Source organism: Longispora sp. NPDC051575 (assembly GCF_040681875.1).
In the GTDB taxonomy this organism is placed as follows: Bacteria; Actinomycetota; Actinomycetes; order Mycobacteriales; family Micromonosporaceae; genus Longispora.
Genome location: NZ_JBFAZP010000004.1, coordinates 681,359 through 738,601 on the forward strand (window position 1 = coordinate 681,359; position 57,243 = coordinate 738,601).

Annotated in this window: 51 protein-coding genes (2 of these 51 only partly in view); 18 read left to right on the top strand and 33 right to left on the bottom strand. The window is 73.0% G+C overall.

What is annotated here, in order from left to right:
• The 3 genes in view from AB0M43_RS13955 to AB0M43_RS13965 are tightly spaced (each overlapping or abutting the next) and all read right to left on the bottom strand, a layout consistent with a single transcriptional unit that may run on beyond the window.
• Positions 1-506: the 5' portion of an SDR family oxidoreductase gene (locus AB0M43_RS13955; protein ID WP_363724406.1), read on the bottom strand. It extends 265 nt beyond the left edge of the window; only the first 506 of its 771 coding nucleotides appear in the window; it begins with the start codon at positions 504-506; its stop codon lies off the left edge, out of view.
• The gene (locus AB0M43_RS13960; RefSeq protein WP_363724407.1) at positions 503-1,822 is read right to left on the bottom strand and encodes an L-fuconate dehydratase; all 1,320 of its coding nucleotides are present in this window, start codon (positions 1,820-1,822) and stop codon (positions 503-505) included. Before AB0M43_RS13960 ends, AB0M43_RS13955 begins: the two co-directional genes overlap by 4 nt.
• Positions 1,819-2,655 carry a fumarylacetoacetate hydrolase family protein gene (locus AB0M43_RS13965; RefSeq protein ID WP_363724409.1) on the bottom strand — a complete coding sequence of 279 codons (837 nt, stop codon included), beginning with the start codon at positions 2,653-2,655 and terminating at the stop codon, positions 1,819-1,821. The genes AB0M43_RS13960 and AB0M43_RS13965 overlap by 4 nt, the downstream gene beginning before the upstream one ends.
• A gap of 188 nt (positions 2,656-2,843) precedes the next feature.
• Between AB0M43_RS13965 and AB0M43_RS13970 the strand changes: the two genes are divergently transcribed.
• The 3 genes from AB0M43_RS13970 (at position 2,844) to AB0M43_RS13980 (ending at position 4,958) form a co-directional block, all read left to right on the top strand.
• On the top strand, positions 2,844-3,554 hold the full coding sequence (locus tag AB0M43_RS13970) for a FadR/GntR family transcriptional regulator (protein WP_363724411.1): 711 nt from the start codon (positions 2,844-2,846) through the stop codon (positions 3,552-3,554).
• Positions 3,554-3,868: an L-rhamnose mutarotase gene (locus AB0M43_RS13975; RefSeq protein WP_363724413.1), complete on the top strand. Its 315-nt coding sequence runs from the start codon at positions 3,554-3,556 to the stop codon at positions 3,866-3,868. The genes AB0M43_RS13970 and AB0M43_RS13975 overlap by 1 nt, the downstream gene beginning before the upstream one ends.
• Positions 3,869-3,977: 109 nt before the next feature.
• Positions 3,978-4,958, top strand: coding sequence for an aldo/keto reductase (locus tag AB0M43_RS13980; protein ID WP_363724415.1), 981 nt, complete (start codon positions 3,978-3,980; stop codon positions 4,956-4,958).
• Positions 4,959-4,964: 6 nt separating this feature from the next.
• On the opposite strand, the gene AB0M43_RS13985 is transcribed toward AB0M43_RS13980, so the two are convergent.
• The 3 genes from AB0M43_RS13985 to AB0M43_RS13995 all read right to left on the bottom strand — a co-directional run bounded on the left by AB0M43_RS13985 (position 4,965) and on the right by AB0M43_RS13995 (position 6,391).
• Positions 4,965-5,210 (bottom strand): DUF2630 family protein, encoded by a 246-nt coding sequence (locus AB0M43_RS13985; RefSeq protein WP_363724416.1) that lies wholly within the window; start codon positions 5,208-5,210, stop codon positions 4,965-4,967.
• A 21-nt stretch (positions 5,211-5,231) separates the two neighbouring features.
• Positions 5,232-5,915 (bottom strand): phosphatase PAP2 family protein, encoded by a 684-nt coding sequence (locus AB0M43_RS13990; protein WP_363724418.1) that lies wholly within the window; start codon positions 5,913-5,915, stop codon positions 5,232-5,234.
• 113 nt (positions 5,916-6,028) lie between these two features.
• On the bottom strand, positions 6,029-6,391 hold the full coding sequence (locus tag AB0M43_RS13995; protein WP_363724419.1) for a helix-turn-helix domain-containing protein: 363 nt from the start codon (positions 6,389-6,391) through the stop codon (positions 6,029-6,031).
• A 65-nt stretch (positions 6,392-6,456) separates the two neighbouring features.
• Here AB0M43_RS13995 and AB0M43_RS14000 point away from each other — a divergent pair, with 65 nt between their 5' ends.
• Positions 6,457-7,377 (top strand): NADP-dependent oxidoreductase, encoded by a 921-nt coding sequence (locus AB0M43_RS14000; protein WP_363724420.1) that lies wholly within the window; start codon positions 6,457-6,459, stop codon positions 7,375-7,377.
• Between the two features lie 89 nt (positions 7,378-7,466).
• Positions 7,467-8,498, top strand: a complete 1,032-nt coding sequence (mgrA, locus tag AB0M43_RS14005) for an L-glyceraldehyde 3-phosphate reductase (RefSeq protein WP_363724573.1) — start codon at positions 7,467-7,469, stop codon at positions 8,496-8,498.
• A 38-nt stretch (positions 8,499-8,536) separates the two neighbouring features.
• On the opposite strand, the gene AB0M43_RS14010 is transcribed toward mgrA, so the two are convergent.
• The 7 genes from AB0M43_RS14010 to AB0M43_RS14040 all read right to left on the bottom strand — a co-directional run bounded on the left by AB0M43_RS14010 (position 8,537) and on the right by AB0M43_RS14040 (position 17,501).
• Positions 8,537-11,686, bottom strand: coding sequence for a glycoside hydrolase family 3 N-terminal domain-containing protein (locus AB0M43_RS14010; protein WP_363724421.1), 3,150 nt, complete (start codon positions 11,684-11,686; stop codon positions 8,537-8,539).
• A 96-nt stretch (positions 11,687-11,782) separates the two neighbouring features.
• Entirely contained in the window at positions 11,783-12,994 is a 1,212-nt protein-coding gene (locus AB0M43_RS14015; protein ID WP_363724423.1) for an alginate lyase family protein, read from the bottom strand.
• Positions 12,995-13,138: 144 nt separating this feature from the next.
• Complete coding sequence (locus tag AB0M43_RS14020; RefSeq protein ID WP_363724575.1) at positions 13,139-14,923, bottom strand: glycoside hydrolase family 18 protein; 1,785 nt, start codon at positions 14,921-14,923, stop codon at positions 13,139-13,141.
• 119 nt (positions 14,924-15,042) lie between these two features.
• Entirely contained in the window at positions 15,043-16,572 is a 1,530-nt protein-coding gene (locus AB0M43_RS14025; RefSeq protein WP_363724425.1) for a glycosyl hydrolase family 18 protein, read from the bottom strand.
• Positions 16,573-16,778: 206 nt separating this feature from the next.
• Positions 16,779-17,123: a hypothetical protein gene (locus AB0M43_RS14030; protein ID WP_363724427.1), complete on the bottom strand. Its 345-nt coding sequence runs from the start codon at positions 17,121-17,123 to the stop codon at positions 16,779-16,781.
• Positions 17,116-17,325 carry a hypothetical protein gene (locus AB0M43_RS14035; protein WP_363724429.1) on the bottom strand — a complete coding sequence of 70 codons (210 nt, stop codon included), beginning with the start codon at positions 17,323-17,325 and terminating at the stop codon, positions 17,116-17,118. The genes AB0M43_RS14030 and AB0M43_RS14035 overlap by 8 nt, the downstream gene beginning before the upstream one ends.
• Positions 17,322-17,501, bottom strand: coding sequence for a hypothetical protein (locus AB0M43_RS14040; RefSeq protein WP_363724431.1), 180 nt, complete (start codon positions 17,499-17,501; stop codon positions 17,322-17,324). The genes AB0M43_RS14035 and AB0M43_RS14040 overlap by 4 nt, the downstream gene beginning before the upstream one ends.
• A 194-nt stretch (positions 17,502-17,695) precedes the next feature.
• Between AB0M43_RS14040 and AB0M43_RS14045 the strand changes: the two genes are divergently transcribed.
• Together AB0M43_RS14045 and AB0M43_RS14050 are read left to right on the top strand one after the other, a co-directional pair.
• Positions 17,696-18,874 carry a helix-turn-helix transcriptional regulator gene (locus AB0M43_RS14045; RefSeq protein ID WP_363724433.1) on the top strand — a complete coding sequence of 393 codons (1,179 nt, stop codon included), beginning with the start codon at positions 17,696-17,698 and terminating at the stop codon, positions 18,872-18,874.
• A gap of 83 nt (positions 18,875-18,957) precedes the next feature.
• Positions 18,958-19,875 carry an alpha/beta hydrolase gene (locus tag AB0M43_RS14050; RefSeq protein WP_363724435.1) on the top strand — a complete coding sequence of 306 codons (918 nt, stop codon included), beginning with the start codon at positions 18,958-18,960 and terminating at the stop codon, positions 19,873-19,875.
• A gap of 16 nt (positions 19,876-19,891) precedes the next feature.
• Here the strand turns inward: AB0M43_RS14050 and glgB are convergent, their stop codons facing one another.
• The 3 genes from glgB to AB0M43_RS14065 all read right to left on the bottom strand — a co-directional run bounded on the left by glgB (position 19,892) and on the right by AB0M43_RS14065 (position 25,140).
• On the bottom strand, positions 19,892-21,763 hold the full coding sequence (glgB, locus tag AB0M43_RS14055; protein WP_363724577.1) for a 1,4-alpha-glucan branching protein GlgB: 1,872 nt from the start codon (positions 21,761-21,763) through the stop codon (positions 19,892-19,894).
• Positions 21,764-21,840: 77 nt separating this feature from the next.
• Positions 21,841-23,148, bottom strand: coding sequence for a glycosyltransferase family 4 protein (locus tag AB0M43_RS14060; protein ID WP_363724437.1), 1,308 nt, complete (start codon positions 23,146-23,148; stop codon positions 21,841-21,843).
• A gap of 12 nt (positions 23,149-23,160) precedes the next feature.
• Complete coding sequence (locus AB0M43_RS14065; protein ID WP_363724440.1) at positions 23,161-25,140, bottom strand: amylo-alpha-1,6-glucosidase; 1,980 nt, start codon at positions 25,138-25,140, stop codon at positions 23,161-23,163.
• Between the two features lie 85 nt (positions 25,141-25,225).
• Between AB0M43_RS14065 and AB0M43_RS14070 the strand changes: the two genes are divergently transcribed.
• Genes AB0M43_RS14070 through AB0M43_RS14080 form a run of 3 tightly spaced genes read left to right on the top strand, consistent with a single transcriptional unit; the run spans position 25,226 to position 29,511 of the window.
• On the top strand, positions 25,226-27,850 hold the full coding sequence (locus tag AB0M43_RS14070; protein WP_363724579.1) for a glucosidase: 2,625 nt from the start codon (positions 25,226-25,228) through the stop codon (positions 27,848-27,850).
• An 8-nt stretch (positions 27,851-27,858) separates the two neighbouring features.
• Positions 27,859-28,932 (top strand): ATP-dependent DNA ligase, encoded by a 1,074-nt coding sequence (locus AB0M43_RS14075; protein ID WP_363724442.1) that lies wholly within the window; start codon positions 27,859-27,861, stop codon positions 28,930-28,932.
• Between the two features lie 9 nt (positions 28,933-28,941).
• Positions 28,942-29,511: a type II toxin-antitoxin system PemK/MazF family toxin gene (locus tag AB0M43_RS14080; RefSeq protein ID WP_363724444.1), complete on the top strand. Its 570-nt coding sequence runs from the start codon at positions 28,942-28,944 to the stop codon at positions 29,509-29,511.
• A gap of 107 nt (positions 29,512-29,618) precedes the next feature.
• Here the strand turns inward: AB0M43_RS14080 and AB0M43_RS14085 are convergent, their stop codons facing one another.
• Genes AB0M43_RS14085 through AB0M43_RS14100 form a run of 4 tightly spaced genes read right to left on the bottom strand, consistent with a single transcriptional unit; the run spans position 29,619 to position 34,370 of the window.
• Positions 29,619-31,367 (bottom strand): beta-N-acetylhexosaminidase, encoded by a 1,749-nt coding sequence (locus tag AB0M43_RS14085; RefSeq protein WP_363724446.1) that lies wholly within the window; start codon positions 31,365-31,367, stop codon positions 29,619-29,621.
• The gene (locus AB0M43_RS14090) at positions 31,367-32,203 is read right to left on the bottom strand and encodes a carbohydrate ABC transporter permease (RefSeq protein ID WP_363724448.1); all 837 of its coding nucleotides are present in this window, start codon (positions 32,201-32,203) and stop codon (positions 31,367-31,369) included. The genes AB0M43_RS14085 and AB0M43_RS14090 overlap by 1 nt, the downstream gene beginning before the upstream one ends.
• Positions 32,200-33,099, bottom strand: a complete 900-nt coding sequence (locus AB0M43_RS14095; protein ID WP_363724450.1) for a sugar ABC transporter permease — start codon at positions 33,097-33,099, stop codon at positions 32,200-32,202. The genes AB0M43_RS14090 and AB0M43_RS14095 overlap by 4 nt, the downstream gene beginning before the upstream one ends.
• Entirely contained in the window at positions 33,096-34,370 is a 1,275-nt protein-coding gene (locus AB0M43_RS14100) for an extracellular solute-binding protein (RefSeq protein WP_363724452.1), read from the bottom strand. Before AB0M43_RS14100 ends, AB0M43_RS14095 begins: the two co-directional genes overlap by 4 nt.
• Positions 34,371-34,496: 126 nt before the next feature.
• Between AB0M43_RS14100 and AB0M43_RS14105 the strand changes: the two genes are divergently transcribed.
• The 4 genes from AB0M43_RS14105 (at position 34,497) to AB0M43_RS14120 (ending at position 38,231) form a co-directional block, all read left to right on the top strand.
• Complete coding sequence (locus AB0M43_RS14105) at positions 34,497-35,270, top strand: IclR family transcriptional regulator (protein WP_363724453.1); 774 nt, start codon at positions 34,497-34,499, stop codon at positions 35,268-35,270.
• Between the two features lie 865 nt (positions 35,271-36,135).
• Positions 36,136-37,254: an MFS transporter gene (locus AB0M43_RS14110; RefSeq protein ID WP_363724455.1), complete on the top strand. Its 1,119-nt coding sequence runs from the start codon at positions 36,136-36,138 to the stop codon at positions 37,252-37,254.
• Between the two features lie 172 nt (positions 37,255-37,426).
• Positions 37,427-37,987: an NAD(P)H-dependent oxidoreductase gene (locus tag AB0M43_RS14115; protein WP_363724457.1), complete on the top strand. Its 561-nt coding sequence runs from the start codon at positions 37,427-37,429 to the stop codon at positions 37,985-37,987.
• Positions 37,988-38,081: 94 nt separating this feature from the next.
• On the top strand, positions 38,082-38,231 hold the full coding sequence (locus AB0M43_RS14120) for a hypothetical protein (protein WP_363724459.1): 150 nt from the start codon (positions 38,082-38,084) through the stop codon (positions 38,229-38,231).
• An 82-nt stretch (positions 38,232-38,313) separates the two neighbouring features.
• On the opposite strand, the gene AB0M43_RS14125 is transcribed toward AB0M43_RS14120, so the two are convergent.
• The 11 genes from AB0M43_RS14125 to AB0M43_RS14175 form a co-directional block, all read right to left on the bottom strand.
• The gene (locus AB0M43_RS14125) at positions 38,314-39,528 is read right to left on the bottom strand and encodes a biotin carboxylase (protein ID WP_363724461.1); all 1,215 of its coding nucleotides are present in this window, start codon (positions 39,526-39,528) and stop codon (positions 38,314-38,316) included.
• 342 nt (positions 39,529-39,870) lie between these two features.
• The gene (locus AB0M43_RS14130; protein WP_363724463.1) at positions 39,871-40,998 is read right to left on the bottom strand and encodes a lactonase family protein; all 1,128 of its coding nucleotides are present in this window, start codon (positions 40,996-40,998) and stop codon (positions 39,871-39,873) included.
• Positions 40,999-41,173: 175 nt separating this feature from the next.
• Complete coding sequence (locus AB0M43_RS14135) at positions 41,174-41,560, bottom strand: VOC family protein (RefSeq protein ID WP_363724465.1); 387 nt, start codon at positions 41,558-41,560, stop codon at positions 41,174-41,176.
• Between the two features lie 148 nt (positions 41,561-41,708).
• The gene (locus tag AB0M43_RS14140; protein WP_363724467.1) at positions 41,709-42,800 is read right to left on the bottom strand and encodes an endonuclease/exonuclease/phosphatase family protein; all 1,092 of its coding nucleotides are present in this window, start codon (positions 42,798-42,800) and stop codon (positions 41,709-41,711) included.
• Positions 42,801-42,823: 23 nt separating this feature from the next.
• A complete protein-coding gene (locus AB0M43_RS14145) occupies positions 42,824-43,768 on the bottom strand; it encodes a UbiA prenyltransferase family protein (protein ID WP_363724469.1) in 945 nt (314 codons plus the stop codon).
• Entirely contained in the window at positions 43,746-44,786 is a 1,041-nt protein-coding gene (locus AB0M43_RS14150) for an NAD-dependent epimerase/dehydratase family protein (protein ID WP_363724471.1), read from the bottom strand. The genes AB0M43_RS14145 and AB0M43_RS14150 overlap by 23 nt, the downstream gene beginning before the upstream one ends.
• A complete protein-coding gene (locus AB0M43_RS14155; protein WP_363724581.1) occupies positions 44,780-46,096 on the bottom strand; it encodes an aspartate aminotransferase family protein in 1,317 nt (438 codons plus the stop codon). Before AB0M43_RS14155 ends, AB0M43_RS14150 begins: the two co-directional genes overlap by 7 nt.
• Positions 46,097-46,191: 95 nt before the next feature.
• Complete coding sequence (locus tag AB0M43_RS14160; RefSeq protein ID WP_363724473.1) at positions 46,192-47,319, bottom strand: glycosyltransferase family 4 protein; 1,128 nt, start codon at positions 47,317-47,319, stop codon at positions 46,192-46,194.
• A complete protein-coding gene (locus AB0M43_RS14165) occupies positions 47,300-48,217 on the bottom strand; it encodes a hypothetical protein (RefSeq protein ID WP_363724475.1) in 918 nt (305 codons plus the stop codon). Before AB0M43_RS14165 ends, AB0M43_RS14160 begins: the two co-directional genes overlap by 20 nt.
• Entirely contained in the window at positions 48,214-49,197 is a 984-nt protein-coding gene (locus AB0M43_RS14170) for a glycosyltransferase (RefSeq protein ID WP_363724477.1), read from the bottom strand. Before AB0M43_RS14170 ends, AB0M43_RS14165 begins: the two co-directional genes overlap by 4 nt.
• A 34-nt stretch (positions 49,198-49,231) precedes the next feature.
• Positions 49,232-49,642, bottom strand: coding sequence for a hypothetical protein (locus AB0M43_RS14175; protein ID WP_363724479.1), 411 nt, complete (start codon positions 49,640-49,642; stop codon positions 49,232-49,234).
• Between the two features lie 218 nt (positions 49,643-49,860).
• Between AB0M43_RS14175 and AB0M43_RS14180 the strand changes: the two genes are divergently transcribed.
• Positions 49,861-51,138: an extracellular solute-binding protein gene (locus AB0M43_RS14180; RefSeq protein WP_363724481.1), complete on the top strand. Its 1,278-nt coding sequence runs from the start codon at positions 49,861-49,863 to the stop codon at positions 51,136-51,138.
• Here the strand turns inward: AB0M43_RS14180 and AB0M43_RS14185 are convergent.
• A complete protein-coding gene (locus AB0M43_RS14185; RefSeq protein WP_363724482.1) occupies positions 51,091-54,150 on the bottom strand; it encodes a BTAD domain-containing putative transcriptional regulator in 3,060 nt (1,019 codons plus the stop codon). The genes AB0M43_RS14180 and AB0M43_RS14185 overlap by 48 nt on opposite strands.
• Before the next feature lie 120 nt (positions 54,151-54,270).
• Positions 54,271-55,344 carry a LysR family transcriptional regulator gene (locus tag AB0M43_RS14190; RefSeq protein ID WP_363724484.1) on the bottom strand — a complete coding sequence of 358 codons (1,074 nt, stop codon included), beginning with the start codon at positions 55,342-55,344 and terminating at the stop codon, positions 54,271-54,273.
• A gap of 368 nt (positions 55,345-55,712) precedes the next feature.
• Between AB0M43_RS14190 and AB0M43_RS14195 the strand changes: the two genes are divergently transcribed.
• The 3 genes from AB0M43_RS14195 to AB0M43_RS14205 form a co-directional block, all read left to right on the top strand.
• A complete protein-coding gene (locus tag AB0M43_RS14195; protein WP_363724486.1) occupies positions 55,713-56,309 on the top strand; it encodes a hypothetical protein in 597 nt (198 codons plus the stop codon).
• A gap of 67 nt (positions 56,310-56,376) precedes the next feature.
• Positions 56,377-57,072, top strand: coding sequence for a response regulator transcription factor (locus tag AB0M43_RS14200; protein ID WP_363724488.1), 696 nt, complete (start codon positions 56,377-56,379; stop codon positions 57,070-57,072).
• On the top strand, positions 57,069-57,243 hold the 5' portion of the coding sequence (locus tag AB0M43_RS14205; protein ID WP_363724490.1) for a HAMP domain-containing sensor histidine kinase. The gene runs 1,307 nt beyond the window's last position; only the first 175 of its 1,482 coding nucleotides appear in the window; the start codon lies at positions 57,069-57,071; the stop codon falls past the right edge of the window. The genes AB0M43_RS14200 and AB0M43_RS14205 overlap by 4 nt, the downstream gene beginning before the upstream one ends.

Sequence of the window (57,243 nt, forward strand, 5' to 3'; positions counted from 1 at the left end):
ACCCGGACGCCCTCGCGGACGTGGTCGGCGGCCATGGCCAGGGTGAGCGAGAGGACGGCGCCCTTGGTGGCCGAGTACAGGGCGCGGTTCGGGAGGCCGGCGGTGGCCGCGATCGAGCAGGTGTTGACGATCGCGGCGTGCGCCGACGCCCTCAGGTGCGGCAGGGCGGCCCGGGAGACCCGGACCATGCCGGTCACGTTGACGTCGTACACCCGGGCCCATTCGGCGTCGTCGTTGTCCTCGACGGTGCCGGCCGCGCCGATGCCGGCGTTGTTGACCACGATGTCGAGTCCGCCGAACGCGGCGACGGCGGCGGCCACGGCGGCCCGGACGGACGCGTCGTCGGCGACGTCGGCGCGCAGGCCGAGCAGGGGGGCCGGGACGTCGGTGCCCAGGTCGAGGGTGGCGACCTTCGCGCCCCGCTCGGCGAGCAGCAGGGCCGTGGCGAGGCCGATGCCGGAGGCGCCGCCGGTGACCAGGGCGGACAGGCCGGCGAAGTCGTTCATCGCGCCTCCCCTTCGCCGCGCGCGGGGCCGTCGAGCTGCCACGCCGCGCCGTCCGGGTAGGAGTAGGTGGCCAGGGATTCCGGCAGCATCCGGGCGGACATCCCCGGCGCGGTCGGCGCGAGGTAGTGCCCGTCGACGATCCGGACCGGGTCCGCGAAGTGCTCGTGCAGGTGGTCGACGTACTCGATCACCCGGTTCTCGGTGCTGCCGGACACGGCCACGTAGTCGAACATGGACAGGTGCTGGACCAGTTCGCACAGGCCCACTCCCCCGGCGTGCGGGCACACCGGCACCCCGAACTTCGCGGCCAGCAGCAGGATCGCCACGTTCTCGGTGACCCCGCCGACCCGGCACGCGTCGAGCTGCACCACGTCGACGGCGCCGGCCTGCAGCAGCTGCTTGAACATGACCCGGTTGTGGGTGTGCTCGCCGGTGGCGACCTTGACGGGCGCGACGGCCCGGCGGATGGCGGCGTGCCCGAGGATGTCGTCCGGGGACGTGGGCTCCTCGATCCACCACGGGTCGTAGGGCGCGAGGCGTTCCACCCACTCGATGGCCTGGTCGACGTCCCAGCGCTGGTTGGCGTCGACGGCGATCCGGATGTCCGGGCCGACGGCGTCGCGGGCGAGGGCGAGGCGGCGCAGGTCCTCGTCGAGGTCGGCCCCGACCTTGAGCTTGATCTGGGTGTACCCGTCGGCGACGGCCTCGCGGGCCAGCCGGACCAGCTTGTCGTCGGTGTAGCCGAGCCAGCCGGGCGTGGTGGTGTAGGCGGGGTAGCCCGTCGCCCGCAGCAGGGCCTCCCGGGAGGCCCGCCCGGCGACCCGGCTCTTGAGCAGGTCGAGGGCCTCGGACGGGGTGAGCGCGTCGGTCAGGTAGCGCCAGTCGACCAGGTCGACGATCTTCTCCGGGGAGTAGTCGGCGAGCAGTTTCCAGACCGGCTTGCCGGCGACCGTGCCGGCCAGGTCGAACGCGGCGTTGACCAGGGCGGCGACGGCCATGTGCGAGGCGCCCTTCTCGGGGCCCAGCCAGCGCAGCTGCGAGTCGCCGGTCAGCCGGCGGGAGAACTCGCCCAGGTCGTCGAGGTCGAGTTCGCGGCCGACGACGAGGGGGGCGTGCGCGTGGATCGCGGCGGCGCACACGTCGTTGCCCCGGCCGATGGTGAAGCAGAAGCCGTGGCCCTCGCCGGCGTCGGTGCGCAGGACGACGTACGCGGCGGAGTAGTCGGGGTCGGGGTTCATCGCGTCGGAGCCGTGCAGCTCGCGGGAGGTGGGGAACCGGATGTCGCGGACGTCGAGGCCGGTGACGGTGACTCTCATGCCTGGCCCACCGTCTGGCGCTGCCGGCCGAGGCGGTCGATCTCGACCTCGACGGTCATGCCGGCGCGCAGGTAGGCGGCCTCGCCGATGCCGAGGGCGACCCCCGCGGGCGTCCCCGTGTTGATGACGTCCCCGGGTTCGAGCACCATGAACTGGCTGAGGTACTCGACCACCTCGTACACCCCGAAGATCATGTTCTTCGTGTTGCCGTTCTGGCGGAGTTCGCCGTCGACCCACAACCGCATGCCGAGGTCCTGCGGGTCGCCCACCTCGTCGGCGGTGACCAGCCACGGGCCGAGCGGGTTGAACGTCTCGCAGGACTTGCCCTTGTCCCAGGTGCCGCCGCGCTCCAGCTGGAACTCGCGCTCGGAGACGTCGTTGCTGACCGCGTACCCGGCGATGACGCCGGCCGCCGCGCCCGGCTCCAGGTAGCGGGCGGTCGCGCCGATCACGACGGCCAACTCGACCTCGTAGTCCGTCTTGCGGCTGCGGCGCGGGACGAGCACCTCGTCGTCCGGCCCGACCACCGTGTTGGCGGCCTTCATGAACACGACCGGCTCGGTGGGGATCTCCGCGCCGCTCTCTTCGGCGTGGTCGCGGTAGTTCAGGCCGACGCAGACGACCTTGCCGGGGCGGGCGACCGGCGGCCCGTACCGCACGGGGCCGGTGATCTCCGGCAGCGAGCGCTCGGCGCGCACCCGGTCGGGGCCGCCGCCGGCCAGGAACGCGCCGTCGATGTCGCCGGTGAGGCCGGAGAGGTCCAGCAGGCGGCCGTCTTCGGCGAGCAGCGCGGGGCGTTCGGCGCCGCTGGGTCCCACGCGGAGTAACTTCACGGGGAGGGCCTCCTTCGAGTAATCCGATCACTTGGCAAGTCATCTGATGTCTTGATGGCACCATCCAAGCACCTACCAGGCCTCTGAGCGCAAGACCCCGTAATAAATTCGTTACATTGGGGTAACTGGTCAGATGACTTGGCGGCAGGCAGGATGATGGGCAGACCATCCAGCGAAGGAGCACCCGAGTGACCGAGGACCAGGCCCGCACGACCGTCACCGACCGGGCGCTCGCGCGGATCAAGGAGATGATCGCCAGCGGTGAGCTGGAGCCCGGCCAGCGCCTGCCCGTCGAGAAGGACCTCGCCGAGGCGCTCGGGCTGTCCCGCAGCTCCATGCGCGAGGCCATCCGCGCCCTGACCGTCCTGGGCATCCTGGAGGCCCGGCACGGCGCCGGGGTCTACGTGACCAAGCTCGGCCCGTCCGACCTCCTGGAGGCCTTCGGGGTGGTCGCCGAGATCTCCCAGGGCGCCACGCTGCTCGACCTGGTCCGGGTCCGCAAGATCCTGGAACCGGCCGCCGTGGCCACCGCCGCCGCCCGGATCACCGAGGTCGACCTCGCCCGGCTCCGCGAGGAGATGGCCGCGATGGCCCGGGTCGACACCGCCGAGGAGTTCATCGGCCACGACCTGACCTTCCACCGGATCATCAACGAGGCCGCCGGCAACCCGGTGCTCACCGCCATCCTCGGCGGCCTGAGCAGCCGCACCCTGCGGACCCGGGTCTGGCGCGGCCGGCGCGAGGAGGGCGCGATCCCGCGCACCCTGGAGGAGCACGAGCACATCTACCGCGCCCTGGCCAGCCGCGACCCCGAGGACGCCCGCACCGCCGCCGCCGTGCACATCACCTCCGTCGAGGAGTGGGTCCGCCGGCAGGTCGCCGCGGAGGGCGAGCACTGATGCGGGTCGCGCTGCACACCCGGCTGCGGCCCGGTGCCGAGGAGGAGTACCTCCGGGCCCATCAGGGGGTACCGGAGGAGCTGCTCGCCGCCATCCGCGCCGCCGGGGCCACCGAGTGGACGATCTGGCGGTCCGGGCTCGACCTGTTCCACCTCGTGGAGTGCGCCGACTACGACCTGCTGCTCCGCTCGCTCGCCGGGTTGCCGGTGAACATCGCGTGGCAGGCCCGGATGGCGGAACTGCTCGACGTCGTGCACGACTACTCGGCCGACGGGGGCGCGGCGGGACTGCCGGTCGCCTGGAGGCTGCCGTGACCGGGCGCACCGCCGGGACCACCAGGACCGCCGGCACCGCCGGGTCCACCGGGACCCGCGCGACCGCCGGCACGGCCCGCTTCGGATCGTCCGCGCTCCGGGGGCCGTCGTGAACCCGGGTGAGCGGGTCCGGCTCGGGCACAGCGACCTGCGGGTCACCCGGCTCGGGCTGGGGCTCGCCCCGATCGGCGGCCTGTTCACAGCCGTCCCCGACGAGCAGGCCCTCGCCACGGTCGACCGGGCCTGGGACCATGGCCTGCGCCTCTACGACACCGCCCCGCTCTACGGCTACGGCCGCTCCGAACAGCTCGCCGGCCGGGCCCTGTCCCCCCGCCCCCGCGACGAGTACGTGCTGGCCACCAAGGTGGGCCGGCTCCTCGTCCCCGGCGGCGGCGACACCCAGGAGTTCTGGGCCGGCCCGCCCACCGGCCTCGCGCCCCGGATCGACTTCTCCTACACCGGCGTCCGCGACTCGCTCACCGCCAGCCTCGACCGGCTCGGACTCGACCGGATCGACGTCCTGCACGTGCACGACCCCGACGAGCACTACGACGACGCGGTGGCCGGCGCGTTCAGGGCCCTGGCGGAGCTGCGGGCCGACGGGGTGATCGGCGCCGTGTCCGTGGGGATGAACCAGGCCGCGATGCTCGCCCGGTTCGTGCGCGAGGTGGCCGTGGACTGCGTGATGCTCGCCGGCCGGTACACGCTGCTCGACCAGTCCGGCCTCGACGAACTGCTGCCCCTGTGCGCCGAACGCGGCGTCGGGGTGCTCGCGGCCGGCGTCTACAACTCGGGACTGCTGGCCGACCCCCGCCCCGGCGCCCGCTACGACTACGGGCCGGCCGCCGCCGACCTGCTCGACCGGGCGCTGGCGATCGCGGAGGTGTGCGCCCGGCACGACGTGCCCCTGCGGGCGGCGGCGCTGCGGTTCGCGCTCGGCCACCCGGCGGTGACGAGCGTCGTGGTGGGCGCGCGCACCCCGGCGGAGGTCGACGACAACGCGGCCATGTTCGCGACGGACATCCCCGGGGACCTGTGGCGGGACCTGAGGACCGCCGGGCTGCTGCCGGACGGCGTTCCGACGCCGTGACCCGGGCTACTGGAGGTAGCCCTCGACCTCGGGGATCGGGGCTGGCTTAGCGGCGTCCGGGTTCGCGCCCGCCTCGCGGAGTGCCCTGCGGCGGCGGAGCAGGTCCCAGGTCTGGTCCAGGGTCTCCTCCAGGTGCCGGAGCCGGGCGGCCTCGTTCTCCGGCGGGGACTCGCCGTGCGAGTGCCGGCCGCGGAGTTCGTGCTCCTCGGCGACCAGGGCGTCGATGTGCTCCAGAATCTTCCTGTCGTCCATGCCCCTCAGCCAACCACGCCGCTAGCTCCGGGACCGGACCGTCCGCCAAAGTCCCCGGACCGGGTGCTGGTCGGAGGTGGCCGGGCGGCGGTCGGCGGCGGTGAGGACCAGGACGAGCCACGACCCGGCGAGCAGGTACCCGGCGAGGACGTCGGTGAGCCAGTGCGCGCCCAGGTACAGGCGGCTGAGGCCGACGGTGAACGCCAGGACCGCCGCGCCGGTGGCCAGCACGGTGCGGGCCCGGCAGGGGCGGACCTGCCGGTACACCAGGAAGAGGAGCACCCCGAGGGTGACCGTCGTGTTGGACGTGTGCCCGGACGGGAACGAGAAGTCCGGGCCGGTGACGTCCACCGCGCTGAACGGCGGCCGGGCCCGCCCGTCGAGGACCTTCACCGCGAAGGTGAGCAGGGCGTTGCCGCCGACGGCGAGCGCGACGAGCGCCGCCGGCCACCAGGACCGGGCCCGCCGACTCAGGACCAGGGCGCCGGTGATCCCGAGCGGGATCAGGACGTAGATGCTGCCCAGGGTGGTGGCGACCGTCATCAGCGCGGTCAGCGGGCCGGTGCGGTGCCCGGCGAGGAAGTCCAGGACCGGGACGTCGAGGCGGGCCGGGCCGAGGTCGGCGCGGACGCACACCCACACCGCGAGGAACAGCACGGCCAGCCCGGCGGAGACCGCGACCCGGGCCCCGCTGCGCCTGTCCATCCCCCCATCCTCCCGATTCGCCCTGGTGGAGGGGTGGAGGTTGCGGAATCCGCGCGTGTCCCGACGGGCGGCGGCGGGACCGGGCCGGGCGGGCGCGACGGGTCAGGTGCCGGTCAGCGGGAGTCGAAGCGGGTCCGGGCGGCCTCGACGGCGGCCGTGTTGTGTTCGGCCCAGACCTGGAGGGCCTCGAGGGGTACCCGCACCCCCCGGCCCAGCTCCGTGAGCGCGTACTCGACGCTCGGCGGGGTCGTCGGGTGCACCGTCCGGTCGACGAGCCCGTCGCGTTCCATGGCGCGCAGGGTCGCGGTCAGCACCTTCTGGCTGATCCCGGCGAGCCGGCGGCGCAGGTCCGCGAACCGGACCGCCCCGTCGCCGAGGGCGCTGATCGTCAGGAGGGTCCACTTGTCGCCGACCATGCCGAGGACCAGCCGCGCCGGGCAGTCCTCCCGGTAGCTGTCGTCCCAGGTGGTTTCCATCCGGTACCCATAGCACAATCTTGTGCCTCCTTACCAGGAGTGACCGGTGACCCGAGGATGGGGGGATGCGCGCGATCCAGTCCGACAGCTACGGCCCACCCGACGTCCTGCACCTCGTCGACCTGCCCGTTCCGGTCCCCGGCCTCAGTGAGGTGCTGGTCCGGGTGGCGGCCGCCGGGCTCAACCCGACGGACCTCGGTTCCCGGGCCGGGGAGTCGGCGGAGTTCTACGGGCCGGGCCCGCACGTCTGGGGCTGGGACATCTCGGGCACCGTGGTGGCGGTCGGCCCGGGGGTGGCGTCGTGGCGGGTCGGCGACGAGGTGTACGGCATGCCCCGGTTCCCGGCCCCGGCGCACGGCTACGCGGAGTACGTGGCCGCCCCGGCGCACCAGCTCGCCGCGAAACCGGCCGGGCTGGACCACGCGCACGCCGCCGGCCTGCCGCTCGCCGGGCTCACGGCGCTCCAGCTCCTCGACCTGACCGGGGTGTCCGCCGGCCACCGGGTGCTGGTCAACGCGGCGGCCGGCGGGGTCGGGCACCTGGCGGTGCAGCTGGCGAAGGCCCGGGGCGCGTACGTGCTGGGCACCGCGCGGGCCGTCAACCACGGGTTCCTCCGGTCGCTGGGCGTGGACGTGCCGGTGGACTACACGGTGCCGGGCGCGCTGGACGGCCTCGACGCCGACGTGGTGCTCGACGCGGCCGGGGCCGAGGGCGCGCTGGCGGCGGTCCGGGACGGCGGGGTGTTCGGCTGGCTGCACGTGGCGGTGTCGGAGGAGCTGGCCGCCGCCGCGCGGGCCCGGGACGTCCGGATCGCCGCGCACCTGGTGCACCCGGACGGCCACGGCCTGGCCCGGCTCGGGGCCCTGGTGGACGCGGGGGCGCTCCGGGTGGAGCTCGCGGAGGTGTTCCCGCTGGCGGAGGCGGCCCGGGCGCACGCGACGCTGGCCACCGGCCGGGTACGCGGGAAGCTCGTGCTGGCGCTGTGACGTCCGGTACCTGGGAAAAGGGGTCCGGGGTGGGTCGGTCAGCCGGGACAATGGGCTGCGATGACCGCCGACGAGAGGGCCCCTCGATGATTCCCGCGCCGTTCCGCGCCGCCGAGAACCGCTACGACACGATGGAGTACCGGCGCACCGGGCGCAGCGGCCTCAAGCTGCCCGCCGTCTCCCTCGGCCTGTGGCACAACTTCGGCGACGACAAGCCCCTGGACACCCAGCGGGCCATCCTGCGCCGCGCGTTCGACCTCGGGGTCACGCACTTCGACCTGGCGAACAACTACGGGCCGCCGTACGGGGCCGCCGAGGCCAACTTCGGGCACCTGTTCGCGCAGGACTTCCGGCCCTACCGCGACGAGCTGGTGCTGTCCACGAAGGCGGGCTACGACATGTGGCCCGGCCCGTACGGCGAGTGGGGCTCGCGCAAGTACCTCCTGGCGAGCCTCGACCAGTCCCTGGCCCGGATGGGCGTCGACTACGTGGACATCTTCTACTCGCACCGGTTCGACCCGGACACCCCGCTCGAGGAGACCATGGGCGCGCTGGCCACCGCCGTGCGGCAGGGCAAGGCGCTCTACGTCGGGATCTCCTCCTACAGCGCCGAGCGGACCCGGGAGGCGGCCGCGATCCTCGCCGACCTGGGGGTGCCGCTGCTGATCCACCAGCCGTCGTACTCGATGCTCAACCGCTGGATCGAGGACGACGGGCTGCTCGACACCCTCGCGGACGTCGGCGCCGGGTGCATCGGGTTCGCGCCGCTGCAGCAGGGGCTGCTCACCGACCGGTACCTGAACGGGATCCCCGGGGACTCCCGCGCCGCCCAGGGCAAGTCCCTCGACCCGCACGCGCTGACCGACGCGATGGTCGGCAAGCTGCGGGCGCTCAACGGGATCGCGGAGCGGCGCGGGCAGTCCCTCGCGCAGCTGGCTCTGACCTGGCTGCTGCGGGACGACCGGGTGACGTCGGCGCTGATCGGGGCGTCGTCGGTGGCCCAGTTGGAGAACAACCTGGCGGCGGTGCGGGGGCCGAAGCTGACGGCGGAGGAGCTGGCCGAGATCGACCGGCACGCCACCGACCGGGCGAACCTGTGGCAGGAGTCCAGCGACGCGTGACGTGTGGGGCACGTCCTGTCGGGCGTGCCCCACAACCACTACCGGGCCTTGTTGTAGGCCTCCGTCAACCAGGTGACCGCTTGGTCGACCCGCCCCGCCAGCACCGCGTGCTCCGCGTCCGAGGTGAGCTTCGCCGTCGACGGCATCGCCGCCGGCCCGCCCTCGGCGATGGCCTTCTGCGCCACGTCCCGGGCCACCGACACCACCACGTCGTCCTGCGCGAACGAGTCCCGCGAGGACCGGTTCAGCGCCACCGCCGCGTCCTTCAGCGCCGCCAGCACGTCCTTCGGCGTGCGCACCGACCCGTCGGACCGCCACAGCCGCTCCTTCAGCGCCCGGTCCAGGGCCCGCACGGCGGTGGCGATGTCCCGGTCGCCGCCGATCCCGGCGAGCTGGTCGCGCACCTTCCGCAGCCGGTCGCGCGCGGGGTCGGTCCGCAGCCCCCAGCCGTACGCGTACAGCGGGTCGTACACCGCGTCGCCCACATTGGACGGCAGTTGGCTCTCGCTGCGGGCCCAGGTCACCGGCAGCCGACCGGTGAACGGCCGGTCCCCGAACAGCACGTCGGCGACGCCCGCGCCCTCGCTGCCGGGCAGCCAGGAGGCCACGACGCCCCGGGCGGCGGGCACGATGCCGGTGATGTCCAGCGGCCGGCCCGACACGGTGAGGACCACGCACTTCATGGCCGCGCACACCGTGTCCACGGCCGCCCGGTCGGCGACCGAGAGCTGGAGCGAGTGGCCGTTGCCGACGTCGCCGAGGCCCTCGGCGTACGGGGTCTCGCCGACGACCACCACGCCGACCGTGTGCCCGGCGGTCGGGGCGGAGGCGTCGCGGCTGTGGGTGACGGTGGCCGTGGGAGCGACCTGGCGGATGCCGGCGAGGATGGTGGTGCCCCGGTTGGCGTTGCCGGACTCCCCCTGCCAGGTCAGGGTCCAGCCGCCGGTCTGGTTGCCCAGGTCGTCGGCGTTGGAGCCGGCCACGTACACCTTCGCGGACTTCGACAGGGGCAGCACGCCGTCGTTCTTGAGCAGCACCTGGGACGCGGCGGCGGCCCGGCGCGCGACGTCGCGGTGCGCCGCGTCGCCGATCTCGCCGAGGTGGGTGCGGTCGGCGTAGGGCCGCTCGAACAGGCCGAGGGCGAACTTCTGGGTCAGGATCCGGGCCACCGCGTCGTCGATCCGCGCGCCGGACACCTCACCGGTACCCGCCAAGGCCGTGAGGCTCTCGGTGAAGTCCCTGATCGCGTAGGGCACCATCACCATGTCGATGCCCGCGTTGACACCGGTCTTCACGTCGCTGCGGTAGTCGCCGGGGATCTGGTCGATGCCCTGCCAGTCGGAGATCACGAAACCCTTGAACCTCAGTTCCCCCTTGAGGACGCCGGTGATCTGGTCGGCCCGCGCGTGCATCTTCACCGGGGCGGCGTCGGTGCCGAGCACCTGCAGACTGGAATACGAGGGCATCACGGTCCCGACCCCCTTGTCCACGGCCGTCCGGAACGGCGCGAGGTGCACGGCGTCGAGCTGCGCGGCCGTACCCCTCGTGACGCCCTGGTCCGTGGTGTAGGTGCCCGTGGTCGACGAGCCGTAGGCGGTCCCGCCGTCGCCGAGGAAGTGCTTGGCGGTGCCGAGTACGGCGGTGGGGTCGGCGAGCCGGCCGTCGTTCTGCAACCCGTCGATGATGGTGGCCATCTGCTGGACCAGCGCCGGGTCCTCCCCGAACGCCTCGTAGGACCGGCCCCAGCGTTCGTCGCGGGTCACGCACACACACGGCGCGAACGCCCACGGCACCCCGGTCGCGCGGGTCTCCGTCGCGGTGACCCGGCCGCTCTCCTTCACCAGCGCCGGATCGCGGGTCGCGCCCAGCCCGAGGTTGTGCGGGAACACGGTCGCGCCGAGCAGGTTGTTGTTGCCGTGCACGGCGTCGATGCCGTAGATGAGCGGGATCTGCAACGGGGTGGCCCGGGCGTGGGTCTGGAAGTTGTCCACCATGTCGGCCCAGGCGACCGGCGTGTTGGGGCTGGGCACCGAGCCGCCGCCGGACAGCAGCGAACCGAGCCGGTAGGTGACGATGTCGGCGCCGTTGCCGACGGCCGCGCGCTCGGCCTGGGTCATCTGACCGACCTTGTCCTTCAGGGTCATCCGCGACATCAGGTCCGCGACCCGTTGCCCGGCGGGCAGGTTCCGGTCCAGGTACGGCAGGCCGTGCGCGTTGATCACCACCGTGGCGGTACCGGAGCCCAGGGTCGCGCCGGTCGCCGTCAGCGTCACCGGGATGGTCTTCCCGATCGAGGCCGGGGTGCCGGCCGTGGTGACGACGGGAACCGTGCGGGTGGTCCCCGACGGGGTGCCCGCCGGGAAGGAGAGCGTGCCGTCGCCGGCCGTGTAGTCGACGCCCGGCACGGCCGTACCGCCGCCGAGGACGTAGCGCACGGTCACGTCCCCGCCGATCGGGCCGCCCCCGGGCTGGGTCACGGTCACCCCGACCTGGACGGTCCCCCCGGCGTCGGTCACGTACGCGTCCGTGGCCACGCCCACGCCCGACACCGCCGAGCCGTACAGGGCGACGTCGTCGAACAGCAGTTCACCGGTGCTGCCGCCCGGCAGGTTGACCGCGTAGCCCCACATCTGGGTCAGGGTCAGGCTGCCGTCGGTCGGCGCGCCGGACGGCTGGTAGTCGGTGCGCTTCACGAACCCGCCGAACGGCACCCTGACCTGCTGCCAGCCGGCGGCCGTGTCGGTGAACCAGGCCTGGAACAGCTCCGAGTGCTCGCCGTCGGTCCCGCCGTCCTTCAGTTCGAACTCGACCCGCTGCCCCGAGCCGGTGCCCTTGACCCAGAAGCTGAAGCCGCCGTAGGTGGTCCAGTCCCCCGACGCCGGCAGGTTGTGGCTGAACCCGCCCCACGCGCCGACGGTGTAGACGGCGCTCAGCGCGTGGTTGTCGGCCCCCGCTCCGGGCCGGTCGGCGGCGGGGGCCTGGGTCAGCTTCGGCCGGCTGGCCGCGTCGGCCCCGAACGGGAAGATGCCGGGGCTGGTCTCGGTGATCGGCGGCGTGCCCTCGAAGTCGGCGACCACGGCCGGGGCCGGCACCGCCTGGGCGGGCACCGAGGAGACCAGTGTCGCGACCAGGGCGGCGCCGGCCAGCGCGGCCGCCAGCCGTCGCCGGGCGGGAATACGTGGATACATGGGACACACCTCTCCGGGCACCAGAGTGAGAGAGCGCTCTCTGGCGCAGAGTAGGGGTCCCCGCACCCACCGGTCAAGCATTGACGCCGTTCGCTGTCAGGCGGGGTTGTCCGCGTGCGTGAAGGTCTCCCACGCCAGGAAGTGGCTCACGCCGGCCGGCCGCTTCGACTCCGTGTACCGCCGCGTCGTCGGCATGTCCATCCCGGACCGGGTGTGCAACGCGTTGAACCCCACCTCCGTCACCGGCCCCAGCCCCTTCTTCACCGAGCCCCCGCACAACGAGGCGGGTACGGCCGTGCCCAGTTCGTAGCGGGCGTGGAAGTAGAGGGCCTGGGAGAGCCGGGGCTGGGCCTCCGGGTACAGGTCGACGCCCTGGTGGCGGGCCGTCTCCGCGACGTGCGCGATGGCCGCCAGGCCCCAGCCCGTGTGGCCGAAGTCCCGGCAGGTCTCCTGGGCGAGGCCGTCGGTGAAGGTGGACTGGCCCTGCCAGTACCCGATGAGTTCCGCTCTGGTGTCGATCGACGGACAGTCGGCCGGGTAGCGGGGCAGCGCGCCGTCGGAGGCCAGGTAGATGTACGCCGGCAGCCGGGCCCGCCACGTCGCCACCGCGCGGTCGAAGACGGCCCGGTCGTCGAGGAACACCGCGATCCCGATGGCGGCGTCGGTCATGATCAGTTCCCAGTTGCCGTTCTTGCAGCCCACGTTGCTCGTCACCTCGGGCAGGTAGACGGTGCGCAGCGTCGTGGCGAACCGGCTGACCTGCGGCCACGAGGTGTAGGTGTGCTTGATCAGCTCGGCGGCCCGGGAGAAGTTCGCCCCCGCCCAGCCGGACTGCAACGGGGCGTTGCTGTTCGTGTGGTCCCGGATCACCGCCGACCAGGCGTCCATGATCGCGATCGACTTCCGCGCGTGCCGCGCGTCCTTCGTGACATACCAGAGCAGCGCCTGGGTGTACGCGGCCATCGCGTCCTCGCGCTCGTCCGAGCAGCCGTTGTTCGGATTGGACGACGAACCGCACTCCACGACGGCGCGCGGCCTCGGGGTCCAGGACAGGGACGCGTAGGAGCTGGTGCGCATCGCGTCGTAGGCGGACTTCCAGGGTTGGGTGCCGGCGAAGGCCTTGGAGCGGGCGAGGTCGAGTTGGGGACGGGAGAGGAGGACGCCGGGGTGTTGGAAGGCGGCGGCCGAGGACTGTCCGGTGACCGGGGCGGCGGCCCGGGGCGAGTCCTGATGGGCGGCGGCCGGGGTCGGCAGGAGGAGGGTGGCTGTCGCTAGGACGGCCGTGACCAGGTGCGTTATGCGTGCCATGCCTGAGAATGCGAGCGGGTGTTCCACGGGGTCAACACCGGTTCCCGCCCGACGGAAAGGGCTGGCACACCCCCGGGACGACCGGGGGCATGCCGCTGGCGGGCGCGCCGCCGACCTGCGGCGCGCCCGGGAACGCCGCCTCGACTACGGCAACGCGTTGAGGTACGCCCGGTGGCTCCGGGAGAACTCGTACCCGTTGAACCTGTCCCAGTTCACCGACCACGTCATCAGCCCGCGCAGCCCGGGATACACCCCGCGCGGCCGGTACGACCCGCAGTTCGTGCCCTTGGCCAGGCAGTCGAACGCCTTCTGGGTCTCCGCCACGGTCGTGTACCCGTTGCCCGCCTGCGAGGCCGCCGGCAGCCCGAACGCGACCTGCTCGGGCCGCAGCGCCGGGAACGCGTTCCCCTTCACCGGGAAGCCCGCCAGCAGCATGTCCGTCATGGCCACGTGGAAGTCGTGCCCACCCATCGTGTGGTACTGGTTGTCCAGCCCCATGATCGGCCCCGAGTTGTAGTCCTGCACGTGCAGCAGGGTCAGGTCGTCGCGGAGCGCGTGGATCACCGGCAGGTACGAGCCGGCCCGCGCGTCGCCCCCGTTGGTGCCCGGCCCGTAGAACTGGTAGCCGAGCTGCACGAAGAACGTCTCCGGCGCCATGGTGAGCACGAACTTCGCCCCGTACCGCGCCTTGAGGGTCCTCAACGCGGAGATCAGGTTCACGATCACCGGGGTCGTCGGGTTGCGGAAGTCCGTGTCGTTGGCGTTCAGCGACAGCGAGTGGCCCTCGAAGTCGATGTCCAGCCCGTCGAGCCCGTAGGTGTCGATGATCGCCGCCACCGAGGTGACGAACTTGTCGCGCGCCGCCGTGGTGGTGAGCTGGACCTGGCCGTTCTGGCCGCCGATGGAGATCAGCACCTTCTTGCCGGCGGCCTGTTTGGCCCGGATGCCGGCGAGGAAGTCGGCCTGGCTCTCCACGTTCGCGCACTCGGTCGCCGGGCACTGCCGGAACCGGATGTCGCCGGAGGTCACCGAGGTCGGCTCGCCGAACGCCAGGTTGACGAAGTCCCACTCCGCCGGCACGTCGCGCATCGGGATGTAGCCGGAACCATTGGCGAAGGACGCGTGCAGATACCCGACGAGTACGCGCCTGGGCAGGTCACCGCTGGGCGGCGTACCCGTCGGCCTGGTCTTTCCCGAACTTTCCGCCGTGTACGCCGAGCAGTTGCCCGCCCCGTCACACGCCCGCACCTTGAACCGGTACGTCGTGTCTGCGGTCAGCCCGGTGGCCGTGAAACTGGTGGCCGCGCCGGCCGAGGTCGGGACCCCGCCGTCCCGGGACACGTCGTAGCGCACGGCGCCCGAGTCGTCGGTGGACGCCGCCCAGCTCACGGCCAGGGTGCTCGACGTCGCGCCGCCGACGGCCGGGGTGCCGGGGACGGTGGGCGGCGTGGTGTCCGGGGCCACCGGCGGCCCGTCGAGCACCAGGTCGTCGGCGAGGTACGCGCCGGTGCCGTACCAGCCGTTCAGGTAGATGGTGACCGTGGACGTGGTCGCGCCCGTGGTGAACGACGTGGACAGCTGCGCCCAGGTCGCGCCCGGCTGGCCCCAGGTGCTCACGTCGGTGGTGCCGGTGCCGGTCGCGCCGAGGAACACGTAGGCGCCCCTGACCCACGCCGACAGCGTGTACGTCGAGGACGGCTTGACCCGGACGGACTGCTGGCAGCGCGCGAAGTCGCCGCCCTGCGGGGTGGCCTCCAGGGCGGAGGTGCCGCCGTGCACGGGGGTGGTGACGGTGCGGGCCGAGGCGGGGCAGGACCAGCCGGTCAGGCCGGTCTCGAAGCCGGGGTTGGTGGCGAGGTTGGCGGCGGACGCGGCTCCCGGGGCGGGGGCGCCCGACGGGCCGGCGGAGGCGGTGGCGGCCGGCGACAGTGCCGCGCCGAGGACGAGGGCGGCGAGGACCGCCAGGGGTTTCCTGCGCATGGTGCTTCCTCTCGGGAGGGGGCGCGGGGCGACCGCGAGGCCGCCCCGCACCGGTCAGAAGCGGTTCGCTACGGCAGCGTGTTCAGGTGCGGCTTGACCGAGTTGGCGAACGCGTACCCGTTGGACGCGTCCCAGTTGATCGACCACGTCATGACGCCCCGCAGCCCCGGCCACGTCGCCGGCGGCTTGAACGTGCCGCAGTTGGTGCCCTTGGCCAGGCAGTCCACAGCGTTGTTGATGGTCCCGGGCGAGAGGTAGCCGCCGCCGGCCGCCGAGGTGGTCGCCGGCAGGCCGAGGGCGATCTGGTCGGGCCGCAGCGCGCTCTGCAACTGGATGCAGGCCAGCGCGGTCACGAAGTTCACGGTGCCCTGGCTGTACGCGGCCATCTGGTCGCAGCCGAGCATCGCGCCCGAGTTGTAGAACTGGGTGTGCACGACCGTGAGGATGTCCTTGATGTTGAGCGCCAGCTTGAAGTACTCGGAACCGGTGCTCTGCATGTCGATCGTCTGCGGGGCCATCGTGATGATCAGGTTGGCCCCGACCGACGCCCGGATCGAGCGCAACGCCTGCCCCATGTAGGTGGCGCTGACCCCGTTCTCCAGGTCGATGTCCACCCCGTCGAACCCGTACCGGGTCAGGATCGACGTCACGCTGTTCGCGAAGTTCGTCGCCGCCGCCGCGCTGTTGACGGACACGGTGCCCTTCTCGCCGCCGACGGACAGGACGATGTGCTGGCCCCGGGCGTGCAGGGTGGCGACGTCCGCCCGGAACTGGGCGTCGGTGTAGCCGCCGAGCGCGCTCGACAGTCCCGAGTCGAGGGTGAAGGTCACGCCGCCCGGCTTGGACGGGTCGGTGTCGGCGAAGGAGATCGCCACCAGGTCGTAGCTGACCGGCACGTCGGCGAGCTTGAGGGGGCGCGCGCCGTTGGTGAAGTTCTGCCAGTACCCGGTGAGGGCGTGTTTCGGCAGCGGACCCGGGTTGGGGTTGCCGGTCGGGGTCGGCGTCGGGCTGGGGCTCGGCGTCGGGCTGGCCGTGGGACTCGGGCTCGGCGTGGGGGACTTCGTCGGGCTGGCGGTCGGCTTCGGGCTCGCGGTCGGCGACGGCCCGGCCGGTCCGGCGAGGTTCACGTCGTCGGCGTAGTAGGTGCCCTGCCCGTACCAGCCGTGCAGGTAGACCGTGACCGTCGTGGCGCTGCCGGAGGTGAAGGTCAGCGACAGGGGCTTGTACGCCCCGCCGGTGCCCGGGGTCCAGGTGGACGCGCCGCCGGTGATCCCCAGGTAGACATAGGAGCCGTTGACCTGGGCGGACAGCGTGTAGCTGGTGTTGGGCGCGACGGACACCGTCTGGCGACACTCGGCGGTGGTGCCCCCGGCGACCCCGGCGAGGGCGTAGGTGCCGGAGTTCGCGTGCCCGGTGACGACGCTGGCCGCCGGGTCGCAGGTCCACGGGGCGAGGGTGCCGGTCTCGAAGCCGGGGTTGGTGACATTGTTCGCGACGGGGGCCGCGAGGGGGGCGGTCGTCGACGCGAGGGCCGGGATCGCGAGGCCGACCGCGAGGGCCGCCGCCGTGACCGCGGTGGCGAGTGTCGCTCTTCGCACGGGATGCTCCTTGGGCTGAGGGGTAGAAGAACATGATCCCTCCCCTCAGCAAGGTTTGTTAACAATTTGGCGCACCGACATTCCAGATCCATGATCGACGGGTACAGGCGGGAGGCGCCCGGGCCCGCGCGCACCCGGTGCTCGGGGACTCCGTGGCTGCGCCCGGGCCGTCGGCGCTGAGGGTCCCCGCCTCGGCCCCGCGCACGTCAGTCCAGGTATCCGCCGATGCGGACCGAACTCTCCCGGGGGCCTCCGAAGGACGGGTCCACCCACACGACCTCCGACCGGCCACCGTGGCCGTGCACCCGCATCAGGTCGTCCAGCGAGTCGAACACGCAGAACTGGGCCACTCCGGTGGTCGTCCCCAGCCATCGCAGAACCACCCGGTCGTCGGACCAGGCCACGCCGTAGCCGACGATCCCGAGACCGCTGACTCCGGTCGGGTCGTCCCAGCGACGCAGGGCGAACCTGCGCGGTGGCCGGGGCATGTCCGGGTCGCCGTCGCGGGGAGACTCGGGGATCCGGGCCGCCGACGAGTAGTAGTCACCCACTGTCCACCACCGTCAGGGCGTTGCGTGCAGTGTCGGCCGGCCAGCAGGGAAACGGGTTCTCGGAAGCCGAGGCCACCGCGCACCCTTCACACGCGTTCGTGCCTTCGGCGGGCCGGTGCACTTCCAGGACCAACTCCGCCAGCAGGCGGATCAACGCCTTGATCGGGGACACCGCCTCAGCCCCGACCGACAGGGCGCTCACGCGAGCAAAGCCCGGGCGACCAGCATCGGGTACGCGATCCGTCGGCTCTCGCACGGCCACCTCACATCGGCGGTCCCCGGTGTCCGGCAGCCCAGACACCAGCCGCCCGGGGACTCCGTGTGCAGCCGCATGACCGCCTCGGCCTGCTCTACCGACAGCACCACCGCGTCGTCCATCTCCAGCACCTTCCGTAGCTCGAACGGGCGGCTCCCCGCCCATGGGTGGGAACCACCACCCGAACGAACGAGGAGCGCCCCGCACTCAGCGTGGCGGGTACAGTGGGCGTCCGGGAGTTGTCCGAAGTTGCCAGTCATGTCAGGCAACGCGGGAATGCCCGGTCACGCCAGCGGACCATGGCAACGTACGGCGGGTGACGGACGTGGCGACATTCGGCGACACACTCAGGCGGCTGATGGCCGAGCGCGGGATGACCCTCGGCGCGCTCGCGGAACGGGCGCTCTTCGACAAGGGGTACCTGTCCAAGGTCCTCAATGGGAAGAAGCCGCCGAGCGAGGCCGTGGCGAAGGCGTGCGACGCGGCCCTGGCCGCCCGGGGCGAGCTGGTCTCCGCCGCGCGGCTGGACCTGGTGGCGGCCCGCGACGCGCAGCCTTGGCAGACCGCCGAGCTGATCCACCGGATCCAGTCGTCGGACACGTCGGCATCCGCCCTCGAAGGGCTCGACGCGACGGTGTTCGAGCTGTGCTGCCAGTACCCGTATCGCGATGCTTCTGATCTTCGGCGCGAGGCCCAGGACTGGTTGCGGCGGGTCGCTGACCTGCTGCGCCGGCCGGTCGGACTGCGACAGCACCGGGAGCTGCTGGTGGCCGCCGGGAGGTTGGCTCTGCTCATCGGGTGCGTCGAATACGACATGGGACTGCGGGCCGGCGCGGAGGCCACCCGGATCGCCGCCCGGCAGCTCGCGCACGAGGCCGGCAGCGCGGAGATCCTGGCGTGGACGCACGAGTTGAGCGCCTGGTTCGCGCTCACCCAGGGGCGCTACGAGAGCGTGGTCGACGAGGCGGCCGCCGGGGTCGCGGTCGCCGGTTCGCATCCCGTCACGGTGCAGCTGTTGGCGCAGCGGGCGAAGGCCAAGGCCCGGATCGGTGACATCGAGTCGGTCCGGCGGGCGCTGGGCGAGGGCGCGGACCTGCTGGCCGCGATGCCCCGGCCGGACCGTCCCGACCATCACTTCGTGGTCGACCCCGACAAGTGGGACTTCTACGCGATGGACGCGTACCGGCTCGCGGGAGCCGACGATCTGGCTGCGGAGCACGCTCGGCAGGTGCTCGCAAGGTCGCGGCGGCCGAATGGTGGCGAGGCGTCACCGATGCGGGCCGCCGAGGCGCGGTTGACGCTCGGGGTGGTGGCGGCGCGGGCGGGGGACCTGGAGGAGGCGCTGGTCCGGGGCACCGAGGCACTCGGCGGCGACCGTAGGTCACTTCCGTCCCTGGTCATGGTGGCGAGCGAGCTGGAGTCGACCCTCCACGAGCTGTACCCGGAAGAGCCGGGCACGCGCGGGTTCACCGACCATCTGAGGTCCGTCGGCTAGGTCCGCGATCTGCGGACACCGGCCCTCGTGGCGTGTCAGGGCCGTGTCAGGGGCGTGTCCGGCCGGCCGCCGACAGTTGCCGCATGACAACGAACAGCACCCCCGCGACCCAGACCACCACCCCGCCGGTCGGAGGCTTCCAGGAGCTCGACGGCCGCCGGCTCTTCGTGCACACCTCCGGCACCGGCGGACCGGCCGTCGTGTTCCTGCCGGGTGCCAGCGCGATCGGCCTCGACTACTTCGGCCTCCAGCAGCTGGTCGCCGAGTTCAGCACCGCCGTGGTGTACGACCGCGCCGGCACCGGGTTCAGCGACGACGCGGAACTGCCGCGCACCGGAGAGGCCGTCGCCACGGAGCTGCGCGAACTGCTGGCGGCCCAGGGCATCCCCGGCCCGTACGTGCTGGTGGCGCACTCCCTCGGCGGGGCCTACGCGCACCGGTTCGCCCAGCTGTACCCGGAGGACGTCGCCGGGCTGGTCTGGTTGGACGCCTTCCACCGCGAGTGGGACGCGTTGCTGCCGGCGGAGGCGAGCCTGGCGGCCGGTGAGGAGATGGCGCCGTCGGAGGAGCAGCTCCGGCAGGCGTTGCCGTTCATCCGCGACATGGTCGGCGCGATGTTCGTGGACTTCCCGGCGGAGGTGCGCGAGGCCGCGGTCGACTACCACGTGAGTGACCGGTGGATCCAGGTCGGCATCGTCGAGCGCGCCTCGACGACCGCGCTCGCCGCCGAGCTCAACGCCGGCCCGGGCATGCCCGACGTGCCGGTGGTCGCGCTGACGCCGCTGGGGGTCGACCCGGTGCAGGCGTCGCTGATGTCGGCGGAGACGCTCCAGAAGGTGCACGACGGAAAGTCGCGGTTGGACGCGAACCTGGTCGGGCAGGTCACGCACGGCGAGCAGCGGGTGCTGTCGGACACGAACCACAGCCAGCTGATCACCGAGCGGGCCGACGCGGTGGTGGCGGCGATCCGGGACGTGGTGGACCGGGCAGCGGGCGCCTAGTCCGTCAGGGGTCGGCTCAGGTCCCGCCGGCCTCCCGGTGCGGCACCAGCCACACCGCCGCGTGTGGCCCGAGCTGCACGAACGCCGAGGCCGGCTGCCCGTCCCACGGCGTCGGCGCCGCGAGCAGACTCCCCCAGCACCCCACGTCGGAGCCCCCGTACAGCCGGGAGTCGGTGTTGAGCACCTCCCGCCACCGCCCGGGGAACGGCAGCCCCACCCGGTGGTCGGCCTGCGGGGTGCCGGCGAAGTTGACGACGCACGCGACCACCGACCCGTCCGGCCCCCAGCGCAGGAACGCCAGCACGTTGCTGTCCCGGTCCTGGCAGGAGATCCACTGGAACCCGTCGCGGTCGGCGTCGCGCGCCCACAGGGCCGGGCGGTCCCGGTAGAGCAGGTTCAGGTCGCGGACCAGTGCCCGGACCCCGGCCGCCCCGGGCTCGTCGGCGCCGGACCAGTCGAGCCCGAGGTGTTCGCTCCACTCGCCCTCGGCGCCCAACTCGAAACCCATGAAGAGCAGTTTCTTTCCGGGGTACGCCCACATGTAGGCCAGCAGTCCGCGCACCCCGGCGAGGCGCTGCCACCGGTCCCCGGGCAGCTTGGCGAGCAGGGCGCCCTTGCCGTGTACGACCTCGTCGTGGCTGATGGCGAGGAGGAACTGTTCCTCGAAGGCGTACATGGACGGCCAGGTCACGTCGTCGTGGTGGTAGCGCCGGTGCACGGGGTCGCGGGCCAGGTAGGACAGGGTGTCGTGCATCCAGCCCATGTTCCATTTCAGGCCGAAGCCGAGGCCGCCCCACTCGACGGGCCGGGACACGCCGGGCCAGGCGGTGGACTCCTCGGCGATCATGACGACGCCGGGTGAGCCCTGGTAGACGGCGGTGTTCAGTTGGCGGAGGAAGCCGATGGCCTCGGTGTTCTCCCGGCCGCCGTGGTGGTTGGGTTCCCACTGGCCGGGGCCTCGGGAGTAGTCGAGGTAGAGCATCGAGGCGACGCCGTCGACCCGGAGGCCGTCGATGTGGAACTCCTCGCACCAGTACTGGGCGCTGGCGACGAGGAAGTTGCGGACCTCGGGGCGGCCGTAGTCGAAGATCAGGCTGCCCCAGTCGGGGTGGGTGCCCCGGCGCGGGTCGGGGTGCTCGTAGAGGGGTTCGCCGTCGAACCGGGCGAGCGCCCAGTCGTCGGCGGGGAAGTGCGCGGGTACCCAGTCGAGGAGGACGCCGATGCCGGCCTGGTGCAGCCGGTCGATGAGGTACCGCAGGTCGTCGGGGTCGCCGAACCGGGCGGTGGGGGCGAAGTACCCGGTGACGTGGTAGCCCCAGGAGCCGCCGTACGGGTGCTCCATGACGGGCATGAACTCCACGTGCGTGAAGCCCAGGTGCCGCACGTGGCCGACGAGCTGCTCGGCGAGGTCGCGGTAGGACAGGCCGGGGCGCCAGGAGCCGAGGTGCACCTCGTACACGGAAAGGGGTCGTGCGTGGTGGTCGGCGGTGCGGCCCGCGAGCCAGGCGGCGTCGCCCCAGGTGTGGTGGGACTCGTGCACGACGGAGGCGGTGTGCGGGGGGCATTCGGTGGCGGCGGCCATCGGGTCGGCCCGGTCCCGCCAGGACCCGTCGGCCCCGTGGATCCGGTACTTGTACCGCTGCCCGGGGCTGATCCCGGCGACGTGCCCGGCCCACACGCCGCTGGTGCCGAGGGGTTCGAGGCGGACGCCGTCGTGCGGGGCCCAGCCGTTGTGGTCGCCGACGACCCGGACCTCGCGGGCGCGCGGGGCCCACACGGCGAACCGGCAGCCGTGCGCGTCGGGGTGCGCGCCGAGGACCGTCCACAGGCGTTCGTGGCGGCCCTCGCCGAACAGGTAGAGATCGAGGTCCCCGGGCCCGGCCGCCACCGAGGGCCGGTCAGAGGCCGCCTCCGGATGACCGGCCCGGTCGGCTGTCCCGGGCCGGCCCGGCCGGTGCGCCGTCGTCACGGGGTGGTGGTGAGGGCGAGCAGGTTCCCCTCGGGTACCACGATGGGTGGCCGTTCCCCGATCGGCGGCACCCGCGGGCTGAGCACGGAGGCCTCGTCGATCGCGGCCGCGTACGCCTGCGCGGTGGTGGCCGCGATGGTGGGCCACAGGTAGTTCTTGCGGATCATGGCCCGGGCCTTGGCGACCATTCGCTTGGCGGCCTTCGGGTCCTCGATCAGCCGGGTGACGGCGTCGGCGAGCGCGGCGGGGTCCCCGGGGCCGAACGCGAGCCCGGTCCGGCCGTGCTGGACGATCGCGAGCAGGCCCCCGGTGGCGGCGGCGGCGAGCGGCGCCCCGGCGGCGGACGCTTCGAGGGCCACCATCCCGAACGGCTCGTACAGGCTGGGGACGACCACGGCGTCGGCGACGGCCAGCAGCGCGGCCAGTTCGACCTCCTCCATGAAGCCGCAGAACTCGACGTCCTGGCCGAGCCGGGCGCACAGGTCGGCGAGTTCGGGGCGGTGCGGGCCGTCGCCGGCGATGACGAGCCGCAGGCCGGGGTGCCGGTCCCGGAGTACCGGCAGGGCGCTGATCAGGTCCTGGACGCCCTTCTCGTAGACGAGGCGGCCGGCGTAGACGACGAGCGGGCCGTCGTGGGCGGTGTAGCTTTCCCGGGCGCGTTCGACGGCCTTGCGGGGGGCGCGCCACCGGCGGTCGTCGACGCCGTTGGGGATCACCTCCACGGCGGCGTCGTGCAGTTCGAGGAGGCGGGTGACCTCCCATTTCATGTACTCGGAGCACACCAGCACCCGGCTGGCCTCCCGCGCCAGCCACCACTCGACGGCGTGGATGCAGCGGTTCATCTCCTCGGGCAGCCAGCCCTGGTGCCGGCCGGCCTCGGTCGCGTGGATGGTGGCGACCAGCGGCAGGCCGAGGTGTTCGGTGAGCGTGACGGCGGTGTGCGTGACGAGCCAGTCGTGGGCGTGGATCACGTCGAACTCGGCGGTGGCGGCGGCGCGCAGGGCGGCGCGGGTCAGGGCGTGGTTGAACGCCATGGTCCAGGCGAGCAGCGACGAGGTGGCCAGCGGGAACGGCGGCGGGTCCTCGGGGGCGCGGACGACCCGGACCCCGCCGCGCATCTCGTCGACGGGCAGGCCGGGGGCGTGCCGGGTGACGACGGTGACCTCGTGGCCGGCGACGGCGAGCTGGGTGGCGAGGGCGTGCACGTGCCGGCCGAGGCCGCCGACCATGACGGGTGGATATTCCCAGGCCAGGATCAGAACCCGAAGCGGTCCGGTGGGCACGGTCGGCGTTTCGGGCGTCATGACGCGGTTCCCCTACGACTGTCGAGTGTCAGCTGAGCGCCACGGACGGGTGCGCAGCACTTCGGCGACCGACCAGGCCTGGAAGGGGCAGCCGGTGGCGCGGTGGGGCGGATCTCCGTCCGTGGTTTCGCTGATCGAGCCTAGTCCAAATTCTGACAAATGCCTTTCAACACCCCCAAAAAGATCATTGACGGGTACGCCGGCCCGCGCACACGCGCCCGCGTACGGCCCCAGCAGCCAGGGCCACACGGTGCCCTGGTGGTAGGCGGCGTCCCGCTCGGCCGGCCCGCCCCGGTGCGTCGGGCGGTAGTCGAGCGCGCCCGGCGTGAGGCTGCGCAGGCCGAGCGGGGTGAGCAGGCGGGCGCCGAGCGCCGCGAGCGGGCCGGGTTCGGGGAGCAGCGGCCCGTCGGGCAGCGACCAGGCGAGCAGCTGGTTGGGCCGGACGGCCGGGTCGTCGCCGGCCGGTCCGTCCACGACGTCGTACAGCAGGCCGTCCGGGCGCGGGTACCGGCGGGCGAACGACGCGACCGCCCGGGCGTGCGCGGCGCCGGCCGGCCCGGGTGCCTCCCCGACCCGGGCGGCGAGGTCCGCGACCGCCGCGAGGGCGTTGATCCACAGTGCGTTGACCTCGACGGGCTTGCCGGTCCGGGGTGTCACGGGCACTCCGTCGACCCGGGCGTCCATCCAGGTCAGGGCCACGCCGGGCGCGCCCTGGCGGAGCAGGCCGTCGGCGGGGTCGACCCCGATCCCGTACCTCGTTCCGGCGAGGTGGGAGGCGATAATCTCGGTCAGGTGGGGCAACAGCTCCGCCGCGAGGTCTATATCACCGGTGGCGTGCACGTGCCGGGCCACGGCGTGCGGGAACCACAGGCTCGCGTCCGCGCTGTTGTACTCCACCGCCCCCGTGTCGGCCGTGTTCGCCAGCATCCCCTCGGACAGCGTCGCCGCGTACCCGGTGAGGAGTTCACGGCCCTCGGCGGTCCAGCCGGTGGCGAGGAACAGGCCCTCGTAGCAGGTCAGGGTGTCGCGGGTCCACGGGCCGAACCAGGGGTAGCCGGCGACGACGTCGGGGCCGGTCGGGGTCGTGACGATGAAGGAGGCGGCGGCCACCCGCAGGGTCGCGGCCACGGGGTCGCCGGCCGCGCCGGCCGCGATGGCCCGGAGCCGGCGGCGGGCGGTGTCGAGGACGACCTCGACGGGCGGCGGGCGCGTGTCGAGGCCCCCGGCGGTCCCGGCCGGGCGGCCAGCCGGGACCACGCCCGCGCCGCCCGCCTCCCCGGCCCACGCCGACACATCCAGCACCGCCCCCGGCCCGGCCAGGTCCGCCGTGAACGTGCCCGCGTGCCACAGGTCCTCCTCGGCCGCCAGCCCCCGGGCGGCCTCCTCCCGGTGACGCACCCCGCGCCACCAGTCCCCGGTGGCCGCCCAGCTCGGCCCGGCCAGCCGGTACGCGCCGTCGACCAGCACCCCGTCGGCGACCGGCTCCACGGCGGGCGGCGGGCCCCCGGCGGTGCGTTCGCCGTGCGCGTCCCGCCAGGTGCACAGCGCGTCGAGCACGAGCCGCACCGGCCCGCCGGCGAGCAGCCGGTGCCGGACCGCGAGCGAGGACCGGCCGGTCTCCATGGCCAGGGTCCGCTCGAGCAGGACGTCCCCGATCCGCCACCGCCAGCACGGCAGCCCGTCCACCAGCGCGAAGCTCTCCAGGTACGCGTGCCCGGCCGGCTCGACCGCCCCCGACGCCCACTCGTGGACGCCGAGCCGGACCCGCGCGCCGGACGGCCAGGTGAGCACGGGGTCCAGGGCGGCGAGCCCGAGGTGCCGGGCCCCGGGGCGGGCGCCGGGGACGACGAGCAGGCCGTGGTACCGGCGGGTGCGCAGCCCGGACACGGTGCCCGTGGCGTAGCCGCCGAGCCCGTCGGGGACCAGCCACTCCCGGGTGCCGCCCTCGGCGAGGTCGCCGCAGACCTGGGTTCCGAATCCGATCGACAGCACGTGACCCCCGCAACCCCGAAAAACGAACAATCCACATTCTTACCGCAATACCAGGCAAAATCATGGCGTGACCTCCACCGACGACGTGCACCTTGCCGAACGCCGCCGGCTGACCGAGGCCGACGAGTCCGGGGTCCCGTGGCGTGCCTGGGGCCCGTACCTGGCCGAACGCGCCTGGGGCACGGTCCGCGAGGACTACAGCGAACACGGCAACGCCTGGGAGTACCTGCCGCACGACCACGCCCGGTCCCGCGCGTACCGGTGGAACGAGGACGGCATGGCCGGGGTCTGCGACGACCGGCAGCGGTTCTGCTTCGCCCTCGCGCTGTGGAACGGGGTGGACCCGATCCTCAAGGAGCGGATGTTCGGGGTCGGCGGCGACGGCGGCAACCACGGCGAGGACGTCAAGGACTACTGGTGGTACCAGGACTCGACGCCCACCCACTCGTGGATGCGCTGGCGGTACCACTATCCACAGCGGCCGTTCCCGTACGACGACCTGGTCGCGGTGAACGGGTCCCGGGGCCGCGAGGACACCGAGTACGAGCTGGTGGACACCGGGATCTTCGACGAGGACCGGTACTGGGCCGTCACTGTCGACTACGCCAAGGACTCCCCCACGGACCTCTGCGTGCTGGTCACCGTGGCCAACCGGGGGCCGGAGGAGGCCACCCTGCACGTGCTGCCGACCTTGTGGTTCCGCAACACGTGGTCCTGGGGCACCCCGTTCCGGGACCGGGTGCCGACCATCTCCGGGGAGGGCGGCCGGCTCGTGGGCCGCCACCAGCTGCTCGGCGAGATCACGCTCGCCGGGGACGGCGACCCGGGCCGGCTGTTCTGCGACAACGAGTCCAACGCGCCCCGGCTGTGGGGCCAGGAGCCCCGGACGGCGTACCCGAAGGACGGGATCAACGACCACGTCGTGCACGGCGCGGACACGGTCAACCCGGAGCAGGAGGGCACCAAGGCGGCGCTGCACTACACGCTGACCGTGCCGGCCGGCGGCGAGACCCGGATCCGGCTCCGGCTCAAGCTGACCGGCGCGCTGACCGGCACCCCCGGCGACCGCGCCTGCGACCTGGGCGCGGGCTTCGACGGGGTACTGCGCGACCGCCTGGCCGAGGCCGACGCCTTCTACGACGCGCTGATCCCCCCGCACGCCAGCCGCCCGGAGCGCGCCGTGGCCCGGGCCGCGTTCGCCGGCCTGATGTGGGGCAAGCAGTTCTACCACTTCGACGTCGCGCGCTGGCTGACCGGCGACCCGACCTCGGCCCCGCCGCCGGAGGGCCGGCACCGCAACGTCAACTGGTGGCACATGCACTCCGCGGACGTCATCTCGATGCCCGACCCGTGGGAGTACCCGTGGTACGCGGCCTGGGACCTGGCGTTCCACTGCGTCACCCTCGCCCGGATCGACCCGGCGTTCGCCAAGGAACAGGTGCTGCTGCTGCTCCGCGAGTGGCACATGCACCCCAACGGGCAGATCCCCGCCTACGAGTGGGCGTTCGACGACGTGAACCCGCCGGTACACGCGTGGGCGGCCCTTCAGGTGTTCCACCTCGACGGGGCGCGCGACCACGACTTCCTGGCCCGGGTGATGCACAAGCTGCTGATCAACTTCACCTGGTGGGTGAACCGGAAGGACACCACCGGCAACAACGTCTTCGAGGGCGGCTTCCTCGGCCTGGACAACGTGGGCCCGTTCGACCGGTCGGCGGCGCTGCCCACGGCCGGGGTGCTCGAACAGTCCGACGGCACGGCCTGGATGGCCATGTACGCGCTGAACCTGTTCGACATGGCGCTCCTGCTGGCGGTGCGCGACGCGACGTACACCGACATCGCGACCAAGTTCTTCGAGCACTTCGCCTACATCGCGGCGGCGGCCTACCACCAGGACCTGTGGGACGACAAGGACGGCTTCTTCTACGACGTACTGCACCTGCCCGACGACAGCCGGCTGCCCCTGAAGGTGCGCTCGGTGGTGGGCCTGCTGCCGCTGTGCGCGACGACCACCCTGGACTCGGTGACCGTGTCCCGGCTGCCCGACCTGGCCGCCCGGTTGCAGTGGTTCGTGACGAACCGGCCCGAGTACGCCGACCTGATCGGGGTGCACCGCGCGTACGAGGCCGGGCACCAGCAGCGCCTGCTGTCCGTGGTCGGGCCGACGAACCTGACCCGGATCCTCAGCGTGATGCTCGACGAGGACGAGTTCCTCAGCCCGCACGGCCTGCGCACCCTCTCCCGCCGGCACCTGGCCGACCCGTTCTCGGTGACCCTGGGCGGCACGGACTACACCGTCGGGTACGAGCCGGCCGAGTCGAGCAGCGGCCTGTTCGGCGGCAACTCCAACTGGCGCGGCCCGCTGTGGATGCCGATGAACTACCTCCTGATCGGGGCGCTGCGCGGGTTCGGCGAGTTCTTCGGTGAAGAGCTGGAGGTGGAATACCCGACCGGCAGCGGCTGGACCGTCACCCTCGACGCGGTGGCCGACGACCTGTCCGACCGGCTGATCAGCCTGTTCGTTCCGGACGCGCACGGCCGCCGCCCGATGTACGGTGCGTGCGAGCTGTTCCAGAGCCATCCCGACTGGCGGGACCTGGTCGTCTTCCCCGAGTACTTCCACGGGGACAACGGGGCCGGCCTCGGCGCGTGGCACCAGACCGGCTGGACGGCCCTGATCGCCGACCTGATCCTGACCCGACGACGGTAGGAGCACCGATGGACCTGCCCGTGATGCCGCCGCTCCTGCCCATGCTCGCCAAACCAATTCAGCGGATTCCCAGTGGTCACTATTACGAGCCCAAGTGGGACGGCTTCCGCGCGATCGTGTTCCGCGACGGCGACGAGGTCGAGATCGGCAGCCGGAACACGAAGTCCATGGTCCGGTACTTCCCCGAGGTGGTCGAGGCGGTGCTGGCCCAGGTCCCGGCGCGCTGCGTGCTCGACGGGGAGATCATCGTCGCGTCCACCCACCACTCCGGGCTGGACTTCGAGGCGTTGCAGCAGCGGATCCACCCGGCCGCGTCCCGGGTGAAGCTGCTGGCCGGCACGACCCCGGCACTGTTCGTGGCCTTCGACCTGCTCGCCCTGGGCTCCGCCAGCCTCATGGACCAGCCGTTCAGCGACCGCCGCGCCGCCCTGGAGGACGCCCTGGCCGGCCTCGACGGCCCGGTGCACCTGACCCCCACCACCACCGACGAGACGGTGGCCGCGCGCTGGTTCGAGCAGTTCGAGGGGGCCGGGCTCGACGGCCTGATCGCGAAGAAACCCGATCTGGGGTACCAGCCGGACAAGCGCCTGATGTCCAAGGTGAAGCACGAACGCACCGCCGACTGCGTGGTCGCCGGCTACCGGGTGCACACCTCCGGCCCGGGCGTCGTCGGCTCCCTCCTCCTCGGCCTGTACGACGCCGACGGCACCCTCGCCTCCGTCGGCGTGATCGGCGCGTTCCCGATGGCCCGCCGTCGCGAACTCTTCGAGGAGCTCGCCCCGCTGGTCACCGACGCCGCCGACCACCCGTGGACCCGCGCCGCCCAGGAGTCGGGCACCCGCACCCCGCTGGAGGCCGAACGCAGCCGGTGGAGCGCCACCAAGGACCTGTCCTTCGTCCCGCTGCGCCCCGAACGGGTCGTCGAGGTCGCCTACGACCACATGGAGGGGCTCCGGTTCCGGCACACCACCCAGTTCCGCCGCTGGCGCCCGGACCGCGACCCGCGCTCGTGCACGTACGCCCAGCTGGAGGAACCCGTGCGCTTCGACCTCCGGGAGGTGCTGGCCGCCGGTTCCCGATAGGGTGCCGCCATGCGCACCCTGTGGAAAGCCGTCACCGCACCGTTCCGCCGGAAGCCCGCGCCGACCGCGCAGCCGGGGTCCGGGGCCAGGCCGGGTCCGACCGGCAAGCCGGGCCCGAAGCCGGGTCCGAACGCCGGGGGCCGGCCCACGCCCGGGTCCGTGCCGGGCGCCGGCCAGCGCGCCAAGGCCCGGCCGGGTCCGGTGCCCGCCGGTGGCCGCCAGCTCGGCTACGCCCCCCAGCTCGACGGCCAGGCCGACCCGGGCGAGATCGTGTGGACCTGGGTCGAGTACGAGGACGACCCGTCGCAGGGCAAGGACCGCCCGGTACTCGTCGTCGGCCGGGACCGCGACCAGCTCCTCGGCCTGATGCTGTCCAGCCAGAGCGAACGCGACGGCCAGCGCGGCTGGTTGGCCCTCGGCCCGGGCAACTGGGACCGCGAGCAGCGCCCGAGCTGGATCCGCCTCGACCGGGTCCTCGACGTGCCGGAGGCCGGGATCCGACGCGAGGGCGCGGTCCTGGACAAGTCCCGCTTCGACCAGGTCGCCCGCGAACTCCGCGCCAACTACGGCTGGGCGTAACCGCACCTCCCGGCGCCGGTCACCTCAGGGTGGCCGGCGCCGCCGCTGTCTCGACGCGGGCCGAGTGCGTGGCCAGGGCGACCTGCGACGCCGAGGTCACCGGGCACTTACGATCTCGGCCCGTTGACCATAATGTCCAGTTCGGCCTCGCGGTCGGCGCGCTCCCTCGGCCAGCCGGGCGCGTCCGGCCGGCGCTGCCACGGAAGCGGCCCGTCCTCGGGGCGGTACTCGACCCCGAGTGCCGCCAGCCGGGGCAGGTGCGCGGCCAGCCGGGTCCGGAAGTCCGCCAGGTCGCGGCCCGCCCCGCTCCACACCACCTCGGCGAGCGCGCACAGCCGGGGGAACACCATGTAGTCCACGGCCCGGGTGCCCGGCATGTGTTCCGTCCACACGTTGCACTGGGCGCCGAGGATCCGGTCCGGGTGGTCGGGGGCCAGGGCGGCCGGGTCGAAGGCGTACACGTCGTCGAGGGTGAGGACCGTGCCGACCGGGATCGGCTCGTCCGGGTCGGCGGACTGGCGGTAGTCGAGGTAGGTGGACAGGTCCGGGCAGGCGACGACGTCGTGGCCGGCCCCGGCGGCGGACCGGGTGACGCCGGGTCCCCGCCAGGCGGCGACGGTCACGTCGGCGGGCGCGCCGCCCTCCAGGATCTCGTCCCAGGCGTAGGCGCGCCGGCCGTGGGTGGCGAGATGGTCCACGAGGCCGCGCACGAAGGCCCGGCGGGCGTCGGCCGGCTGGTCGGGCGGGCACTCGTCGCCGCCGATCCCGATCAGGGTGCCGGGGAACAGCGCGCACACCTCGTCGAGCACGTCCCGGCAGAACGCGAGCGTCTCCTCCGTCAGCGCGATGCCGTGCGGGGACAACCCCCACCCCGTCTTGACGGGTACGGCCTCCGCCGCGTTGTCGTCGGGCTGGACGGCTCCGGCCGGGATCCCGTTCCGCTGGGCGGTCGGGTCGGAGCCGCCGTCCTCCGGGGCCGCCGAGCCGGGGGCCGTGGTCCCGCGGGCCAGCCACGGGTACGCCGCCACCGCCGCCTGGGTGTGCCCCGGCAGGTCGATCTCGGGGACGACGGTCACGAACCGCGCCGCCGCGTACCCGACGATCTCTCTGAGGTCTTCGGCGGTGTAGTGCCCGCCGTGCGGTCGGCCGTCGTGCCGGCCGTGCTGCCGGGAGCCGACCATGCTCTCGGTGCGCCAGCCGCCGACCTCGGTGAGCAGCGGGTACTTCGCGACCGGGAACCGCCAGCCCTGGTCGTCGGTGAGGTGCAGGTGCAGCACGTTGAGCTTGTGCGCGGCGAGCAGGTCCACGAACCGGAGCACGTCGGCCTTGGGCATGAAGTGCCGGGCGACGTCGAGCATGCAGCCGCGCCACGGGAAGCGGGGCGCGTCGCGGACGGTCACGGCGGGCACGTGCCACGGTCCGCCGGCCACGGGGGCGCGGCGGAAGGCGGCCGGCGGCAGGAGCTGGCGCAGGGTCTGCGCGCCGTGGAAGACCCCGGCCGGGTCGCCGCCGAGCAGGGTGACCCCGTCGGGGGTGACGACCAGCAGGTACCCGGAGGCGGGCAGCGCCGGGTCGAGGGCCAGCGCGATCTTCGGGCGCGCGGGAACGGCCCGACCGCCTGATGACTCGTGGCCCGGCGGCACGGGTTGACCACCCTGCGACCCCGGACGCGTGCCCCGGCCCGGTGGCTCCGGGGGCGTCCCGGCGGGCGGCAGCCAGCAGCCCAGGGCCGGCCCCAGTTCCCCGCGCAGCCAGTGCGCGACCCCGTCGAGCCCCTCCCCCACGGACAGCGCGACGGACGGGGTGAGCGCGAACTCGCCCTGGCCCCAGGTGACCGAACCCGGCAGCGGCAGCATCAGTCCTTCACCGCCCCGCCGAGGCCCGAGACCAGCCGGCGCTGGACGAGGACGAAGAAGATCAGTACCGGAATGGTCAGCAGGGTGGACGCCGCCATGATGCCGCCCCAGTCGTTCTCGTCGGGTTTGACGAACATCTGCAACGCGGCCGGCAGGGTCTGGTTGTCCTTGGCGCTGATGATGAACGTCCGGGCGAAGATGAAGTCGTTCCACGCCGTGATGAAGGAGAACACGCTGGTCGCGGCCAGGCCGGGCGCGGCGAGCGGGAACGTGATCCGCCACAGCACCGTGAACCGGCTGGCCCCGTCGACCAGGGCGGCCTCCTCCACGGCCTCGGGCACGGCGGCGACGAACCCGCGCATCATCCAGATCGCGAACGGCAGCGAGAACGCCAGGTGCGTGATCACCAGCGCGCCGAGGGTGTTCAGGCCGACGCCGGGCACGGTGCCGCCGAGGTCGCGGATCAGGAAGAACAGCGGGATGGTCAGGGCCTCCACGGGCACCATCTGCGCGATCAGGAACATCACGAGCACCGTGGTGCGGCCCCGGAACCGGAACCTCGTGAGCGCGACGGCCGCCAGGAACGCGACCACCCCGGACAGTACGACGACGGAGACGGCGACGATCAGGCTGTTGACGAAGTACCGGCCGAAGTTCTCCTGGCTGAGCACCCGGGTGAAGCTGTCCAGGCTGGGGTGCCAGGTCCAGGGCCGGACCGCCGTGGACGTGATCTCGCCGGCCGGCTTGAACGCGGACAGCAGCATCCAGTAGATCGGGAACACGGTGACCAGGGCGACGAGGATCGCGGCCGTGTTGGCCAGGGGGCGACTTCTCATAGTTCCTCCCCCTGACGGCGGATCGCGCGGACGTAGAACAGGGTGACCACGAGCAGGATCAGGGTCATGACGACGCCGATCGCCGAACCGAGGCCGTACTCGGAGGAGCCGAACGCCTTCTGGTACGCGTACACGTTGAGCACCAGGTTCTGGCCCGCGATCCCGCCGCCGGTCATCACGTAGATCTGGGTGAAGATCTTGAAGTCCCAGATCACGGACTGGATGACCACGATGGTGATGATGGGCCGCAGGATCGGCACGACCACCTTCCAGAACTGCTGCCACACCGTGGCCCCGTCGATCCGGGACGCCTCCAGCACCGAGTCGGGCACGGCCTTGATCCCGGCGTACAGGCTGACCATCACGAACGGGAACGAGTGCCAGACGACCGTGGCCCCGACCAGCGCGAACGCCGAGTACCGGTCGTAGAGCCAGTTGTGCCCGCCGATCCCGAGGGTCTGGTTGACCAGCCCCAGGTCGGTGTCGAACAGGAACAGCCACACCGTGGAGCCGGTCATCGCCGGGGCCGCCCAGGCCGCCATCGCCGCCAGGGACAGGCACAGCCGGGGGATCCGGCCGACCCGGGTGAGCAGCACCGCGAGCGCCGCGCCGACCGCCAGGGTCGCGAGCACGCACGCCGCCGCGAACCAGACCGTGGTGCTGAGCACGTTCCAGAACTGCGGGTCCGACAGCAGCGTCGTGTAGTTGTCCGCGCCGACGAACTCGGCGGGCTGCCCGCCGGAGACCTGCGGCTGGCGGTAGTCGAAGACCGAGATCAGGCCCAGCTGGTACAGCGGGTAGCCGAACAGCGGGACCAGCACCACGGCGGTGGGCAGCAGGTACAGCAGCGGCAGGAACCGCCCCCGCCTGCTACCCACCCGGACCGCGGTCGTCATCGGCCGAAGGCGCCGTTGATCGCGGTGTTGGCCTCCTCGGTGGCCTTGTCGACGCTGGCCTGCCCGGTGACGATCTTCTGCAGCATCGTCGGGATGACCTTCTGGCTGTCGACCTTCACCCACGCCGGGTCCAGCGGCACGAACCGGGTGCCGGCCGAGGCGGTGGCGAGGAACGGCTTGAGGAAGGCGTCCTTGCCGGCCACGTCGGCGAGCGCGGCGGAGCTGGTCGGCAGGTTACCCATGGCCTCGTACATCTTCGTCTGGTACTTCTGGCCGCCGAGCAGCTTCGTGAACTCCACGGCCAGGCTGCGCTTCTTCGTGCCTTTCAGCACGCCGAGGTTGTTCCCGCCGGCGAACGCGGGGGCCACCGAGCCGGGCTTGGCCCCGGGCAGCGGCACGACCGCGTACTTGCCCTTGGCCGCGCCGGCCTCCACCGCGCCCTTGTTGAAGTTGCCCAGGATGGCCATGCCGGCCTTGCCCGTGGCGAACAGTTCGGCCGTCTTGCCGCCGGTCAGCCCGGCGCAGGCCTGGGCGGGGCAGGTGGCGAACAGGTCGGTGTAGGCCTTGACGCCGGCCCGCGACTCGGGCGAGCTGATCGCCCCGGTGTACTTGCCGTCCTTCTTCGCGGCCACGTCACCGCCGGCGTCCCAGACGAACGGCAGCGCCCCGAAGGTGTACTCGCCGCCGACCGCGATGCCGTAGAGCTCCGGCTTGGCGGCGCGGATCCTCGTGGCCGCCGCCGCGAGCTCGGCGTAGGAGGTCGGGGGCGCGATGTTCAGTTCGGTGAACACGTCGGTGCGGTAGTAGAGGGCGCGCAGGCCGACGTACCACGGCAGGCCGTACAGCTTGCCGTCGATGGTGGCGCTGCCCAGCAGGTCCTTGGAGATGTCCCCGCCGGTGACATCCTTGGTGAGGTCGGCGAACCCGCCGGCCGCGACGTAGTCGGCCACGTCGGTGTTGCCGTACTCGGCCACGTCCGGGGCGCTCGCCGGGTCGCTGAAGGCACCCTTGAACTTCTCGTGCCGGGTGTTGTTGGTCGGGATGTAGGTGATCTCGACGGTGACGCCCTTGTGCGCGGCCGTGAACTCGTCGACCGCCTCCTTGACGACCTTCTCCTTCGGCGGCTGGTTGGGCTCCTGGAAGAGCCACACCCGCAGGGCCCCGGTCTTCTCGTCCACCCCCGCGTCCTTCTGCGGCGCGGCCGAGGGCGGGGCGCAGGCGGCCAGCAGGGCGCCGGCGGCGACCAGCGCGGCCCATCTCACGATCTTCACGGGGTACCTCCAGGGGGGCGTCGTTCCGCTGGGCGGAAACCTAGACACCCCGCGCCGGCACGGACAAGGTTCTGCCTCAATCGTTCTGCTATGCAAAACGTGGTGCCGAGGAAGTAGGGTCCTGGCATGACCGAGCGCAACCAGTCCTCCTCGCTCCGCCGCGCGCTCGCCGTGCTCAGCCACGTCCGGGAGCACGCCGGGGTCGGCCGGGGCGTGTCGCTGACCGAGCTGGCCGAGGCCCTCGACCTGTCCAAGAGCACCGTGTTACGCCTGGCCACGCCCCTGCTGGAGGCCAGCCTGCTCGCCCGGGACCGCGACACCGGGGCGTTCCGGCTCGGGCACGGCGCGCTCGTCCTCGGCCAGGCCTATCTCTCCACACTGGACCTTCGGGCCATCGCGTCCGAGGAGGCGCACCGGCTGATGCGCGAGGTCCGCGAGACTGTGCACCTGTGCGTGTACGACGCCCCGAACGTCGTCTACATCGACAAGGTGGAGAACCAGACGAACCTGCGGATGGCGTCGCGGGTCGGCAGCCGGATGCCCGCCTACTGCACGGCCGTGGGCAAGGCGATCCTGGCCTGGCTGCCCGACGAGGCCATGGTTCCCGTGGTCGCCGCCGGCATGCCGCCCCTCACCCCGCACACCATCACCGACCCCGACGCGCTGCGCGCCGAACTCGGCAAGATCCGCACCCGGGGGTACGCCGTGGACGACCGGGAGAACGAACAGGAGGTCCGGTGCGTGGCGGCCCCCATCTTCGATCACTCCAATATGGTGATCGCCGCGATGTCGGTGTCCGGGCTGACCTCGCGGATCACGCCGACCCGGGCCCGGGAGCTGGGGGCGACGGTCACGGCCGCGTGCCTGCGGATCTCGCGGGGGTTGGGTTCGACCCGGTAGAAACCTTTGACGGGTACCGGTTCCGGGCGAGTGTCCAATTTCGGGGATCCCCATCGGGGCGGGTGGCGCGGGCGGGGCGACAGCCCGGAGGGCCCGGCTGGGCGCGCGGGTCGAGATCGGTTCACGCGCGGATCGGGATGTCCGCGGGCCCGGGGCAGGGAAGCGGAGACGGTCGCCGCGCGGGTCCCGGACGTCGGACTGGTCCGGGCGGGGCGGCCCTAGGACGGGGCCGGATTCGGGGCGGGGGAAGGGATCGGCCACCAGGCCAGGGGTAGAACCACCGGATGCCGGGGCGGCGGTAACCGTCGGCGACGGCGGCGGCGCGCGTCGTCCGCGGCTGCCCACCGCGCCTCGATGTCCGCGATGAGCGCGTCCACCGGTTCCGGGACCCTGTCGGCGGTCATGGTGCGGAGGTTACAGCCACAGAACAGGGCATGAGGGATGAATCACGCGAACTCCGAAATGATCGGCTGGGTATCGTCACGGGCATGCGGAGACACGGGCGGGAGCCCCAGCCGGGCGTACCCGACAAAGGGGTTCTGCCCGTGACGACCGGAAGGTTCCGCGCGGGCCGGGGCCACGCGGCTGCGGCCAGGTGCGCGTCACCGCCCCGGCCCCGCCGGGGTCCGGATATCGCGATCGCGGGTGGGGCGCGGATCCTGGTGGGACGGGGAGAAGGACCTGACGCCCTGCCGGGTGGGACCGCGCCTCGGACCCCGACCCTGGCGGGGTGGAGTGAGGGACCTGACGCCCTGCCGGGTGGGGCCACGCCTCGGACCCCGATCCGGGCCGGGTGGAGTGCCGATGCCCTGTCGGGTGGGGCCGTGCCCGGGGCGCGGTACCGCGGGGACGGGCGGGGTCCGGCATGAGTCCGCGGTGGGCGGTGCTGGCCGTGTTCGCGGTGCACGGGACCGTGTCCGGCAGTCTCGCCGCCCGGATGCCGTGGATCGCCGAACACGTCGGCGCGGGCCCTGGACAGCTGGGCGTGGCCCTGACCATGCCGGCCGTCGGCGCGCTCACCGCGATGCCGTTCGCCGGCCGGATCGTGGCCCGGCTCGGCGGCCGGCGCGCCACCCAGGTACTGATCGCCGCGTGGGCCGCCGTCCTGGTCCTGCCCGCCCTCGCCCCCACCCTGCCCGCCCTGTGCGCGGCGCTGCTCCTCGCCGGGATGTGCGCCGGCACCGCCGACATGGCCATGAACGCCGAGGGCGTCGCCGTCGAGAAACTCCTCGACCGGCCCGTCCTGTCCGGCCTGCACGGCGGCTGGAGCGTCGGCGGCCTGCTCGCGGGCGGACTCGGCGCGCTGCTCGCCCGCGCCGGGGTCGACGCCCGGGCACACTTCGCCGTCCTCGGCGCGGTCCTCGTCGTCCTCGGCCTCGTCGCCGGCCGGTCCCTGCCCCCGGGCCCGGCCACCCGCGAACGGACCGCGTTCGCCCTGCCCCGGGGCGCCGTCCTCGCGATCGGGCTCGTCGGGTTCTGCGCCGTGTTCGCCGAGACCGCCACCGCCGACTGGTCCGCCCTCTACCTCGTGCGGGTCCTCGGCTCCGACCAGGCCACCGGCGCCCTCGCCTACGCCGGGTTCGCCGCCGCCATGACCTGCGCGCGCTTCACCGGGGACGCCGTCGTGCACCGGTTCGGTCCCGTCCGCACCACCGCGGTCGCGGGCGCGGTCGGCACCCTCGGCGGCGTCCTGGTCGTCGTCGCCTGGGCGCCCTGGCTGGCCGTGGCCGGGTTCTCCCTGATCGGACTGGGGATCGCGACCGTGGTGCCGTTGGCGTTCTCGGCGGCCGGGCGCACGGGCGGGTCCGGCGCCTCGGGCACGCACGCGATCGCGGGCGTGGCGACCATCGCGTACGGGGCCGGGCTCGCCGCGCCCGGGGTGATCGGGGGCCTCGCGGACGTGACCTCGCTGACGGTGTCGTTCGCGGTGATCACCGGACTGGTGGCGGTGGTGGCCCTGTCCGCCCGCGTCCTGCGCACCTGACCGGGCCACGGATTCCGGCCCCGACCAGGCTCCGCGCGTCCCCGGGCCGTGACCTGCGGCGGAGCCCCCGGGGCTCCCCGGTCGGGCGTCCGATGCCCGTCGCCGACTTGACTTCCAGTCCGGTTGAACTTCTACGGTGGCTCCCGACCGACCCCCCATTCGAGGAGCCCGCATGTCGCAGTCCACGATCCGTCTCGCCGTCGTCATCGGCAGTACCCGCGAAGGAAGGATCTCCCCCACCGTCGCCCGCTGGTTCGCCGAGCAGGCGGCCCTGACCTCCCGGTTCGAGATCGACCTCATCGACGTCGCCGACGTCGCGGTGTCCGCCGACATGAGCGGCGGCCCGACCGCGGTGGCCGACCGGATCGACGCGGCCGAGGCGTTCGTCATCGTGACCCCTGAGTACAACCACAGCTTCCCCGGCCCGCTGAAGAGCCTGATCGACGCCCACAAGCCCGAATGGCGGGCCAAGCCGGTCGGCTTCGTCTGCTACGGCGGCGTCTCCGGCGGCCTGCGCGCCGTCGAGCAGCTCCGCCTCGTGTTCACCGAACTGCACGCCGTCTCCGTCCGCGACACCGTCAGCTTCCACGGCGTGTGGAGCCTGTTCGACGCGGAGGGCCAGCTCGCCGAGCCCACGGCCGCCGAGGGCGCGGCGAAGCTGATGCTCGACCAGCTGGCCTGGTGGGGCGAGGCCCTCCGCGACGCCAAGGCCCTCCGCCCGTACGGCGCCTGAGCCCCGTCAGGCCGGGCCGGTCACGTTCGGGGCCGGTGCCGGTGCCGGCCTGATCGTGACCGGCGTCGGGCCGGGTCGTGGCTAGTATCGAAGGATGACGACCAACTCTGAGCGGGACTTCAGCACTCTCCCGGAGCGGGTCCGCCCCGAGGAGATGGTCGGGACGAAGGACACCCGGGCCACCCGGGACCTCCCCGACGACGTCAACCCGACCCAGGACCAGGCCCTCCAGTCCGGCGGCTGACCCGTACGACGCCCGCCGGGAGGTGTCGGAGCCGCGATGCGGGCCCCGGCACCTCCCGCACGCGAGCCGTCGGCGGCCCCGGCTAGTCCGCCGGCTCGCTGGACACCGTGTACCGGGCCGCCACATCCATCACCTGCACCGCGACGGTCCGCGAGTCCGTGCCCACGAACCGGAACCGTCCCCCCGCGTACATGTACGAGATCTTGTTCCACACGACCGTGCCGACCGGGGGCACCACCTCGGCGTACAGCCCCGGAGCGCCGGCCATGCTCGGCGCGGCCGTGACCCGGTACGGCACGTCGGCCAGCGCCGGCACCAGCAGCTGCCCCGTGATCGGCTCGGCCGGCCCGAACTCCGGCACCTCGGGCAGCTCGGCGCACTGGAGCCGGAACTCCAGCTCCATCAGGTCGATCCCGTGCACCTCCCGCCACACGAACGGGATCTCCCCGCCGCCGGGCCGCCGGGCCACCTCCAGGAACACGCACTCGTTGTCGGGGGTGAGGAAGAGTTCTAGGTGGAACACCCACGGCTCTGCGCACATCCCCGGGATGATCCGGCCCAGGAACTCCGCCACGGCGGCCAGGCGCACCGGGTCGTCGAGTTCCACGGAGCCGACCGCCTCGCCGAGGGTGAACGCGAGCGGGCCGACGGTCGCCGAGCCCGGCACGTTCATGTACTCCGAAGCCAGCCACGGCCCCAGTTTCTCCCCGGTGTAGTAGCCGTCCACATGCAGCACGGTGTGCGGCAGGTAGCGCTGCACGACCAGCGGGGAGTCGGGGCTCGCGTGGATCTCCTGGTCGGGTCCGTCGAGGCGGGTCACGCCGGTGCTGCCCGCGCCGCGCAGCCGTTTCGCGATCACCGGCCAGCCGACCCGGGCCGCGAACGCGTCGAGTTCCGTTCGGGAGGTGACCAGGGCGTACTCGGGCACCGGCACGCCGACCGCCTCGGCCGCCCGCAGCATGTCGTGCTTGTCGAGGAACCGGTGCACGTCGGCCGTGCGGGGGCCGGGCGCGTCGAACTCCTCGCGCAGCAGCACCGCGACCGCGTGGTTCTGTTCGTGCAGGGCCACGACCAGCGCGGGCGGGCCGTACTTGTCGAGCGCCGGGTCGAGGGCGGCGCGGACCGTGGCGTGGTCGTGCAGGTCGGCGACGAGGAGGACCTCGGCGGCGGTGGGCGGCACGGCGGACAGGTAGGCGTCGATGGTCACGTAGGTGACGTGGTGGGTGTCGTGGTCGAGGTAGGCGGCGTAGTCGGCGAAGGGGCCGGTGAAACGGTTGATCACGATGACGTGCGACACGATGCCTCCACAGTGGAACCAGAACCCCGGCCATCCTGGCGGCCCCCTCCACAGACTGTCAAAACCCCCGATCAGAGGGGTACTCGCCGAAGGCCGCGCGCGACCCGGTGCGGAGTCCGCACGGAGTGGCTGCCGACCTGGGCGCCGGGACGGGTGCGGGTGGACCCCGGGACGGCGAGGGCGGGCGCGACCGGGTGCGGGTGGCGCCGGGACGGCGAGGGCTCGGGGTCATCGGGGTGCATGGTGCGCCGCGTGGCGGTGGGCCCCGTGCTCGGCATGTCGGGCGCGCGGGCGCTGGCCGGGTCGGGGCCCACCGTAACCCTCTGATCGGGGTTGGGGTTGTCAGGCGAGGAACTGGGTGACGGCCGGGGCGGCCAGGCGGCCGGCGAGCGGGCCCGGCAGGCCGGACGCGCGGTCCACGGGGAACCAGGTCACGTCGCCGGAGCGCTGGTTGGCCACGTGCAGCCACCGGCCGGACGGGTCGAGCGCCAGGTGCCGGGGCCAGTTCCCGCCGCAGGACGGGGTGGCGAGCAGCCGGAGCCGGTGGCCCTGCGGGGTGGCGCCGAACACGGCGACGCTGTTGTCGCCCCGGTTGGTGACGTAGACGAACCGGCCGTCGGGGGACACGGCGATCTCGCCCGGATAGTTGCGGGTGCCGGCCGGCTCGAGCAGCGGGTCCAGCACCTGCTCGACGGACAGTTCCCCGGACCGCCACCGGCACACGGCGACGGTGGAGTCCAACTCGTTGGCGACGTAGACGTACCCGCCGCGCGGGTGGAACACCAGGTGCCGGGGGCCCGCGCCGGTCCGCAGCCGGAACTGGCTCCGCTGCCGGAGCCGGCCGGCCTCCAGGGTGTACACGTAGATCGAGTCCAGCCCCAGGTCCACGGACAGCAGCCAGCGCCCCGACGGGTCGGGCACGATCTGGTGCGCCCGGGCCGCCGGCTGGCCCGGGCCCGGGACGTGGGTCGCCACGTCGGTGCGCGGGCCGACCCGGCCGTCCGCTCCCACCGGGTGCGTGACGACCGCGCCGCCGCCGTACAGGGACACGAACAGGTGCCGGCCGGACGGGTGCAGGGCGATGTGCGCCGGGCCCGCGCCGGTCGGCTGCTCGTTCAGCGGGGTCGGGCGGCCGGCGCGGTCGAGGCGGAAGGAGTGCAGGGTGCCTGCGGACTCGCTGATCGCGTACAGGGTGCGGCGGTCCGGGGCGGGTTCGAGCCAGGACGGGTCGGGGACGGCGTCGAGCCAGCCGGTGACGGTGGGGGTGCCGGTGGCCGGGTCGAGGGTGCCGGCGCCCAGGCCGTGGCCGCCGTCGGAGGTGTAGCTGCCCAGGTAGAAGGGGGGTCGGGGCGCGTCGGGGGCCGGGGCGGCGTGGGCGGAGGCGGGCATCAGCGCGCCCCCGGCCACAAGCGCGGAGCCCGCCGCGGCGGTGCCGAGGAGGGCGCGGCGGGACAGTTCGGTGGAGGGCATCGGACCGGTCCTCTCAGAGGTGTCACGATCAGCATGGAATGCCCCCGGTGTCTAACATGCCCCAGAATTGCCCGGCCCTCGCTTTCCGCCTGACGGAAAACCGGCCTCGACGGGTACGCGCCACGGTACGCGGTCCCGGCCACCCGCCGGCTCCGGTCCCGCCCGGCCCGGTCGGCTACCCCCCGCTCCCGTACGGCCGGGTGATGATCTCCATGTTGTGCCCGCTCGGGTCGAGGAAGTACGCGCCCCGGCCGCCGTCGTTCCGGTTGATCCGCCCGGCCTGGCGGCGCTCGGGATCGGCGTAGTACGTGACCCCGGCCTGCTCGATCCGCCCCATGATGGCGTCGAACTCCGCCTCGGACACCAGGAACGCGTAGTGCTGCTCGACGACCTCGGCGGGATCGTTGTCCCAGAAGTCGAGGGTGACCCCGTTGCCCGTCTGCACCGGGATGAACGGCCCCCACTGCCGGCCCACCTCCAGGCCGAGGAGGTCGGCGAGGAACGCGGCGGAGCGGCGCTTGTCGCGCACCTTGACGATGATGTGGTTCAACTCGATCGACATACCAGGATTGTCCCCGCCGGACGGGCCGCGTGCCCACCCGTCGACGGGACCGGGACGGCCACGCACCCCTCGACGAGACCCGGGGCGGCCGCACACTCGTCGACGTGACCCGGGGCGGGCGCCGCGCGCACGGCGCCCGCCCCGGGCGCTACGGCACCGACACCGTCAACTCCTGCGTCCGGTGGTCGCTCATCTCCCGCGGATCCCCGAACTCGTACCGGTGCACCTTCACCCCGCCCCGGGTGAACGCCCAGTCCAGCCGCCAGAACGGCATCCAGGTGTCGTCGCGCCAGCTCACCGGGTACACGGAACGGTTGGCCCGCAGCGCGTCGGTCGCCACCGAGGTGAGCCACCGCATGTCCCCCATCGCCGGGGTGGTGTTGAAGTCCCCGGCGACCAGCGACGGGTGCGGGTTGGCCTTCACGTCGGCGCTGAGCCCCTCGAACTGGGCCCGCCGTTTGAGGTCGTTGTCGTTGACGTCGAGGTAGAAGCCCGGGGAGACGAGGGTGCGCTGGCTGAGCTGCATCGGGATGTGCACGTTGTAGACGGACAGCGCCGAGCCGTTGTACAGCAGGTCGGTGCGCAGGACCTTGGCGGCCTCGAACACCTTCCACCAGTCCTCGTCGGGCAGCTCGCCCGGGTCGGGGCCCACCGGGCGGACGCCGAGCACCTTGAGTTTGGTCATGGTGAGCAGTTCGCCGCGGATCACGAGGTGGTAGCCGGGGAACTCCTGGCGGAGCCGGTGCAGGTCGGCGGCCGAGCGCGCGCCCCGCCACAGGCCGTCGACGCCGGCCCGGAAGTCCCAGTTGAGGTACTCCTGGAGCAGGTACACGTCGGCTTTCCGGCTCTTGAGGAAGGCGTAGAACTCGTCGGCCCCGTCGGCCTGGTTCCAGTACTCGGTGTTCCAGGAGAACACCTTGAGCGCGCCGGGCGGGGCGGGGCCGTCGCCGCCGCCGAGCACCGCGTGCGGGTTGAGTCCGCTGTGCGGGAGGCCGAGGAGCAGCGAGAACACGGCCAGCAGGACCGCCTTGCGGCGGCGCGCGGTGAACCGGGCCAGCCCCAGGAGCAGGACGGGCACGAGGACGAAGCCGAGCGGCGGGGCGATGTCGAACAGCAGCCACACCCAGAAGGTGCCGCTGAACGCCCACTGGGCGAGGACGTAGAGGAACCAGAAGGTGGCCAGCGCCGGGACCACCCGGCCCAGCCTCCGTTTCCGGGGCGGGGCCGTCGCGCGACGCATGCGGGGCCTGGACAGGACAGCGGTCACGACAGCAGCTCCGGATAGCGGGCCGCCACGAGGAACCCGGCGAGCAGCAGGCCCCACAGCAGCGAGTTGACGACGAGCACCCGGTCGCGGAGCAGCGCCCGCACGGGGTCGCCCTCCGACTGCCGGACGAGCACGCCCTGGAGGTAGCGGAACAGCCCGAACAGCGCGAACGGTACGGAGCACAGCATCGCGAGCTGGCCGTGCGCCCCGACGGGGGCCTCGTCGCGCATGTAGAGCAGGAACGCCATGCCGGTGAGTCCGGCGTTGAGGAGGAGCAGGTTGTCGATGAGGGGCAGCGAGTAGCCGCTGAGCGAGGGCCGGTGGTTGCGGCTGGCGACGACGAGTTCGTAGCGGCGTTTGCCCAGGCTGAGCAGCAGGCACAGGGTGAAGACGGAGACCAGCAGCCAGCCGGAGTAGCCGACGTCGAGGGCCACGTAGCCCAGGGCCATCCGGAGCAGGAAGCCGGCGGACACCACGAACACGTCGAGCAGCGGCAGGTGTTTGAGTTTGGCGCTGTAGGCGACGTTGAGGACGAGGTAGACGACGACGGGCCAGGCCTGGGCGGGATGGAGTGCGAGCAGTGCGGCCAGTCCGGCGCCGACCACCCCGGCGAAACCCCAGGCGACGGGTACGGAGATCCGGCCCGACGCCACCGGCCGGTCCCGTTTGCGCGGGTGGCCCCGGTCGCGGTGCCGGTCGGCGATGTCGTTGACGATGTAGACGAGCGCGGAGGCGGCGACGAACACGGCGACGGCCCAGGCCAGCCGGGTCAGGCCGGCGAGGTGCCAGGCGGGCGCGTCGATCAGGGCCAGGGGCACGACGAGCAGGTTCTTGGGCCACTGGGCGGGGCGGATCAGGGCGAGCAGGTCGGTGGCGAGCCGGACCCGGGGCGGGTCGCCCGGCAGGTCCAGGACGGTGCTAGAAGAGGAACTTGACGACACCGAGGGCCCCCTGCTTCCACGGATCTCGACTGGTGCGGCCACTGCCGCGCGGCCGGACCTCGGTCCGTTGTTCCCGCCACCACTCGTAGGTGCGCAGGATCGCGTCGGCGTTGGAGTACTTCGGGGAGAAGCCCAGCCGGTCGCGGGCCTTGTCGATGCTCACGTACGAGTCGGCCATCAGCTTGTGCAGCAGCCGGCCGTACACGGGCGAGAGTTTCGACTTCTCCAGCAGCGACAGGGCCGCCAGCGCCGGGCGGGCCGGCAGGGACACGACGCGTTTGCCGTGCCCGGCGGCGTCCAGGACGGCCTGGAAGTCCTCCCGCAGGGTGCCGAACTCGGCGGCCCCCACGTTGTAGGTGTCGTTGGCGATCTCGTCGGGTGCCCGGAGCACGGTGACGACCGCGTCGACCAGGTCGGCGAGGTCGAACATCTGGATCCGGACGTCCCCCTTGCCGAGGACGGGGAAGTTGTGCCCCTCCTCGGCCCATTCGAACAGCATCGAGAACAGGCCCATCCGCCCGGGCCCGAGGAAGGTCTTGGGGCGCAGGACGGGCAGCAGCATCCCCTTGTCGCGATAGGACAGTGCGAGTTTCTCGGCCTCGGCCTTGGCCCGGCTGTAGTGGTCGACGGGCAGGTACGGGTAGTCCTCCGGGGTGGGGACGACCGTGGGCAGGCCGTAGACCGCCGTGGAGGAGATGTAGACGAACCGGTCGACCCTGGCGGCGTGCGCGGCTTCGAGCACGGCCGTGGAGCCGTCCACGACGATCGAGCGGATCTGTTCGGCCGGGTAGCTGGGCAGGGCGGCGGCGCAGTGCACGACGGCGTCGACCCCGCCCTCGACGAACAGCTTCCGGAGCAGCGCGGTGTCCCGGATGTCGCCGACCACGTGCCGGAGCCCGGGGTCGTCGGCGGGGCGCAGGTCGAGCCCGATCACGTCGTACCCGTCGGAAACCAGTCTGTGAACGAGGTGCGAGCCGAGCATGCCGGCCGCGCCGGTGACGAGGATCCGGGCTACCACAGCGAGCCCACCTTCTGGGTGACGAACCGGCGGACCAGCCTGGCCAGGCCCTGCGACAGGGTCTCGTCGAGCGCGGCCACGAACCGTTCGGCCTCCTCGGGCGTCGCGACCAGCGGCGGGGCCACGACCAGCGGGTTCTTCCCGTTCAGGGTGTAGTAGGTGAAGATGTCGTGGTCGGTGTACAGCGCGTTGATCACCGAGGTGGTGATGAACTTCGTCCGGAACTGCGGGTCCTTGGCGATCCCGCCCGGGGCGAGCTTCGCCACCAGGTCCAGCAGTCTGGGACCGCCGTCGAGGAACACGCCCCACAGGGCGCCGGCCCCGGCGACGGAGGAGACGCTGTCGGGGTGGGCCTTGGCGATCCGTTCGAGGCCGGGCTGGAGCACGCGTTCGAGGTCGCGGGCCCGGGCCGGGTAGTCGTCCTCGACGGCCACGTTGATCGCCTCGATCGCGGTGGCGCACTCCTCGCCGAAGCCGTAGTACGTGGTGGAGGTGGACTGGACGAGGGAGTCGTTCAGGTTGTCGTAGGCCTTGCGGAACACCGGTTCGCGGGCCACGAACGCCGAGATCGAGGACTTGCCGCCGCCGAAGGACTTCGACGTGGTGACGACGTCGGGCACGAGTCCGGGGTAGCGCATGAAGTAGAACAGGCTGCCCGTCTTCCCCCAGCCGGTGTAGATCTCGTCGAAGACCAGCACGATGTTCTCCCGGGTGCAGATCTCGCGCACCCCGCGCAGGAACTCCTCCGAGCACCACCGGACCGTGGACGCGCTGAACGGCTCGATGAGCAGCGCGTAGATGTCGCCCTTGTGCGCGGCGACGAGCGCCTCGACGGAGGCCAGGTCGCCGTACGTGAACACCTGCACGCCGGGGATCCCCGGGAAGGCGAACGTGTTCTGCGACGAACCCGTCAGCGAGCCCGAGCCGAGCAGTTTGCCGTGGAAGCTGATGTCGGAGCGCAGGATCGTGTTCCGCTTCCCGCCGTGGTACTTGTACGCCAGCTTCACCGCCCCCTCCACCGCCTCGGCCCCGGAGTTCGGGAAGAACGACATGCTCAGGTCGCCGGGCAGCAGCTGGGCGAGGTTGTGCCCGAGGGCCGCCAGGTACGGCGAGAAGTAGGTCTTGTGCACCTCCATCCGCTGGTTCTCCTGGAACCGCCGCCGGGCGGCCAGGATCCGGGGATGGTTGTGCCCGTGGTTGAGCACCCCGACGCCCCCGGTGAAGTCGAGCACCTTCCTCCCGTCCTTCAAATGCAGGTAGGCACCCTCGGCGTGGTCGACGAGTTCCCGGCCGAAGCCGAAGGAGGTCATCAGCGACACCTGGGACCTGTTCACGTAGCTGCGGTACAGGTCGTGCACCTGCCTGACGTCGAGGGCCTCGGCGGCCTCCACTGTCATCAACCCGGTCATGCGTTGCTCCTGATCTTGTCGATGAGTCGTTCGTACGCGTCGAGGCCGGCTTCGACCCCGAAGAGGGCCGTGGCCCGGTCGGACAGTTCGGCGCGCCGCTCCGGCGGGGTCGCGCGCAGGGTCTCGACGGCCGCGAGGATGGCGTCGGGGTCCCGGGGCGGGATGAGCAGCCCGAAGCCCGTGAGCTGGATGGGTACCCGGCCGCCGGCCACGTCCGCCGCGATCACGGGTACGCCGGCGATCATGGCCTCGGCCTGGACGATGCCGAAGGACTCATACAGGCTGGGCAGCGCGAACAGGTCGATCGACGCGTAGAAGTCGTCGATCTGCCGGCCGCGCAGCAGCCCGAGGATCCGGACCCGCCCGTCGTCGCCGGCCGCCGCGCGCACCCGGTCGATGACGCTGCCGCCGGCGATGTTCTCGTAGTCCCCGGCGATCAGCAGCCGCGCGTCGGGGTCGGGGATCCGCCGGAACGCCGTGACCAGGTACTCGATCCCCTTCTCCTCGGCCACCCGCCCCATGAACCCGATGTGCAGCCCCTCGGACTCCCGCAGCGCGGGCGCGCCGCCGCGCCGGTCCACGCTGGGCGCGGGGATCGCGTGCCAGCCGGATCTCTCCAGAGCGGGCAGGATCCGCGAGTGCCGGGCCTGGTCGTCGCTGTTCACCACGACGGCGGCGGACCGGCGCAGGGCGATCCGGGCGGACAGGTCGGTGGCGGCCGACGCGGCGGAGGAGACGATCCCCTCGGGCAGCCACAGGTCCAGGTGGTAGGTGGTGAGGATCGGGGTCCGGCCCACCAGGTGCGCGACGGCGCCCGCTTCCAGCATCGGCAGGTGCAGGTGCACGACCTCGGACTCCCGGGCGATCCGCGCCGCCAGGGTCGGGAACCCGGCGCTGATCAGGCCCCGGCTGATCCCGAAGCTGACCGGGGCGCGGAACACGTCCACGCCCGCGATCACCTCGTGCCGGGGCAGGGCCGGGTCGTGCCGCTGGCAGACGACGGCCACCTTGCGGCCCCGGGCGGCGAAGCCCTCGGCGAGCAGGCGGGCGGCCTCGGTCAGCCCGCTGACGTAGGGGGCGTAGTAGTTCAGGACGACGGCCAGATCAAACCGCTTCGACGACATGGGTACTCCTTTCAGGACGGATGGCGCGGGCCCAGCCGAGCGCGGCCAGTGAGGTGAGCACCTCGCACAGCACGCAGATGAGGCGGCTGGCCACGGCCACGACCCCGGCGACGGACCACGGCACGACCGTGGCCAGGGCGGCCATGATCACGAGTTCGCGGACCCCCCACCCGTCGGGCAGGATCAGCGCGAGGCTGCCCGTGACGGTGGCCAGCGCGAACGCCCCGACCCCGACGGGCAGGCTGGCCAGCGGTTCCGCGCCGAGCAGCAGGAGCAGCGCCCACAGGTGCAGGCCCGACACCAGCCAGGAGACCGTGGCCACGACCAGCGCTTTCCGGGTACCGGGCGCGGGGGCCGGTTCCTCGCGGCGGAACAGCCGGGCGGCGCGGACGAGCGCCCAGTGCAGAATCCCCGGCCGGACCACGCAGGCCACGACCAGCGCGGCGGGCGCGAGCAGCCAGAACGCGTGCCGGCCCGCGACCGCCGGGCCGACCAGGAGTCCGACGGCCGCCCCGGTGAGGGTGGTGGCGCCCAGGCTGATCACGTACGCCCCGACCATCCGGGACGGCGGGACACCGAGCCGCTTTCCCAGCTGCACGTGGGTGAGCACGCCCCACACCCGGCCGGGCACGTACTTGCTGAGCTGGCCGAGGAAGAAGATCCGCGCGCCGGCCACCGGGCCGATCCGGTCGGCGAGCAGCGCCCGCCAGGAGGCCATGCCCAGCACCAGGCCGGCGATGTTCGCGGCGCACGCGGCGAGCAGCAGGGGCGCGGCCCCGGGCCGGCCGAACAGGTCGAGGACCCGGGGGCCGTCCCGGCGCAGCGCCGACCACAGCGCGTACCCGACGGCGGCGAGGACCACGACCGTCGCGAGGACGCGCGGCACCCGGCCCCTCATGACCGCACCGGGACCCGGCTGCCCGGCTTCGGCGCGGCCCAGCGGACCGCCCCGACCACGGCCCCGGCGACCAGCGCGACATGCGTCAGCAGGTGCAGGACCAGGAAGTACCCCAGGAACAGCGCACCCCTGCGGTGCGCCACGAACCGGGCGAGCCCCACGTCGGCGAGGACGAAGAGCCCGACGAACAGCAGCGGCGCCCACCACAGCGCCGTCAGGACCAGGGGCAGGGTGACCAGGGCGAGCCCGACCGCGAGTACCCCCAGCGGCTTGTTGGCCCTGAGTCCCGCCGACCGTTGCCGGCGCGCCGCCAGGACCGTCGGCACGAGCTGCTGGGACCGGCGGAACTGCTCCCGCAGCAGCGGCCCGAGCCGGTCCTCGTCGTCGTGGAAGGCGACGATCCGGTCGGTGAGCAGGATCCGGTACCGGGCCGCGAGCCGCTCGCTGTACTCCAGGTCCTCCGAGTCCCGCAGCCGCTCGTCGAACGGCCCGACCGCGTCGAACACGGCGCGCGGTACGGCCGCCTGGGCGAAGAACGCCGTGGCCGTCTCCCCCACGCCCCGAACCCGCCAGAAGTGCGCGTGCAGCACCTTGTAGGCCTCCACCGGCCCGTCGTCGACGAGCGGCGTGTCGGCGAGGATGCCGTGCACGCAGCCCAGCCCGGGGTCGGCGGCGAGCAGCTCGACCGCGTTGCCGAGCGCGTCGGGGGCCAGGGCCTCGTCGGAGTCGAGGAAGAACAGCACCTCCCCGGAGCTGGCGGCCACCCCCCGGTTGCGGGCGGCCGACACGCCCTGGTTGCCGGGGCTCTCCAGCAGCGTGCACGGATAGCGGCGGATCACGTCCCGCGAGCCGTCCGTACTGCCGTCGTCCACGACGATCACCTCGGCGGGCGGGTGGCTCTGGGCGTACACCGAGTCCAGGCACAGCGCGAGGGTCTTCGCGTAGTTGTAGTTGGGGATCACCACCGAAACGGTCTTCACGCCACCCAGTGGAAGCCCCGGCGCTATCGGCCCGTTATCGCGGCACTGTCACCGTCGGCGCCCCGGGTTCCGCCGGTCCCGGACCGACCGGGGCGGCCCGGGCGGTCACCGTGCCGGTCGGGGTGAGCAGGATCGCGGCCGGGAGCAGCCAGGACGGGTGCAACGGCAGCGGGACCCCCACGACGACCAGGTCCGCGCCGAGCACCGCCTCCCGGGGGTGCCCCGCCACGCACAGCCCGATCCCCCGGCACCGCAACACGTCGAGGAGCGCCGGGGCCGGCGTACCCGGCGGGACACCGAACCACGCGACGTGCGTGACGGACGGCAGGCCCCTGACCAGCTCCCGGAGCAGGGTCGGCGGCACCGGGCCGAGCACGCCGAGGGTGTGCACGCCCGGCGGCAGCAGCGCGCGGGCCGCGGCGACGAGGAACCGCGCGTCGGGCATGGGTGAGACCTCCGGGTACGCGGCGGGACGGCGATCCTCCCAGTGACCCTTATCAATCAGCTATCGCCGGGCCATCGCGGACCGCGAAAGCCGGACGATAGTGAGCCGATGGTCCCGGGTTGTGCACTGTGTCCGATCAGTTGGGACGACACACAGGGAGTACCGATGTTCCGCGATGAGACGCACTGGGGCAGCGCGCCGATGCTGCGGGGCCGGCGGTGAGGCGCCGCGCGCTGCTGGCCGCCGGACTGGCCGCGACCCTGCTGGGGGTCGCGGCCTGCGGCGACGCGGGGTCCGGCGAGGCCACGGCCGGCGGGGGCACGCTGAAGGTCTGGTTCATGGAGGACTCCGTCCCGGACAAGATCATGAAGGATCTGAACGAGGAGTTCGGCAAGCAGCACGGCGTGAAGGTCACGTACGAGATGCAGTACTGGACCGGGATCCAGCAGAAGCTGACGAAGTCGTTCGCGGACGGCACCGGGCCGGACGTGTTCGAGACGGGCAACACCCAGAACGCCGCGTTCGCCAAGGCCGGGGCCCTGTCGGACCTGACCGACAAGGTGGCCGACCTCGGCGGGCAGGACTGGCTGCCGGGGCTCGCGGAGTCCGGCAAGTGGGACGGGAAGCAGTACGGGGTGCCGTTCTACGCGTCCAACCGGGTCGTCGTGTACCGCAAGGACATGTTCGAGAAGGCCGGCGTGACCCCGCCGAAGACCCAGGACGAGTGGCTGGCCGTCGCGAAGAAGCTCCAGGACACGTTCGGCGCGTCCGACCCGGCCTTCCAACCCCTGCTGCTGCCCGGCTCCTACTGGTTCGCGCTGGCCGGCTTCGTGTGGGACCAGGGCGGCGAGCTGGCGGTCCGGGACCCCTCCGGCGCGTGGAAGGGCGCGCTGGACACCCCGCAGGCCAAGGCCGGCATGCGGTACTACCAGGATCTCTTCGGGTACTCCAGGCTCGCGCCCGACAGCACCGAGGACCACCCGCGCAGCTCCGACGTGTTCGCGCAGGGGAAGACGGCGATGATGCTGTCCCTGCCGCTGTACTACAAGGAGTCCATCGCGGCCGACCCGTCCCTGGACGGCAAGCTCGGTGTCTTCCCCATCCCGGGCCGCACCGCCGAGCGGACCAGTTCCGTGTTCGTCGGCGGCTCGAACGTCGCCGTGCCGAAGAGCTCGAAGAACCAGGCCCTGGCCTACGAGTACGTGAAGCTGATGACCGGCGAGAAGTGGCAGACGAAGCTCGTGCAGTCGGCCGGCAACTGGTACGTGCCCAACAAGCTGGCGCTCGGCGCGGCCGTGGCCAACGACCCGGTGATGAACATCGTGGTGGCCGCCGCCAAGCTCGGCAAGGTGCCGCCGACCGACCCGCGCTGGGCGGCCGTGGAGGAGGAGCCGCAGATCATCCGGCAGTACATGATCGGGGTACTGAAGGGCGGGGACCTCGACGCGCTAGCGGCGGAGGCGAGCGCGGAGATCACCCGGCGGATGAAGGAGTAGCGGTCGCGGCGGGGCGGGGCGTCTCCCCAACCGGGACCGCACCCGCTCCGCCTCCGCCGAGTCCACCCCGGACAGCAGCTCCACCACCGCGTCGTAGCTGCGTTCGGAGGAGGCCAGGTCGCCGGCGCCCGCGTACACCTCGCCGAGGGACAGCAGGCTGCGGGCCTCCCAGATCACCGCCGGGATCGCCCGGAACAGGTCCCGGGCCTCGGCCAGGCGCTCGATCGCCGGCTCGTGCCGGAACTGCCGGGCCTCCAGCTCGCCGAGCGCGTGCAGCACCCGGCCCACGATCAGCCGCTCGTCCACGGCCTCCGCGATCAGCCGGGCCTGGGACAGCGACGCCTCGGCCTGCTCGTACCGGCCCTCGCGGCTGCGGACCATGCCCAGCCCGTACAGCGCGTACGCCTCGCCGACCCGGTCACCGGCGTGCCGGACGATCCGCAGTACCCAGTGGAAGTCCTGCGCGGCCCGGTCCAGGTCGCCGAGGAACAGGGCCACCTCGCCGAGCCGGTGGCGCACCTGGGCCTCGACCCGGCGGCTGCCCACGTCCCGGCAGATCGCCAGGGACTCCTCCAGCAGGTCGCGCGCCGCCTCGGGCTCCCCCGCGTCGAGCTTGAGGCCGGCCATGTTGCTCAGGACGTGCGCCTGCCCGATCAGGTCCCCGGCGGCCCGCAGCCCGGACAGCGCGTCGGCGTACCGGGCCCGCGCGGACTCCGGCCGGCTGAGCATCCGGTCCAGGTACGCCAGGTTCCGCAGCACGAGCGCCCTGCCGTGCCCGTCGCCGCACTCCTCGAACGTGCGCAGCGCCCCGCCGATCAGGGTGTCCGCGTCGGCGAAGTTGCGCTGGTAGACGTGCAGCGCGCCCAGGGTGTGCAGCATCGCCGCCGCCCCGCGCCGGTCCCCGACCGCCCGGCACGCGGCCAGCGCGCTCTCCGCGCAGTCCCGCCAGTCGTCGAAGTAGCTCTTCGCCTCGAACAGGGTCACCGAGGTCATCGCCAGGTCCCAGGCCAGGTCGGCCCAGCCGTGCGCGCAGGACTGCCGGATCGCGCACACCAGCCCGGCCCGTTCGGAGTCGAACCAGGCCACCGGGTCCACCAACAGGTAGTCCATCGTGGACTCCGGCAGCGACCAGCGCGGGGCGGGGCCGTGCAGCACCGTGTAGTCCCCGCCGTACTCGCGGCGGTGCGCGCTCTCGGCCAGGCCCAGCCACGCGCCGAACGCCCGGCCCAGCACCTCGGGCACGGACTCCTCCGCGAGGGCGCGTTCGCGGGCGAAGACCCGGATCAGGTCGTGGAACCGGTACCGCGCGGTGCCCACCACCTCCAGCAGTTGCGCGTCCACCAGCAGTTCGAGCAGGTCCTCGGCCTCCTCGACCCCCGTGTCCAGCAGGGCCGCGCCGACCCAGCCGGCGACGTCCGGGGCGTCGAGCAGGGCCAGCCGGCGCAGCAGCCGCTGGGCCGGGGCCGCCAGGCCCTCGTAGCTCAGCGAGATGCTGGCCCGGATGCCCAGGCTGCCGTGCTCCAGCTCGTCGAGCCTGCGGGTCTCGTCCCGGAGCCGGTCCAGCAGGCGGCTGATCCGCCAGTGCGGCCGGGACGCCAGGCGCGCGCCCGCGATCCGCAGCGCCAGGGGCAGGCCGCCGCACAGGTCGACCAGGGCCTCGGCGGCGCGCGGCTCGGCCGCCACCCGCTCGGGGCCGACGATCCTCGCCAGCAGGCCCAGCGCGGTGTCCCGGTCGAGCACCCCGAGGGCAAGGTGCCGCGCGCCGGCCAGCCCGGACAGCCGGCCCCGGGCGGTGACGAGCACGGCGGCGCCCGCCGAGCCCGGCAGCAGCGGGCGGACCTGCTCCTCGGTGGCCGCGTCGTCGAGCACGATCAGCATCCGGCGGCCGGCGACCCGGGTCCGGTACAGCTCGGCGCGTTCGGCCAGCCCGTCCGGGATCGCGGCGCCGGCGACCCCGAGGGCGCGCAGGAACCGGGCCAGGATCTCGGCCGGCCCGACGGGCGGGGAGCACACGCCGCGCAGGTCGGCGTACAGCTGGCCGTCGGGGAAGTCCGCGCTGGCCCGGTGCGCGAGGTGCACGGCGAGCACGGACTTGCCGACCCCGCCGGGGCCGGTGATCGCGAGGACGGGCACGGCGGGCGCGTCGGCCCCGGACAGCACCTCGGCGGCCAGCCCGGCGCTGCGGCCGCGGCCCACGAAGTCGGCGATGTCGGAGGGCAGCTGGCGCGGCGTACCGACCGGGGCGGTCACGACGGCCCGGGGGGCGCTCGGCGGGTCGAGGGCCGGGTCGGCGGACAGCACGGCGTGTTCGAGCCGGCGCAGCTCCTCGCCCGGTTCGATGCCGAGTTCCTCGACGAAGACGGCCCGGGCCCGGCGGAAGGCCTCCAGGGCCTCGGCGGGGCGGCCGGTGCGGTACAGCGCGGTCATCAGGTGCGCGTGCGGCCGTTCGCGGAGCGGGTGCGCGGCGACCAGCTCGAACAGCTCCCCGACCAGCTCGTCGTGCCGGCCGAGGGCCAGGTCGAGCCGGATCCGCTCCTCGGTCGCGGTCAGCCGGCTCTCCTCCAACCGGGTGGTGGCGGTGCGCAGCAGCCGGCCGTCGACCCCGGCGAGCGCGGGGCCCCGCCACAGGGCCAGGCCCTCGCGGAGCCGGTCGGCGGCCTCGGCCGGCCGGTCGGCGTCGGCGAGCAGCCGGGCGGCGGTGAGGCGTTCCTCGAAGACGTGCGCGTCGAGCTGCTGGTCACCGACGGCGAGCAGGTAGCCGGGCGGGCGGGTGCCGATCGCGTCGGGGACGCCGAGGGCGCGGCGCAGCGCGGACACGCAGATCTGGACCTGGCCCCGGGCGGTGGACGGCGGGCTCTCGTCCCAGACGGCGTCCACGAGCCGGTCGACGGGGACGACCCGGTTGGCCTCCAGCGCCAGCATGGCCAGGATGATCTGCGGACGGCGGCCGCCGAGTGGCACCGGCTCGCCCCCGACCAGGACCTCCAGCGGTCCCAGGACGCGAACCTGCACGTGTTTCCCCCGCTCCCCCGAACTTCACGGACCTGGGGGCACGAAACACCCGCCACCATGATCCATAACGCGTAGCCTAACCAACGGGCGCTAGGCCGCATAGCCCCCAGTTAAGTTTGTTCAAAGAACCGCAGGTGGGGCCCTGAACGGCTCCCCGGACAGCCCGACCTCGCCGCTGCCGTCGACGGCGCGCACCGCCTCGCGGAGCGCCTCCACCACCCGGAGCACCTCGGGCTCCCGACTGCGGGCGGTGGTGACGAACACGTCGAGCGTCAGCAGATGGTCCACCCCGGCCTCGTCGCGGTGGTACAGCGGCACCCAGCGGAACTTGTCCGCGTTCAGCCCGGCGAACTCCCGGCCGCGCTTGTAGGCGAGCGCCACGTCGGACGGCACCACCACGACCCTGCTCCGCCCGGCCGGCCGGTGGTGCTCGTTGCGGATCCGCATCACGCTCGTGGCGCTCTCGTACGTCTCGCTCAGCACCCGCACCCTCGGCCCCGGATCCGCGATGCCCCACCGCCGGATGCTCTCCTCCAGCAGCCGGCGGGACCGCATGTCCCGGGGCGGGGCGAGCATCTGGTGCTCGTTGACCAGCTCGGTGACCGTCATCGCGTCCCCGTCGTAGTCCGCCGGGACCATGGCCTCCAGCTGCGCGGTGTACAGCCGGACCGACGCGCAGACCGGGTCGCGGACGTCCGGGCCGATGATCCACGCGTACCGCCGTTCGCGGAGCCGGCCCAGCGCGTTCTCGTGGAAGCCCGCGTCGCCCCGGCTCGCCTGGTCGAGGTAGACCACCCGCACCCCGGGGCCGCCCCGTTCGAGCAGCAGGTCCTCGGCGCGGGCCACGAAGCCCGTGTGGTGCGGCAGGCAGGCCAGGGTGCGCGGGCCGCCGGTCGAGGACTCCCCGCCCCGCATCACCTGGTACTCCGCGAGCACGCTGCGGGCCGAGTCCAGGAACCGCTGGCCGGGCCCCGTCGGGTACAGCCGGCGCTTCGGGCCCTCCCGGGTCAGCAGGCGCTCGCCGTACCACTCCTCGATCTTGGCCACGGTGCGGCTGATCGTCTGGCGCTGCACCGGCCGGCCGGTCTCCCGGCGCAGCTCGTCGGCGGCCTTCATGAATCCCTGGTGCTCGGCGACGGCGATGAACTGCCGGCACTCCCACTCGTCGGGTGCGCTGTCGTCACGGGTGCCCACGGACGCAGCGTAGGCGCGGGGATCCCGTCACCAACAGTGGTCGTCCAGAAGGCGACAAGATTCGCGTCCCCACTGGACCTTGGACTATAGGGCTGTGATTTAGGTCACTGGAGGCAAAAAGTGTCACGCTGAGTGAGGGCGAGTGTCCACTGTGCGCGTCACCGAACGGCAGGTTGACTGACCGTGAACACCCGCTACGCCGAGCGCATCGTCAAGGCACCTAACAGTTCCCCAGGGACGGGGGGCGCACATATCCGAAACGACGCGGAGCTGTTACACAGAATCCCCCGGCGGAACCGGGAGTGGTCGGGTCCGATGCAGACGGACCCGACCACGGAAAGACCACGGAGCCCAACGGAGGAGCCCCGATGTCCCACCACAAACCTACGCCGCCCACCGAGTGGCACCTAGCCCTGCCCGTGAGATTCGGCATGGACAAGGGTTCCGGAAGGGTCAGCCTCGCGGTGAACCGGTCGAGCCTGCACGCCCTGATGTACTTCGCCGCCCTCGCCCACGCGGCGTTCGGCTACCTCCCCGAGCACCACCCCGGCGCCGGCCCCGCCACCGTGACCGCCGTCTACGGCGGCTGCGCGGTGCTCGCCCTGGCCTCGGCGACCGTGGTCAACCGGCTGACGGCGGGCGACCGGCGGCCCCGGGACCCCGACGGGCGGTCCGCCCCGGGGCCGGACGATCGGGAGCCCATCGCGCGGCGGGAGGCCCCCGCCTGCCCCGACCGGGCGGCACTCCGACCCCCGGCCGGCCCCGCAGCGGCAGCGGCCTTCCCCGACCTGCCGCCGAACCCCGACCCCAGCCCCGAGGGCGCCGTCGCGCTCGCCGTCCGGCTGATGACCGAGGCCGAGGACGTCGCCCGGCACGCCGACCCGGCCGGCCTGCGCTACCTCGCGCACCGGGCCGGCAAGCTGTCCGGCAACCTCGACTACGCGGCCCGGGCCGGAACTTCTTAGCCGGCTCCTACGATTCTCTTAGACACCGCACGGCTCGTGCGGCGATGCTGGGAGCGGGGGTGGGCCGGTGCGGATTCTGGTGGTCGACGACGACGCGGCGGTCCGCGACTCGTTGTCGCGCAGCCTGCGCTTCGAGGGGTACGAGGTGACCACCGCCGAGGACGGCGGCCGCGCCCTGGAGCTGGTCCGGGGCGGCGAACCCGACGCGGTGGTGCTCGACGTGATGATGCCCCGGATGGACGGCCTGGAGACGTGCCGGGCCCTGCGCGCCGAGGGCCTGCTGCTCCCCGTGCTGATGCTCACCGCCCGGCACAGCGTCGGGGACCGGGTCGCCGGGCTCGACGCCGGGGCCGACGACTACCTGGTCAAGCCGTTCGCGCTCCAGGAACTGCTGGCCCGGCTCCGGGCGCTGCTCCGCCGCACCCTGCACGTCGGGGCCGTGCCGGAGTCCGGCGAGGGCGAGCTGCGGTTCGCGGGGCTGACCCTGGACCCGGCGACCCGGGAGGTGCGCCGGGCGGGCCGGCTGGTCCGGCTGACCCGGACGGAGTTCTCGATCCTGGAGGCGTTCCTGCGCCACCCCCGCCAGGTCCTGACCCGCCAGGCCCTGTTCGAGCAGGTCTGGGGGTACGACTTCGGCGAGTCCTCCAACAGCCTGCACGTCTACCTGGGGTACCTGCGCCGCAAACTCGAGTCCGAGGGCGAGCCCCGCCTGCTGCACACGGTCCGCGGCGTCGGGTACGTGCTCCGGGAACAGCCGCTGTGAACCGGTGGCGCCGCCTCACCCTGCGGTCCCGGCTGTCCCTGCTGGCCGCCGCCGCCGTGGCCGTGGCCGTCGTCGGGGTCAGCGTGCTGTCCTGGCTCGTGGTCCGCGCCGAGCTGTACCGGCAGCTCGACGGCCAGCTGGAGACCGACGCGCGCACCATCGCCGCCCAGC

Bases quoted from the DNA above. Each gene is read 5' to 3' on its own strand.
- AB0M43_RS14050 (WP_363724435.1), top strand. From the start codon at position 18,958: ATGACAACGAACAGCACCCCCGCGACCCAGACCACCACCCCGCCGGTC.
- AB0M43_RS13960 (WP_363724407.1), bottom strand. From the start codon at position 1,822: ATGAGAGTCACCGTCACCGGCCTCGACGTCCGCGACATCCGGTTCCCC.
- AB0M43_RS14110 (WP_363724455.1), top strand. From the start codon at position 36,136: ATGAGTCCGCGGTGGGCGGTGCTGGCCGTGTTCGCGGTGCACGGGACC.
- AB0M43_RS13975 (WP_363724413.1), top strand. From the start codon at position 3,554: ATGCGGGTCGCGCTGCACACCCGGCTGCGGCCCGGTGCCGAGGAGGAG.
- AB0M43_RS14120 (WP_363724459.1), top strand. From the start codon at position 38,082: ATGACGACCAACTCTGAGCGGGACTTCAGCACTCTCCCGGAGCGGGTC.
- AB0M43_RS14090 (WP_363724448.1), bottom strand. From the start codon at position 32,203: ATGAGAAGTCGCCCCCTGGCCAACACGGCCGCGATCCTCGTCGCCCTG.
- AB0M43_RS14010 (WP_363724421.1), bottom strand. From the start codon at position 11,686: ATGTATCCACGTATTCCCGCCCGGCGACGGCTGGCGGCCGCGCTGGCC.
- AB0M43_RS14135 (WP_363724465.1), bottom strand. From the start codon at position 41,560: ATGTCGATCGAGTTGAACCACATCATCGTCAAGGTGCGCGACAAGCGC.
- AB0M43_RS14165 (WP_363724475.1), bottom strand. From the start codon at position 48,217: ATGAGGGGCCGGGTGCCGCGCGTCCTCGCGACGGTCGTGGTCCTCGCC.
- AB0M43_RS13995 (WP_363724419.1), bottom strand. From the start codon at position 6,391: ATGGAAACCACCTGGGACGACAGCTACCGGGAGGACTGCCCGGCGCGG.
- AB0M43_RS14140 (WP_363724467.1), bottom strand. From the start codon at position 42,800: ATGCGTCGCGCGACGGCCCCGCCCCGGAAACGGAGGCTGGGCCGGGTG.
- AB0M43_RS14075 (WP_363724442.1), top strand. From the start codon at position 27,859: ATGGACCTGCCCGTGATGCCGCCGCTCCTGCCCATGCTCGCCAAACCA.
- AB0M43_RS14130 (WP_363724463.1), bottom strand. From the start codon at position 40,998: ATGCCCTCCACCGAACTGTCCCGCCGCGCCCTCCTCGGCACCGCCGCG.
- AB0M43_RS14095 (WP_363724450.1), bottom strand. From the start codon at position 33,099: ATGACGACCGCGGTCCGGGTGGGTAGCAGGCGGGGGCGGTTCCTGCCG.
- AB0M43_RS14155 (WP_363724581.1), bottom strand. From the start codon at position 46,096: ATGACCTCCTTCGGCTTCGGCCGGGAACTCGTCGACCACGCCGAGGGT.
- AB0M43_RS14015 (WP_363724423.1), bottom strand. From the start codon at position 12,994: ATGGCACGCATAACGCACCTGGTCACGGCCGTCCTAGCGACAGCCACC.
- AB0M43_RS13990 (WP_363724418.1), bottom strand. From the start codon at position 5,915: ATGGACAGGCGCAGCGGGGCCCGGGTCGCGGTCTCCGCCGGGCTGGCC.
- AB0M43_RS14060 (WP_363724437.1), bottom strand. From the start codon at position 23,148: ATGACGCCCGAAACGCCGACCGTGCCCACCGGACCGCTTCGGGTTCTG.
- AB0M43_RS14040 (WP_363724431.1), bottom strand. From the start codon at position 17,501: ATGGACGACGCGGTGGTGCTGTCGGTAGAGCAGGCCGAGGCGGTCATG.
- AB0M43_RS14160 (WP_363724473.1), bottom strand. From the start codon at position 47,319: ATGTCGTCGAAGCGGTTTGATCTGGCCGTCGTCCTGAACTACTACGCC.
- AB0M43_RS14085 (WP_363724446.1), bottom strand. From the start codon at position 31,367: ATGCTGCCGCTGCCGGGTTCGGTCACCTGGGGCCAGGGCGAGTTCGCG.
- AB0M43_RS14000 (WP_363724420.1), top strand. From the start codon at position 6,457: ATGCGCGCGATCCAGTCCGACAGCTACGGCCCACCCGACGTCCTGCAC.
- AB0M43_RS14105 (WP_363724453.1), top strand. From the start codon at position 34,497: ATGACCGAGCGCAACCAGTCCTCCTCGCTCCGCCGCGCGCTCGCCGTG.
- AB0M43_RS14115 (WP_363724457.1), top strand. From the start codon at position 37,427: ATGTCGCAGTCCACGATCCGTCTCGCCGTCGTCATCGGCAGTACCCGC.
- AB0M43_RS14080 (WP_363724444.1), top strand. From the start codon at position 28,942: ATGCGCACCCTGTGGAAAGCCGTCACCGCACCGTTCCGCCGGAAGCCC.
- AB0M43_RS14195 (WP_363724486.1), top strand. From the start codon at position 55,713: ATGTCCCACCACAAACCTACGCCGCCCACCGAGTGGCACCTAGCCCTG.
- AB0M43_RS13985 (WP_363724416.1), bottom strand. From the start codon at position 5,210: ATGGACGACAGGAAGATTCTGGAGCACATCGACGCCCTGGTCGCCGAG.
- AB0M43_RS14175 (WP_363724479.1), bottom strand. From the start codon at position 49,642: ATGCCCGACGCGCGGTTCCTCGTCGCCGCGGCCCGCGCGCTGCTGCCG.